Here is a 57,671-nt window from a genome sequence, read left to right on the forward strand (position 1 = left end):
CCCGCTGAGCCTGCGTAATGTCTTTGCGTCCCATGGTTCACCTCGTTCTGGCTGTGAAGCCCTCTCGGGATGTCCAGAAAGATTAGACCACCTCACCCACCCTCGCTGCTCAGACAGTCCTCCGCGTTCGGTCCGGAAGGCCGCTGCGCGGCCCATGTATCTATTTGGCCTGCGGCCGCTCACTTGTGCGGAACTCGCCTCGAGGGTGGGCACCGAAGGCTCTCCCGGGCCCTGAGGCTCGCGCGGGTCGAGCCAAAGCGCGCAGCAGCATCGTCGGCAGCACGCCGCACAGGCGCGAGGAAGGTGTTCGGCAACCGGGTACCCGCAGCTTCCGCATCCGCCCGGGGTTCCGGCAGCGGCCGGGACCGGCGACGAACCACGCAACGGCTCTCCTTCCACTCAGCCGTATCGTCGTGAGAGACCTTGGTGTCCACCCTCGAGGCGAGTTCCGCACAAGTGGAGCGGCCGTAGGCCAGATAGATACGCGGGCCGCGCAGCGGCCTTTCCCCTACGAAACGCGGAGGACTGTCTGAGCTGCGAGGGTGGGCACCAAGGTCTCCCCCGCGAAGCGCCCAAGTGTAGAGAGCGAGGGCGCAGCCGAGCCCGCGAAGCCGAAGGCGAGCCATGGGCGAGGTGCAAGGTGCGAAAGAATGCCGGCCTGAAAGCCGAGCGCCCGGCCCCGGTAATCCACGATGAGCCAAAAAAAAGCCGGCGCCCTTGGGGTGCCGGCTTCGATCTGGGGCGGTCCTTTGCCCCGAGCGCTATCGCCGCTGAAGCGGCTCCCACATCGCCGATGAATCGGCTCCTACAGGGGTTAGAACGTGTACTTGACGGTCAGCTGGACCGACCAGCGCTGGGCGAGGTCGTCGTTGTTGTTGACGTAGGTCGGGATGGCCAGCGGCTGGTAGTTATTACCCGAGGAGTAATTCTTGCCCGTGATGTCGTAGATGTACTTGTTCGTCGCGGTGTCGATACCGGCGTAGTCGGCCAGACCGCGGCCGCCCGGGAAGTTCACGCGCTTCTCGATACCCCAATGCTTGTTCAGCATGTTGGTGAAGTTGTAGATATCGAACTTGATCAGGCCCTTGTTGCCCTTGAAGATGCCCGGGATTTCCTGGCTGAAGCTCAGGTCGATCTGGTTGATCCAGCCCGCACGGTCGCCGTTACGCGCGGCCGTCTTGCCCTGCTCGTGCTTGAGGTAATCGTTGTTCTGGATGTAGTCATAGAACGACTGCTGCAGCGCCGCGCTGGTACCGGCCTTGAACTCCACCTGACCTTCCTTCGGAACGAAGGCCACGTCGTTGGTGAGGCCGTCGCCGTTGGCGTCGTTGCCGAAGGCCCATGTGTACGGGGCAGCCGAATGGCCGTCGTAGAACATGCTGGCGGTGGTGGCGTAGTCGCCGAAGAACGCGTGCTGCCAGGTCAGGGCGGCGATCACGCGACGCGGGGTCGAGTAGTTCGACGTGCTGGCCTTGTCTTCGTTCGAGTTGAGAACGAAGTTGTTGTTGTAGTTCGAGCTGGCGACGCTGGACGTGCCCGGGTTGACTTCCGTCGAACGGGTCCAGGTGAAGCCGACCATGCCGGACCAGTCGTTGGAGAAGTTCTTCTTCATCGACAGTGCCAGGCTGTCTGCCTCGCCCTTGCTCGTGTTGCCCAGCTCGATCGTGCTGCCGGAGAACTTCGAGTTGGCATTGGCGCGCGAACGCTGGCCGGTCGAATTGGTCGCACCGTTGGTCAGGAAGTAGTTATCGCGACCGTCCGGTGCCGAGCGCACCGGCGCACCCAGGTTGATGTTCTTGAAGTAGATGGCATCGCGCTGGTCGATATGCTCATAGTCGACCGTCGCGATCAGGCCCCACCACGGCAGCTCCTTGTCGAAGCCGAGGCTCAGCTTCCAGGCGGTCGGGATGTTCCAGTCCTTGGTGACGGTGTTAACCGTCATCTGGCCACCGGCACGGCCGTCGTTCTGAGCGTTGGCGTTGGGGCTGAATGCCGGCAGGTTGGCGCCCGTGCAAGGTGCTACGCCACCGCTGTTCGGTCCGCAGACGAACTGCGTCTGGGTCACGCCGGAGTTCGAGAAGATGTTGCCCAGCCACACCGCCGGCTGGTTGGTCACGAACAGGCCGGCGCCACCACGCAGCTGCGTCATGTGCTCAGTGTTGAACTGGTAGTTGAACGACATGCGCGGCTGGAAGATGCGATGGCCGTCGATGTTGTACTGGTTGGTCTGGCCGTACGCGTTGGCGTAGGTCGCGTTGTACAGCGGCTTGTCGTTCATCAGCGGGATGTCAACGCGGAAGCCGTACTGGACCGACAGGTTCTGCGTTGCCTGCCAGGTATCCTGCAGGAACACGCCCCACTGCTGCAGGCTGTACTTGGCGGCGACATCGGACAGGCCCAGGCCGTTGGCCGGGCGGTTGTACGAGTACTTCCAGTAGTTGCCGTTGGCGAAGTTGGCCAGACCGTTGTTGGCACCCTGGCCGGCCGGCAGTTCTTCGAAGGTATAGCTACCGAAGGCACCCTGCAGGAACAGGTTGTAGTAGTCGTCCTTCTCGTAGTCGAAGCCGCCCTTCACGGTGTGGTCGCCGAGGTACAGCGAGCCGGCCCATGCGGCATTCCAGGACTTCACGCTCAGCACGTTCGCCTGGCTGGAGAACTCCGAACCGAACTCAACCGCGCCGCCGTTGGCGAACGTGGTCGGGTACACCGTCACGTCCGGCATGTCCGGGCCGTTCGGCACGCGGTTCTGGTCGAACTTGGCGTACGAAACCGTCGTGTCGCTGGAGAAGATGTCCGACCAGTCGTCGTAGAAGTGCAGCGCGTAGGACTTGTTGTCCGCCGTGGTGTTGTACCAGCCGCTGGAGAGCACGAGCTTGGTGTCGGAGCCCGTGATGATGGGCTTCTGTTCCTTGGTCTCGTTATAGGTGAAGCTGGCGCGGTGGTTGTCGGTGATGTTCCAGTCCAGCTTGCCGAGATAGCGCTTGTCCTGGAGATTCTGGTTACCGCCGCCGACCGTACCGATATCGCCGAGGCCGAGGTTCTGGGCGATGCTGCGGATCGAATTCAGCTGTGCCGTCGTCAGGTTCTTGACCGGAATCGCGGCGCCCGAATCCGACGGACCGTACGGGCTGCCCGAACCAATCTGCTTGCTCTTCTCATACAGGCCGAAGAAGAACAGCTTGTCCTTGATGATCGGGCCACCGACGGTGCCGCCTGCGGTGAACTGGCGATCGAAACCGGCGTACGGCTTGTTGAGCTCGTTGTCGCCGATCATGTTCTGGTTCTGGAATACGTAGTAGACCGAACCGTGGAAGTCGTTCGTACCGCTCTTGGTGACGGCGTTGATGTTGGCGCCGACGCCGCGACGCGTTGCCACGTCATAGTTCGCGGTGGAGATGTTGTATTCCTGGATCGCGTCCTGCGAGATCGGCGTGCCGAGCGTCGGCAGGCCGTTCGCGTTCAGGCCGAACGGATCGTTGGCTGACACGGAGTCGACCGTGATGTTGTTGTAGCGGCTGTTCTGGCCGACAGCCGAAATTTCGCCGCGTGCGCGATCCGAAACCACGATGCGCGGGTCGAGACGGACGACGTTCTGGATGGAACGGCCCGGGGTCGGGATCGACTCCAGTTCCTTGTTCGAGATGTTGGTCGACAGACCCTTGTTGTCCGCCGAGAACGTCTGCGACAGCGAGTTCGCCGAAACGGTCACGCCTTCGAGTGCCTGGGCGCTCGCACCGGCAGCCTGCTCGGCAGTGAGGTTCACCGCGTTGGTCTGCGCCAGCTGCAGGAACACGTTGGTCTGCTCGGCAACCGTCTGGCCGCCCTTGGTGGCGGTGACGTCGAATGGACCGCCGACGCGCAGGCCCTGGGCGGAGTAACGGCCCTCGGCATCGGTCTGGACGATCTTGGTGGTGCCGGACGGCTCGTGGACGAGCTTGACGTCGGCGTTGGCCACCGGCTTGCCGGCGGCGTCCAGGACGCGGCCGCTGATGGCGGAAGAGGTGTCCTGCGCAAAGGCAGGTGCCGCGAGCAGCGAGGCGATCGCGAGCGGCAGAAGTTTGGCGCGGATACGGCTATTCATCTAATGGTCTGCCCTGTGACTTGCAACGAAAATTCGGCCGAACGAAAGGCCACCTGGCCGTTGGGCCGGGCTGACTCAGTCGTTGAGCGTTCCCCAATTTTTTATGGTGCCGCCTGTGTGACCCGGATCACGTAATGGCTCCGGGCGGCGACACTTGTTAAGCGAACTTTAACGGGATTCTATGACAGATTCGTAACATTTTCACGTGACATTGATAAATACCACTTTTTCCTAGAGGCGCGCCCTTCCCGCGCACCTCTATGAAATTCAAGCAGTTTTACCCAGGTAACGCGCTCGCTTCGCAGGTTTCAGGGAAGCCAGATCCAACATGACGAGGCCGTCCACGCATCCGGAGAACTCCGGATCCTCGCCAAAGGCAAGAAACTGGACGCCTGTCGGCTCGACCAGATCGACGTACTGGCGGTAGAGCACTGGCAGGCTGACACCGAGGGCGTCGAGGCGGTGCTTGAGCTTGCCCAGGCCGGCGGCCGGATCGAGCCCTTCCAGCTCGGCACGGATCGCGACGCTGGTGGCATCGGGGACGACAAAGGGCAGGCGAGCGGCGGCAAGTCCTTCAACACCAAAGAAATGCTGGTGCGCCACCGTGATCCACTCGCGCGCTTCGCGCGGCATGCTGACCGACATGCTCACCGGTCCGAACACGTAGTGAAGTTCCGGGTTGCGCTGCAGGTAGAGGCCGATGCCCTGCCACAGGTGGTCGAGCGCGCGCGAACGCCAGTACGCCGGTGCGACGAAACTGCGACCGGCCTCAAGTCCCTGCGCCAGGCGCGATTCCAGCGCCGGGGAGTAATCGAAAAGACTTGAGGTATAGAGCGCCGATATACCGCGCTCCGCGATCAGACGGCCGCCGTGCCCGAAGCGGTAGGAGCCGACGATGCGCAAAGCCTTCGGATCCCAAAGCACCAGGTGCTCGTAGTACGGATCGTAGGCGTCGAGATCGCGACGCTTGCCGGTGCCCTCGCCGACGCGACGGAAGGTGAGTTCGCGCAGGCGGCCAATCTCGCGCAGCGCGGCGCTATCTTGCGAACCCTGCATCAGCAGGATGCGCTTGCCATCGGGCAGGTCGGCAAGAAATTCAGCCTTGTCGAGTTCGGCCACCACTCGCTCGATCGGTTCCGGATGCGCCAGCGGGGTCTGTCCACCGAAGACGAGGTCGCGTCCGCGACCCACGCGGTAAACGTGGCGACGCATGAGCTTGGCGGCCTGCTCGGGCGAGCCGCCGCTGAGCTGCTTGATCTCGATGGCGTCGACCAGCTTGCCGATTCGGAAACCCACGCGCTGTTTCCCCGAGGTCGCTTCGCGCGGAAGCATCGCGGTGCTGAGCGGTTTGGCCAGCATGGAAAGACCATAAAACATGGCTGAATTGCGCGCGGCGATGTGTACGGGCAATACAGGCACGCCGGTGCGCATGGCGATGCGCGCGAAACCGTCGGACCACTTGCCGTCACGCACGCCACCAGCGCCCATGCGGGACACTTCACCCGCCGGGAAGATCACCAGCACTTCGCCGGCCTCGATGCTACGGAAGATGCCGCGCATCTTCGATGCGCCACCCTTGCCGAACACGTCCACGGGCAACAGCAACGGACCGAGCTGCGGCACGGCCGCAAGCACGTCGTTACCGAGGATGCGCACGTCGCGACGCACGCTGCCGATCATCTGCAGCAGGGCGATCGCGTCGACCATGCCCAGCGGATGATTGGCGACGACGAGCAGCGGCCCCTCGACGGGAATGTTCTCGCGCTCGCGCTCGGTGATACGGCAGCTGACGCCGAGGTAGTCCAGCGTGCGTTCGCAGAAATCGAAGCCCAGCGCCGCGCCTGCGTGGTCGAGCGTCTTGTTGAAGCGAGTTTCGTGGGCGAGCTTTTCCAGCATGCCGACGAGGGGCTTGCGAAGAAGGGGGTGCTGGTCCAGCCAGGGGATGCGCTCGGCCAGGGTCTGATCGATGCTCAGCATGACTTGGGCTCCCTGTGACGTCGGACGGAGAAAACCGTGCGGGGCCGGGGCGGAGTCGTGTTTTTCATACCTTCGAACGTCCTCAGTGCCCCTTGTGGGGGCTTCGACCCATGCCCGGAGGTAGACGGCGCCTACCCCCGGACATGCTCGCGGGGAATTATGACAGCAACCCTACTGCCTCGTATGTTCATACGGCAATGTGCAGGTAGGCCGACAGACCCGTCAGGAACATCTGCACCGACAACGCGATCAGGAGCATGCCCATCAGGCGCTCCAGCGCGGTGAGAACGCTCTCGCCCAGCCATTTGAACAGGAAGGTGGAGCTGAGCAGGATGACTGCCGTCGCCAGCCAGGCCAGGAACAGGGCGATACCCCACTCCGCCGTACGGCCCGGCTGGGAATTGGTCAGCAGCAGCAGGGCGGCCATCGCCGAGGGACCGGCCACGCCGGGAATCGCCATGGGCACGATGAACGGTTCGCCCTCGCCCTGCTTGCCGAACACGCCGCCCTCGACAGGCGGAAATACCATGCGGATGCCGATCAGGAACAGCACGATGCCACCGCCGATGCTGACCGATTCCTGGCGAAGCTGCAGCACCTTGAGGATGTACTGGCCACCGAGCAGAAAGCCGATGAGTACGCCGAGGGCGATCAACAGCTCGCGCACCATCACCTTGCGGCGGCGCTGCGGCGGCACGTCCTTGAGCAGGGCCAGGAACAACGGGATATTGCCCAGCGGGTCCATGATCAGGAACAGCAGGATGCCCGCGGACAACGTCGTCATCTGCGCTTCCATTTGAAACTCCTTTGCGGCTGCCCCTTTGCGACGGGCAGCGCGGTACGTCAGTGGGTGTTGCGAATATCGAGCACGGCGCCGCGCGCATCCGCGCCGGCACCCGAGAGCAGGTAAACGATGGCTTCAGCGGAGGCCGTCGGCAGCGGTCGTTCGAGGGTGTTTTCACCGTAATAGGCGGCGCGGCGCAGGGCCGTGCGCATCGGCGCGGGAAGCAGCGCATGCACGCGCATGCTGCCCTTGCCGTTTTCCGCGTGCAGCACAGCGGCCATGCGCTCGACGGCCGCCTTGGACACGCCGTAACCACCCCAGTGTGCACGGGAGACCAGGTCGGCGTCGTCGAATACGAAGACGACGGCGCTGTCTCCAGCCTTCGTCAGCAGGGGCATGCAGGCCTGGGTGAGCGCGAACGGCGCCGAAACATTTACTTGCATCGCGCGCAGCCAGTCGTCCGGCTTGTGCATGGCGATGGGCGTGAGTTCGTTGAAATGCGCGGCGGCGTGGACCACGCCGTCGAGCCGGCCGAACTCTTTCTCCAGGCCCTCGGCAAGCGCGGCGTAGTCGTTCGGCGTGGCGCTTTCCAGGTCCAGCGGATGGATGACCGGTTCGGCGCCGCCGATGGCGACCAGCTCGTCGTAGAGCTTCTCCAGTGCACGCACCTTGCGACCGGTGATGACGACGGTCGCACCGGCGCGCACGACGGCTTTCGCGGTTTCACCGCCGAGACCGCCGGTAGCCCCGGTGACCACGACGACGCGGCCGACCAGCGAGCCGGCGGCCGGCGCCCAACCTTCAGGCAGGCCTACGGACGCCCATGCACTCACGATTCGGCCCCGGCGACTTCCGCCGCCATCCGCTTGAGTTCACCGGCGGCATGCAGATCCTCGACGATGTCGCAACCGCCGATGAATTCACCTAGCAGGAACAACTGAGGGAACGTCGGCCAGTTCGAGTAATGCGGCAGGCCAGCGCGCACGCGCGGATCCGCCAGGACATTGACCGAGAAGAACGTCGCACCGGCGGCTTCGAGCGCTTTTACCGCGCGATCGGAGAAGCCGCAGGTAGGGAATTCCGGCGTGCCTTTCATGAAAAGCACGATGGGGTGCGCCGCTACGATGGCCTTGATCTCGTCTACGACGTCCATAGGTCGGGTTTCATCATTAGAATGCTGATAGTTGCGTAGTGTAGCAGTGCCGCGCCAAGCGCCCTGCTTCGTTTTCTTTCCCCCAGCCACCGCTAAGGAGTCCTGCACATGGCGATCGAACTTCCCCCGCTGCCCTACGAGAAGAACGCCCTGGAGCCGCACATCTCCGCTGAAACCCTCGAGTTTCATTACGGCAAGCACCACCAGACCTACGTCACGAACCTCAATAACCTGATCAAAGGCACGGAGTTCGAGGGCAAGGACCTGGTCGATATCGTGAAGTCCTCCTCGGGCGGCATCTTCAACAACGCCGCGCAGGTCTGGAACCACACCTTCTACTGGCACTCGATGCGCGCCCCGGGCGGTGCCGAGCCGCCGGCCAAGCTTGCCGACGCCCTGACCAAGGCCTTTGGCGGCGTGGACAAGTTCAAGGAAGAGTTCACCAAGAGCGCCGTCGGCAACTTCGGCTCGGGCTGGACCTGGCTGGTGCAGCGCCCGGATGGCTCCCTGGCCATCGTCAACACCTCCAACGCCGCCACGCCGATCACCGGCAGCGACAAGCCGCTGTTCACCGCGGACGTGTGGGAGCATGCCTACTACATCGACTACCGCAACGCCCGTCCGAAGTACCTGGAAGCGTTCTGGAGCCTGGTCAACTGGGACTTCGCGGCGAAGAACCTCGCCTGAGTCTCCAGATGTAGGTAAGCAAAAAGGCCGGGGCGCAAGACCCGGCCTTTTTCGTTGTGGGTAGGCTTTCTGTGGGAGCCGCTTCAGCGGCGATGGGTGCTTGCCGTGACCTGGCCCGCTACCGCGGGATCGCCGCTGAAGCGGCTCCCACACGCCGCTGAAGCGGCTCCCACACTTACCCGAGAAGGTCGACGGCCGGGGCGACCTGCTCGTTGCGGCCAAGGGCGGCACCCACGTCGGCCAGCTTGGTCCGCAGGCTGCCTGCGTCCGGAGCGCAGAGGGTGGCGTGGCCCACCTTGCGGCCGGGTCGCGCTTCCTTGCCGTAGTCGTGCCAGTGGCCGTCGGCCGTCGAAAGGACTGGCGTCGGGTCGGGCATCTCGCCGATCCAATTGAGCATGGCGCTGGCCCCGCGTACACCGGTGTCGCCCAGCGGTAGCCCGAGCACGGCGCGTATGTGGTTCTCGAACTGACTGGTGTGGGCGCCTTCGATGGTCCAGTGCCCGGAGTTATGCACGCGGGGAGCCATCTCGTTGCCGAGCAGTTCGCCGCCGCAGACGAACAGCTCCAGGGCGAAAACGCCCACGTAGTCGAGGGTCTCGGCGATGGTGCGGGCGTGGCCGATGGCCGCCTGTTCCAGCGCGTCCGAAGTACCGGGGGCCGGTGCCAGGCTAAGCGAGAGCACGCCATCGACGTGCCAGTTGCGGGTCAGCGGCCAGGTGCGAAACGCCCCGTCGCGACCGCGAACGGCGACGACGGACAGCTCGCGCTCGAACGGTACGAACGCTTCGAGGATCAGCCCGACCGACGCGGCCGCCTCACCCAGCGCCGCCCACGCGGCGTCGATGTCGTCGGCGGTCTTCAGGCGAAACTGGCCCTTGCCGTCGTAACCCAGGCGGCGGGTCTTGAGGATGGCCGGCGCGCCGATCCGGGCTACGGCCCGGACCAGGTCGTCGCGGCTGTCCACGGGTTCGAAATCCGGCGTGTTCAGGCCAGAGGCGCGGAACAGGGTCTTCTCGGCCAGGCGATCCTGGGCGACGGACAAGGCGCCCGGATTCGGGAACACGTTGACGAGCCCGGCCAGGCGCTCGGCCGTGCTGGCGGGCACGTTCTCGAAATCGAAAGTGACCACGTCCACACGCGCCGCAAAGGCTTCCAGCGCCTCGTCGTCGTTCCAGTCGGCGACGACCAGCTCGCTGACCTGACCGGCACAGGCGTCGGCCGAGCCGTCGACTACCAGGGTGCGTACGCCCAGCGGCGCGGCGGCCAGTGCGAGCATGCGGGCGAGCTGGCCGCCACCGAGGATTCCGACCGTGGGCAGCTTTCGGGTCACGTACGCGGGTCCGGATTGTCGAGGACGGAACGGGTCTGTTCGGCGCGGAAGGCATCCAGCGCCGCGGCAACGGAGGCGTCATGCAGGGCCAGTACCGAGGCGGCAAGCAGGGCCGCATTGGTCGCGCCGGCGCGACCAATGGCAAGGGTTCCCACGGGAATGCCGGCCGGCATCTGCGCGATCGAGAGCAGGGAATCCATGCCGTTGAGGGCCTTGGACTGCACCGGGACGCCGAAAACAGGCAGCGCCGTCTTCGCGGCGAGCATGCCAGGCAGGTGGGCGGCGCCACCGGCACCCGCGATGATCACCTGGATGCCACGGCCACGGGCGGTATCGGCGTAGTCGAACAGGAGGTCGGGTGTACGGTGGGCCGAGACCACGCGGACCTCGTGGACGATGCCCATGCGGGTGAGCGTGGCGGAGGCGTGCTCCATCGTTTCCCAGTCCGAACGCGAGCCCATCACCACGCCAACGCGCGGTGCGTTCGCCTCGTTCACCTCGTTGGAAGTCATGGCCGGAGCACCCAAAAGTCGCTATTGTAAGTGCATTCCCGATCTACATACAGGTTGGCCCTTCGCGGCCGCTCCCATGGACAAGCGTCTTATCGACATCCTCTGCTGCCCCGTCAGCAAGCGACCGCTGCGCCCGCTCACCGCGACCGAGCGCGACAACCTCAATGGCGCCATCCGCGCCGGTAGCCTCGACACGGTCGCCGGCGAGAAGGTTACCGAGGCGATCACCGAAGGGCTCATCACCACGGACGGCAAGCTGGTTTATCGGGTGGAGGACGGCATTCCCGTCATGCTGCCCGAGGCGGGCATCGGCACGACCCAGCTGCAGGGCTTTACGACGGAATCCGGCCTCGCGCAAAATCCGTGATGCCAGTCACACTTTAAAGCATCCGTTCCCGCACAATGGCCCCTCGGGCGGGGGCCAGTAAGAATCCAGAGAAGCGTGATGACCAACGCGAGCGAGCCGTCCAATGTCGTCGACCTGAGCCAGCGCCTCGACCCGCGCAGCGAGCGCGTGGGCGAGCTCCTGGTCACGGTGCGGGGGCTCGCCACCAAGCGCCTCCACGCGCTTGCGACCAATATGTTCGAGAACATCGACGACGCCTTGTTCGACCTCGCCGAGAAGGCGGAGAACAACGCGGCACAGACCCAGTTCTTCGACGGCATGCGCGAAGTCCGAAAGAAGCGCGCCATCGTCGAGCGAACCTTCCTCGGCCAGGTCGCCCGCGACCTGGCCGATTTTTCAGCCGGCCGCACGCGCGCACCGAACGCCGACGGCGCCGCCCGCCCGCTCGCCAACATCGAGCTGAGCCTGGTCGGCGAGAACGAGCTGGAAGAGTCGCTTGCCATCACCAGCATGATCGGCAAGAACGAACAGCGCCTTGCGCGCGCCCTCTTCGCCGTCAACCAGCGCCTGTCCGTGATCTGCGGCGGCACCAAGATGGACGACGCCTCCAATCCGGTCGGCCCCGCCGCCCTTGCCTCGGCGTTCCGGCAGGCCATGCGCGAACTGATGGTCGAAGTCCGCGTCAAGCTGATCATCTACAAGTTGTTCGACCGTTACGTGCTCGCCGGCATCGACGAGCTCTACGACGACATCAACAACGAACTGGCCGCCGCTGGCGTGCTTCCGCAGTTGCGGCATGAAATCTCGACCCGCCGCAGCGATGCGCCGGCGCCCATCGGCCCGGCCACCACGGCCGTCGCGCCGCAGCAGGCCGTCGCCAGCGCACCGGTGACGGATGCCGCGGCCGCCGAGTTCATGCAGTCGCTGCACGCCCTGTTTTCCGCACGGCGCGACAGCGCGTCCATGGTCATGGGCGCGGCCACGGCCGCCCCGATCCAGACGGGTCCGCTGCCCAGCGCCGGCGAGTTGCTTGGCGCGCTGACCCTGCTGCAGAGCCAGATCGCCAGCCTTCCATCGCATGCGACACCCCTGGCCACGCAGGCCGACGTCACGCGTGATGTCGCTCACCTCAAGGAGCAGCTGCTCGCGCAGATCGGCCAGCTCCGCGGTCAGCACACCTCGCATGTGTCCGGCGTGGACGAAGACACGATCGACCTGGTGGGCATGCTTTTCGAGTTCATTCTCGAAGATCACAACCTTCCGGCCGAAATGCAGGTATTGCTCGCCCGGTTGCAGATTCCTTACCTCAAGGTGGCCCTGCTCGACCGTCGGATGTTCGCGCACAAGTCGCACCCGGCGCGTCAGCTGCTGGACGCCCTCGCCGATGCCGCCAAGGGCTGGTCGACGGAAGGCGATCGCGACGGGCGCCTGTTCGACAAGGTCAAGTCGATCGTCGAGCGCCTGCTGCATGACTTCGACGACGACGTCGTCATCTTCACGCGCCTTGCCAGCGAGCTGCAGGAATTCCTCGACATCAGCCGCAAGCGCGCCGAGCTGGCCGAACAGCGCGTCGCCGAGTCCACCCGGGGCCGCGAGAAGCTGGAGCAGGCGCGTCGCCGCGCGGCATCGGAAATCGTCAGCCGCGTCGGCGGCGCGGCACTCCCGCCGCTCATCTACGGCGTGCTCACGCGTGCCTGGGCGAACTACATCGTGCTCACCCTGCTTCGCCAGGGTGACGAGGCGCCCGAGTTCCGCGAGTCGCTGCGCTTCATCGACGACTTCATCGCCAGCGCGCGCCCGGTGTACGACCTCAACGGTCGTCGCGACGTGCGCTCGCTGCTGCCCGGCATCGAGCGCTCGCTGCGCCGTGGCCTGGCCTCGGTGGCCTTCCAGGAAAGCGACACCGAACAACTGCTCGGCCAGTTGCATGCCTTCTACCGCCAGCAACTCGGCGAATCGACCCCGGAAACGGAGTCCGGCACCCTCGTCTCCAGCGTCATGCCGCTGCCCGAAGCAATCCAGGCGATCGAAGAGCCGACGCTCGGGCCGGAACTCGATGACGAAAACGAGGGCCTGCTGGACGAAGCCTTCGACGAGCGCAACCTCGCCCAGGCGCGCGAGCTCAAGGTCGGCCAGTGGCTCGAGTTCACGGCCGAAGACGGCGCGACAGATCGCGCGAAGCTGTCGTGGGTCAGCCCCATCAGTGGCCGCTTCCTGTTCGTCAATCGTCGCGGCCTCAAGGTGGCCGACCACAGCCTCGCCGGCCTCGCCCAGGCTTTTGCCAACGGCACGGCGCGTCTGCTCGACTCGTCGCTGCTGTTCGACCGCGCCATGGATGCCATCGTCGAGCGTTTGCGCCAGCCAGACCCGAACGCTGCGGCCTGAGGCCGCGACCGTTCCCCGTCGCCGGGGAACGGACCCATGCTCGGTCTTTTGCGAAAAAGATCACATGTAGGCGATCGCCTACAGAATTGCTCCTGAGCCGTTGCTAGCATCCCTTGCGCCGCAGTCCGTGCGGTCTTTAGGGAAGACGAGCATGTCCAGATTGATACGGCGACTCATGACGTCGGTCGCTTCGTGCGCCATCGGTGCGTCAACGCTTCTCTTCGCGCCGCAACCGGCACACGCCCAGGTGGCGAATTTCCAGCCGGTCTCGGTTCCGGGATGCAATGCGACCAGCCTTGCTCAGGTGCCTGGCACAACCGACCTGTTCCTCGGGCGCCAGCTCATTAATACATCAAGCGACGGTTGCTCGGGCTCGCGGTGGAGCGTCGTACTCCTTCGCTTCGACTGGGCTAGCCAGACCTTCAGTTTCGTGAAGTATCTCGTCGCCCCCGCGGGCAACGGCATCCCGCTAGGCGTCCAATCCGACTCAACGATCACAACGGCGTACGACGCGACCGCCGCCGACGTCAACGGCGAACTATGGATGGTCTTCGAATGTGGGGGCTCCGGTTCCGCTCTCGGGCCATATGCCTCATCGTGCGCGGCGCCTATCTCACGCGGTGACTACAGCGTAGACCTCAGCCGCATGAACGTCATCGTTTCGGGCGTCGCCGCAAGCGAACCAACGACAGGAAAATCCGCGAGCGTTCCGAAGATCTTCACCTATCAAGGCGTTCCTTACGTCTACTGGAGTGCGATGGAATTCCGCGAAACAGCGGGCGGCCAGGTCGTCACTCGTCTGGCAACGCGCGGCGTGCAACTGGTACGCGACGACGCGGGCATGATGTGGGCCGCAGGCACCCAGCGGGCGTGGCCGGCCGACCAGGGCGATGAAGTGCTGGGCTCGTCCGCTGATGGAAAAGTTGGCGACCTGGAGGACGGTTTCGATGTACAGGTCATTGATGGCCGTCTGCTGATGACGTCGGGCGCCGGCACGACGGGCTGCACGACGCCGCTGTCACCCATGTTCGGTTGTTACCACCTACAGATCCGCACGTCGGCCACCCCGCTCGGCAACCACGTGTACAACGCGTGGGTGGTCAACAACGTGGCCCTGCCCTTCAATCCACATGAATACGGCAGGTTCGCCAGAGACCCATCCGGCAACTGGCACATCTTTGGCCAGTTCCTTCCGCCCATCAACACCGGTTCGGCAGCTCCAGGCAATACGGTATCTCCGAGCCAGGGGCATTTTCCAGTGACGCCCAGCGCTTTCCAGTTCGGATCCGTGGATGCCTCAGCGCAACCTGATCCAACGTCGGGACCCAATTACCTCGATGTTCCGTTCACATTACTCCGCGCGCAGAATCTCGATTGCCAGGCCGCATCCGCGCGACTGGACCCCGTCGGAAACTCTTGCGCCTCCTCGGTGGCACGGTACTGCCGGTCCCAGGGGTACGCTTCTGGCGGCATCATGGAAGAGCTGAACACCGTACAGGCCGGGGTCCTCTGCTTCCGGTCGGAACATGTAGCCTCTCCTATTGTGTCCATCAGTCAACTGACCGCGCGTGACGCCCACTGCGTGGCAGGTAACCTGTTTTCCGATTCGTGCGCAAGCGCTATTGCCGGTTACTGCAAGGCGACCGGCTTTGCAGGTGGCGGCTTCGGTCCGATGGAATACAGCAACGACGCTGCGCAGGTCGCTTGTCTCGACGGCGTCGCAGGCAACATTGTCCCGACGTCGTACACCGAGATTTCCGGCTACAACACCTGCTCGGCATCCGGGTGGCCGGGGACGACCACATGCTTCTCCGCGGTCAATCGAGCCTGCCTCGCGAAAGGCTATGCCGGGGGATACGGGATCCTTGATCACTTTGGTGACGGCGCCACCATCGGTTGCGCCCGCCGCGGCGTCCCTCGATAGCTGAAGGCGTTGGTGGCCAGGGTACGGAATTCGTCTCACGCCCTGGCTGCCTCATCACCGCCTGTTCGCCGGAAGATGACCGCGTTATCGTAGCCGTCTTCTCCACGGACGCAGCCCGCTGATGACCACTTCCGTTCCGCAGTATCTCGCCGATGCCCTGCCCGCAGCCGCCGATATCCTGGCCGACGTGCAGCGCGCCTTCGCCGAAGACATCGGCCCCGGCGATGCGACGGCCGACCTGCTCGATGCCGGCGCCACGGCCACCGCCGTACTCACCTGCCGCGAAGACGCCGTGCTCAGCGGCGCGGCCTGGTTCGACGCCTGCTTCCGTCAACTCGATCCGGATGTGCGCATTGAATGGCTCGTGCATGATGGCGATCGCGTTGCCGCCGGCTCGACCATCTGCCGCCTTGCCGGCAAGGCGCGCGCCCTGGTCACCGCCGAGCGCTCGGCGCTCAATTTCCTCCAGCTGCTCTCGGCCACGGCGACGGTTACCTCGCGCTATGCCGATGCCATCGCAGGTACGCGTACGCGCGTGCTCGATACGCGAAAGACACTGCCGGGCCTGCGCCGCGCGCAAAAGTACGCGGTACTCTGCGGCGGCGGTACCAACCACCGCATTGGCCTGTTCGACGCGATGATGCTGAAGGAAAACCACATCATCGCCGCGGGCGGCATTCCGGCCGCGGTCGAGGCGGCTCGCAGGATTCACCCGAAGCTTCCGCTCATCGTCGAAGTGGAAACCCTCGACGAACTGGCCCAGGCCCTCGACGCCGGCGCCGATCGCGCCCTGCTCGACAACTTCACCCCGGCGATGCTGGCCGAAGCCGTGGCGTTCACGGCGGGGCGGATGCCGCTGGAGGTCTCCGGCAATGTCGAGATCGATACGATCCGGGCGATTGCGGAGACGGGGGTGGACTTTATTTCTAGCGGGGCGTTGACGAAGAACGTGCGGGCGATTGATCTGTCGCTGCGGCTGGATGTGAAGCACGGGGGCTGAGTGGCCTCGCTTCGCAGGAAATCGCCGCTGAAGCGGCTCCCACATCCCTGTTCCTTGTGGGAGCCGCTTCAGCGGCGATGCCTTTGTGGGGGCTTGTGGTCGCGCCGACGCGGCCACACACTGACCCCATGGATTCCTTCACCGATCTGTTCTGGCTCATGGCCCTGGCCGCAGGTATCGCCAGCTGGTATCGGCTGACCCGCGCACGCGAAGTGGCGGTGCGAGCCGCGGCGGCCTTATGCAAACGGAACGGGTTGCAACTGCTCGACCAGAGCGTTGGGCTGCGCTCCATCCGGCTGCAGGGCGTGGACGGCGTACGGCGCCTTGAGCGCTGCTACGTATTCGAAGTGAGCGAAGACGGCCAGTCGCGGGAACTCGCGCGGTTGTGGATGGCCGGGAATGACGTGGTGAGTTTTTCGCTGCCGATGAGCGGCTCGCCTGCGCTGGAAACCGTCGTCGCGACGGATTCGATCGTGCATGGGGCGAATGTGATTTCGCTGGCCGATCGGCGTCGGTTGCACTGAGCCTGCTGCGCCCTGCGAGGGCTTCTTACCCTGTGAGTGCTTCTTACCCTGTGGGAGCCGCTTACCCTGTGGGAACCGCTTACCCTGTGGGAGCCGCTTCAGCGGCGATGGGGTTGCGACACAGTTAGGAATCGCCGATGAATCGGCTCCCACAACAGCAACAACAGCCACAACAGCAACAACAGCAACAACAGCAACAACAGCCACAACAGCAGGTTTTCTTATTTGACGACGCGCAGGTGCGGGGCGCCGCGCTTGGGGCGGTCGTCATCGCCGCCGGCGGAGGGCGTGGATGCCTCAGCCTCGGCTTCATCCGCGGCTTCGATGCCGTCGGTGGGCAGGGTTTCGTTCTCGTCGGCGGGGAACATCATGCCCTGGCCGTTCTCCTGCGCGTACAACGCGAGCACGGCATGCATGGGAATGACGATGGACTGGCTCACGCCCGAGAAACGCGCCTGGAAGGCGATGCGGTCGTTGCCGAGGTCGAGATGCGCGACGGCGCGCATGGCGAGGTTGAGAACCACCTGGCCGTTCTTCACGACGTGGGCAGGCACCTTCACGCCCGGCTGCGCGGCGTCCACCAGAACGTACGGGGTCAGGCCGTTATCGCTGATCCAGTCGTAGATGGCGCGGAGCAGATAGGGGCGATTGGAGGTCATGCCCGTGCTTTCGTTCGTATCCATGTGCACAGTTTACGGGATACGACGTAGCGAGGCTAACCGGGGGCGAAATTGAAGTCCGGGCGCATGTTGCGCTCTTCGGGCGTGAGACTGCGGGCAAATCCCTGGCTGTGGAACAGACGCTCGCCGTAGTCGACGACCGGCTTGCCGTCTTTGCCCAGATCCACCCCCAGGTGCGGCAGACGCCAGACCACCGGGGCGACCAGGCAGTCGATCAGGCTCATTTCCGGATTCAGGAAAAACCGGGAGGCCCGGAACAGGGGCACGGACAGGAGCAGGTGTTCGCGCAGCCGGCGGCGGGCGCCGTCGGCAGTCTTGCCGCCCTCCCCGATCGCTTCGATCTCGGGCAGCCAGTCGTTCTCGATGCGCCAGGTCGCCAGGCGCAGGCGTGCCCGGGACAGCGGGTCGATCGGCATGAGGGGCGGATGCGGATAGCGCTCGTCGAGGTACTCGACGACGATCATGGGGTCGTAAACGGTCAGGTCGCGATCGACCAGGGTCGGCAGGGTGCCGTAGGGGTTCAACTCGAGCAGGTCGGGAGTCGGTTCGTCGGCTCTCAGGATGATCCGGTCGTACGCCACGCCCTTGGCAGCCAGCACCAACCGGGTGCGGTGGCAGTGGATATCGTCGGCGCTGGTATACAGCGTCAAAGCCGTTCGCGAACGAGCATTCTGGACCATGCGTGCGAGCCCTCTCCCTGCCGCTGTAAAACGGGGCGACCGGTCAGGTCGCCCCGCGGGACATCATTCAGTGATTCTCGTGAACGTCCTTCCAGTACTCATGCTTCACCAGATACAGCAGGAAGGTGAGCAAGGCCAGGAACAGCACTACCCAGACACCGACCGACTGCCGTTCGAGCACGGCCGGCTCGGCCGTGTACTCGAGGAAGGTGGCAAGATCGCGCGTTGCGCCCTTGAACTCTTCCGGCGTCATGCGGCCAGGCTGGGAGAGTTCGAGCTTCTCCACCACCGAATCGTGGCCCGGCGTGGCTTCGGAATGGACGGCCACCTGCAAGCCCTGCAGTTCCCACAAGGGGTTCGGCATGGAAGCATTCGGGAAAACCGTGTTGTTCCAGCCGACCGGACGACTCGGGTCGAGGTAGAACGAGTTCAGGTAATTGAAGATGAAATCCACGCCCTTGGCGCGCGCTTCGAGCGAGAGATCCGGCGGCTCCTTGCCGAACCAGGTCTTCGCCGAATCGGCCGGCATGTGCGAGATCACCGGCTCACCGAACTTCGCGCCGGTGAAGTTGAGGTTGGACATCACCTCGTCTTCGCTCAGGCCGAGGTCGCTGGCCACGCGCGAGTAACGCACGTATTTCAGCGAGTGGCAGCCGACGCAGTAGTTGAAGAACAGCTTGGCGCCACGCTGCAGCGACGCCCGGTCGTTCACGTTCGTACCGGCCGAGGGCAGACCCTCACCGCCTTCCTGTGCGAAGGCGGGAACGGTGACGACGAAGAGGCCCAGCGCCAGGGCCATGGCGGATAGATAGCGCTTAATCATGCATCGTCACCCGTTCCGGAACCGGCTTGGTCTTCTCGAGGCCAAAGTGCGTGTACACCCAGATGAAGATGAAGAACCCGAAGTAGGCCAGCGTCATGATGCGGCCGAAGGCGTTCTCCAACGTGGTCGCGTCCGCGCCCGGGAACCACTCGGGAATCAGCTCGGCAGTGACGCCGGCGCCGACCGCACCCAGGGACAGGAACGAGATCACCAGCACCGCCAGCGCGATGCGATACCCCATGCCACGGAAGCGTACCGAGCGGACTTCGCCACGATCCAGCCATGGCAGCAAGGCCAGCATCAGGATCGAGCCGAACATGCCGATGACGCCCCAGATGGCCGTGCCGAAGAACGACGGGATCATGCGCAGGATCGCGTAGAACGGCGTGAAGTACCACGACGGCTTGATGTGCGTCGGCGTCACCAGGTTGTTGGCCGGGGTGAAGTTGTCGTGCTCGAGGAACCAGCCGCCAAAGGTGGGCGCGAAGAAGATGATGAACGCCGCGATGAGCAGGAAGAAGCCCACGCCGACCAGGTCCTTCACCGTGTAGTACGGATGGAACGGAATCGCGTCGAGCGGCTTGCTGGCATCCCAGCGATTGCCCTTCGGACCATGCTTCACGTCCACGCCGTCCGGGTTGTTCGAACCCACTTCGTGCAGCGCGGCCAGGTGCAGCACCACCAGGAGCAGGAGCACCAGCGGCAGCGCGATCACGTGCAGCGCGAAGAAGCGGTTGAGCGTGGCGTCGGCGGGCAGGAAGTCGCCCATGATCCACTCCACCAGGCCGGGGCCGATGTAGGGAATGGTGCCGAACAGCGAAATGATGACCTTCGCGCCCCAGAAGGACATGTTGCCCCACGGCAGCACGTAGCCCATGAAGGCTTCGGCCATGAGCACCAGGAAGATCAGCATGCCGAGGATCCACACCAGCTCGCGTGGTCGCTTGAACGAGCCGTACATGATCCCGCGGAACATATGCAGGAACACCACCACGAAGAACAGCGAGGCTCCGGTGGAGTGCATGTAGCGGATCAGCCAGCCCCATTCGACGTCACGCATGATGTACTCGACCGAGTTGAACGCTTCCAGCGCACTCGTCTTGTAGTTCATGGTGAGGAAGATGCCGGTCACGATCTGGTTGACCAGCACCAGGATCGCCAGCGAGCCGAAGTAGTACCAAAGATTGAAGTTCTTCGGTGCGTAGTACTCGGTCATGTGCTTGCGGAACGTGGGCGCCAGGTTCGGCGCGCGTTCGTTGACCCAGTCAAATAGGTTAGCCATCAGCCGGCCTCCTTCGGATCGACACCGATCTGGATGTGCGTGTCGTCCACGAAGTGGTACGGCGGCACGGGGAGGTTCTTCGGTGCGGGCACGCCGCTGAACACGCGGCCGGAGAGGTCGTAGCGCGACTTATGGCAGGGGCAGTAGAAGCCACCCTTCCAGTTCGCGTCGAACGGCTCGGGCTTGATGTCCGGAACGAAGTCGGGAACGCAACCCAGGTGGGTGCACAGGCCGATGACGACCAGCCACTCAGGCTTGATGGAACGGGTTTCGTTGGTCGCGTACTTCGGCTGCTGTTCCGTGTTGGACGACTGTGGATCCAGCAAGCGGGGCTCGAGGCCCTTCAGCTGGGCCAGCTGGTCCTTGGTGCGGTTGACCACGAAAACAGGAAGGCTGCGCCATGCGAAAGTGACCTTCTGGCCCGCATCGATGGCACTTATATCAACCGTGACGGGCGCACCTGCCGCCTTTGCCCTTGCGCTTGGTTCCCACGACTTAATGAAGGGCACGACCGCCGCGACCACTCCCACACCACCTACGACTGCTGTCGTAACGGTAAGGAAGCGACGGCGCCCGTGATCGACGACTTCGTTCGCCATCAGGCTCTCCGGAACTTATGCCATTGAGGTTGCGGACCCCTATCGCCGGTTCATTCGGAAATCGGCTTCCGCAAATCGCGTCAGTGTAACGTCAGCACCGGCCACGTACAATAAACTGAACGCCACCCTCTCCCATCAGGGGCAAGGGCTGCCATGGGCAAGGCACTGCGACGACGACAGGATCCCTCAGTTCTTAGATGAAACACGCCGCCCGCACGCTCGCCTTCATTGCCCGCTTCGTCGTGCTCGGTCTCGCCGTGGCCTTCATCATTGGCATGTTCTGGCCCGGTAGCGGCGCCTTCCTGCGCCAGCGATTCACCGCGCCAGCAGGGATAACGGCAACCGCCACGGGCGAAGCGCCCGCCTCCGGCCCGGCCTCGTATGCCGACGCCGTGGCCAAGGCGGCACCCTCCGTGGTCAACATCTACGCCAACAAGATGGTCACCGAGCAGCCGCGCCAGCTGTATTCGGATCCCGTACTGCAGCGCATCTTCAGTGTGCCCACGGGGCCGGCGCGTACACGGCGCCAGCAGAACCTGGGCTCGGGCGTGATCGTCAGCGACGATGGTTACGTATTGACCAACAACCACGTGATCGCCAACGCCGACGATATCCAGCTGTTGCTCTACGACGGCCGCGTGGCCAAGGCCCGCGTGGTCGGCTCCGACGACGAGACCGACCTCGCCGTCCTCAAGGTGGACGCCGGCAACCTGCCGGCCATCCACATGACCGACCCGGATCACCGCCCGCGCGTGGGCGACGTGGTGCTCGCCATCGGCAATCCCTTCGGCATTGGTCAAACCGTGACCATGGGTATCGTCAGCGCCATCGGACGCCAGATCAACCTGTCCAGCCTGGAGAATTTCATCCAGACGGATGCCGCCATCAACTTCGGTAACTCGGGCGGCGCGCTGGTCAACGCCCATGGCGACCTCGTCGGCATCAACACCTCGCTGATCGGCCAGGCCGTGGGCGCCGAAGGCATCGGCTTCGCCATCCCGGTCGCGAGCGCGCGCAACGTGCTCGACCAGATCGTGCAGACCGGCCACGTGGTGCGCGGCTGGATCGGCGCGGATTACGGTGCCGTGCCGATTTCGGCCGATAGCGGCCTGCCCTCCGCGGCACGCGGCGTCGTGGTCAACGACGTGTCACCCGGCGGCCCCGCGGCCATGGCGGGCATCCAGCAGCGCGACGTGCTGCTGAAGATCGGCGGTGAAGACATCCTCGATCCCTCCGACCTGCGTCGGCGCGAGGCCTCGTTCAAACCCGGCGCCACGATCGAGATTTCCGGCTTGCGCAACGGCGCGGCATTCACCAGCACGATCACCCCAAGCCAACGGCCGCCTACGGCGCCGATGCAGGCATTGCAAGGCGCCACCCGGTAAAAACCGATTCCCTGTTGGGAGCCGCATCCTCGTGGGAGCCGCTTCCTTGTGGGAGCCGCTTCAGCGGCGATGCCCTTGCCCTGTAGGAGCCGATTTATCGGCAATGGAAGTTACGGCGTCACCGCTCCGTTGGCCTTTCGCCGCTGAAGCGGATCCCACATGTACCCGATCGCCGCTGAAGCGGCTCCTACAGACGGGCTGAGGCCAGGGGTACGCTGGTGCTGGGGTGCTGCTTCAACGTCTCGCCATAGCGCTTGCGAAGCACGCCCACGCGTTCGACGTAAACCTGTGTCTCGTCGTAAGGCGGCACGCCGTTGTACTTCTGTACGGCGCCGGGCCCCGCGTTATACGCCGCCGCCGCGAGGCGTTCGTTGCCGTTGAAGTTCCGCAGCAACATCGCAAGATACCGCGCACCGCCGCGAATATTCTGGTTCGCGTCGAAGGCATCGAGCACGCCCATGTCGCGCGCCGTGCCGGGAATCAGCTGCATCAGCCCTTGCGCGCCAGCGACGGAAAGCGCGCGCGGATTGAACGCGCTCTCCGCATGGATGATCGCGCGCAGCAAGGCCTCGTCCACCCCGAACTCCGTGCTGGCCGACGAGATGGCGTCGCCATACGAGGTGATGTTGAGCGCGACGCTGTTCCAGTCGATCTTCGAATGCACATCGCACGCGGCGCAGGTGGCGATGTAGGTGAAGAGCATCTTGATGCTCTGGCCCTTCTCCGCGTTGCCGGCCTGGGGAATGTTGGTGTACTCGACGCCGCCGTCCGCGCGGGTGATCCGGTAGACGGCACCGCGCAACACGCGCGAACCCTTGGGTTGCTCTGGGGCCGGCGCTGAAGCCAGGTCCGTCGAAGTGGACTCGTGATAGTCCCACGTGCCCTTCGGCGCCTTGATGGCAGGCGACGCTGAGACCGCGGGCGTGGCAGGAATGACCGGCGCCACGCGGGCCGGCCCGAGGGCCGTCGCGGTCGTCAGGACAGACGCCTCCACGGTCATGCCCGCCGCTGCGGGGGACACCGCAGCCAGCCCAGCCGCCGCCCGATCATCGTTCCGACCCGGGGCCAGGACGACGCTCCCGATGACACCCTTCAAGGAGGGCGCCGCTTCGACCGTTTGAAAGACGGGGGCCGCCGGGGCCAAAGAGGCCACGGGCCTTGCCGGACGGGCCGGCGCCATATTGGCCAGGCGCTTGCACTCCTTGTACCCAGCGGTGCTGCCGGAGAACACGGTTTCGCCCGTGCTGCCGACACATCTATATAGGGCGCCCGCCGAAGCGGGACCGGCGACCAGCCCCAGAAGCAGCACGACAACGCCCGCAGCCCTTCGCAGGGCCGTCCGGGAGAGCAGAAAACGGCGGGCGGGATGGCCGGCGCTTTCCCCTGGCGTCGCGTCGTGAACCATGGGCGCGAGTGTGCCCGAGCACCCCTGGCCTGCCAAGAGCTAAGAACGTGATGTTCCTCACGCAAGTCATTGATCCACCGAACCCTGTGGCAAGGCGGGTGGTGGCGGCGTAAACTGTGCGGTTCGGTAAACTCCCTCGAATCACGGTACCCCGGCCCATGAGCGGCAAGCTTTTCATCAAGACCCACGGCTGCCAGATGAACGAGTACGACTCGGCCAAGATGGCCGACGTCCTGCACGCATCGCACGGTCTCGAGCTGACCCAGGACGAATCGGAAGCCGATGTCATCCTGGTCAACACCTGTTCGATCCGCGAAAAGGCCCAGGAAAAAGTCTTCAGCCAGCTCGGCCGCTGGAAGGCTCACAAGGCCGGCGGCAAGCCCGTGCTCATCGGCGTCGGCGGTTGCGTGGCCTCGCAGGAAGGCGACGCCATCCTCAAGCGCGCCCCCTATGTCGACCTGGTGTTCGGCCCGCAGACCCTTCACCGCTTGCCGGAAATGATCGAAGCCCAGCGCGCCAGCGGCAAGTCGCAGGTGGACATCAGCTTCCCGGAGATCGAGAAGTTCGACAACCTGCCCGAGCCGCGCGCCGAAGGCCCCACCGCCTTCGTCTCGATCATGGAAGGTTGCTCGAAGTACTGTTCCTACTGCGTGGTGCCCTATACGCGCGGTGAGGAAATCAGCCGTCCCTTCGACGACGTCATCGTCGAGGTGGCCCAGCTCGCCGAGCAAGGCGTGCGCGAGGTCAACCTGCTCGGCCAGAACGTCAACGCCTACCGTGGCCCCATGCACGAAGGCGGCACGGCTGACCTCTCCGTGCTGATCCATGCCATCGCGCAGATCGAAGGCATCGGCCGCATCCGCTTCACCACCTCGCATCCGCTGGAGTTCTCCGACTCGCTGATCGAGGCCTACGCCAACGTACCGCAGCTGGCCAACTACCTGCACCTGCCCGTGCAGGCGGGGTCGGACCGGATCCTCTCGGCGATGAAGCGGGGCTACACGGCGATCGAATTCAAGCAGAAGATCCGCAAGCTGCGCGCCGTGCGCCCGGATATCTGCGTGTCGTCGGACTTCATCGTCGGCTTCCCTGGCGAGACGGACGAAGACTTCGAGAAGACCATGAAGCTGATCGACGACATCGGCTTCGACCAGAGCTTCTCCTTCATTTTCTCGTCGCGCCCCGGCACGCCGGCGGCGAACCTCGCCGACGAAACGCCGGCCGAAGTGAAGCACGCGCGCCTGTCGCGCCTGCAGGCCGCGATCAACGAGAACGCCCGCAAGATCAACCAGGCCATGGTCGGCAGCGTGCAGCGCGTGCTGGTCGAGAAGCCCAGCCGCCGCGACGCCAACGAGCTGTCGGGACGCACCGAGAACATGCGCTACGTGAACTTCCCGGGCCATGCCCGGATGATCGGCCAGTTCGTCGACGTGGTGATCACCGAGGCGATGTCCAACTCCCTTCGCGGCCGCGTCCGCCTCGACGAAGAGGTCGCGCTCGCCTCGTGAATGCCATGAGCCAGCTTGTCCAGCGCGACTTCTCCCTCGAACCCGAAGACAACGTGCGGCTTGCCAACCTGTGCGGACCACTCGACGAGCACATCCGCCAGATCGAGCTGCGCCTGGGCGTGGAAATCGACCATCGCGGCGCCACCTTCCGCGTCATCGGTGACGAACTCACCGCCCGCGCGGGCGAGAAGGTGCTGCGCGCGCTGTACTCGGCGACCGAGCATGAAGCCCTCAACGGCCAGGTCATCAACCTGCACCTGGCCGAATCCGGCATCGACGCGCTCGCCGACCAGGCGGCCGAGTCGACGCAGGAAGTGGTGATCAAGGTGAAACGCGGCGTGATCAAGGGTCGCGGCCCGAACCAGGCCCGTTACCTGCACGCCATCACCAGCCACGACATCAACTTCGGCGTGGGTCCGGCCGGTACCGGCAAGACGTACCTCGCCGTAGCCAGTGCCATCGAAGCCCTCGAGAACAATCGCGTGCAGCGCGTGCTGCTCGTGCGTCCGGCCGTGGAAGCGGGCGAGAAGCTTGGCTTCCTGCCTGGCGACCTCAGCCAGAAGATCGACCCTTACCTGCGCCCGCTGTATGACGCGCTGTACGAGATGGTCGGCTTCGAGAAGGTGGCCAAGCTGATCGAGCGCAACGTGATCGAGATCGCCCCGCTCGCCTATATGCGCGGTCGCACGCTCAACGACTCCTACGTGATTCTTGACGAAGCGCAGAACACCACCGTCGAACAGATGAAAATGTTCCTGACCCGCATCGGCTTCGGCTCGGTGGCGGTGATCACCGGCGACGTTTCACAGGTGGACCTGCCGCGCAATATCCGCTCCGGCCTGCGCCACGCGGTCGAAGTACTGCGCGGCGTCGACGGCATCAGCTTCACCTTCTTCACCTCGCGCGACGTGGTCCGCCACCCGCTCGTGGCCAAGATCGTGCGCGCCTACGAGGCCTTCGAGCAGAAGGACGAAGCCCGTTGAGCAAGCTCGACGTTGCCGTGGGTTATGCCGCGCCGCGCAAGGGCGTGCCGGCATCCGCCAGCTTCCGTCGCTGGATCGAGGCCGCGCTCAAGGGCGCCAAGCGCCGCAAGGCCAGCGAGGTATCGATCCGCATCGTCGACGCCGAGGAAGGCCAGGCCCTGAACCTGCAGTACCGCGGCCGCGACTACGCCACCAACGTGCTCTCGTTCCCCGTCGAACTCCCGCCCGGCTTAGACCTGCCCCTCATCGGCGACCTGGTCATCTGCGCCCCCGTGGTCGCCCGCGAGGCCGCCGAGCAGGGCAAAAAGCCGGCCGACCACTGGGCCCACCTGACCATCCACGGCACCCTGCACCTGCTGGGTTACGACCACATCGACGAGGCCGAAGCCGAGGCAATGGAGGCCTTGGAGACCAAGGTGCTGGCTGGGCTGGGCATCTCGGATCCTTATCTGGCGTGACCTGTAGGAGCCGATTCATCGGCGATCCCGCGGCAGCGGGCCAGGTTCCGGCCAGCACCCATCGCCGATGAATCGGCTCCCACAAAAAGCTGTGGCCTGAACCGTCACAAGATTTCCGTTAGACTCCCCATTCCGCCCATTCGGGCCGAATATCAAAGAGTAATGAACGAGGACCCTGGCAGTACCAACGGCCCTACTCACCGATCCTGGTGGGACCGTCTGGGCCACATGTTTTCCGGCGAGCCCCGCAACCGCGACGAACTGATCGCAGAACTGCGTACCGCCCAGGCCAACGGCCTGCTTTCCAACGACACCCTGACCATGGTCGAGGGTGCGATCAAAGTCACCGAGCTCAGCGTCGACGACGTCATGGTCCCCCGGGCCCAGATCGTCAGCTTGCCTGTCGATGCGCCGCTGCCGGACATCCTGGCCGCCGTGGTCGAATCCGGTCACTCACGCTTTCCCGTGCATGGCGAGGACAAGGACGAAGTCCTTGGCATCCTGCTGGCCAAAGACCTGCTGAAGTACTTCGGCCAGAGCGAGTGTGGCGATGTACGCGCCCTGCTCCGCCCCGCGGTACTTATTCCCGAATCCATGCGGCTCAACGTGCTGCTGGCGGAATTCCGCCTGACGCGCAACCACATGGCCCTGGTGGTGGACGAGTACGGCGGTGTCGCCGGCCTCATCACCATCGAGGACGTGCTCGAGCAGATCGTCGGCGAGATCGACGACGAGCACGACGACGAGGAAGATCCGGTACTCGCCACCCAGCTCGACGATGGCGTGTTCGCGGTTAGCGCGCTCACTCCCATCGCCGACTTCAACGAGGTGGCGGGTGCACACTTTTCCGACGAAGAGTTCGACACCATCGGCGGCATGATCACCTCCGAGTTCGGCCATTTGCCGAGCGTGGGCGAGGAAATCACCATGGGCGACTTCAGCTTCCGCGTCACCGAAGCCGACGATCGCCGCGTGCTGCACTTCCACGTCACCCGTGTCAGCGGCAACGGCAACGGTAACAACGGCGCCTAACCGCCTTCCTTCAAGCCATGCCTGCGGGCAAGGACCACGCCCCACGATGCGCTACGCCCTGCTTTTGTTGATCGCCCTGTGTTTCGTTCCCGTTGCCCAAGCCGGCATCGTCGATGCCCCGGCCGCCAACCTCGAAATCTCGCTGATGACATACGGCCCGGGCGATATCTACTGGGAGCGCTTCGGTCACGATGCGCTTGAAGTGCGCGACACCGTGAGCGGCGAAGCCATCGCCTTCAATTACGGCGTGTTCGACTTCGACCAGAAGGGCTTCATCGTCAATTTCGCCCGCGGCATCATGGCCTACCGCATGGACGCGGAGACCACGCAGTCCGATGTCGAGTTCTATTCGGGCGAGGGCCGCTACGTGCGCCGCCAGCGCCTCGCGCTGGACGATACGCAGAAAGACAGCCTGCGCCGCTTCGTGATCTGGAACGTGCAGCCGGCCAACGCCGGCTACAACTACGATTACTACGCCGACAACTGCACCACGCGCGTTCGCGATGTCTTGGACAACGCCCTGGGTGGTGCACTCCACCGCCAGTGGCGCGAGCAGCCGGGTGGCATGACCTTCCGCGAGCAGACCGCGCGACTTATGAGCAACCAGGCCTGGCTGATGCTGGGCATGGATCTCGGCCTCGGCCCCTATGCGGACCAGCCAATGACGGCGTGGAAGGAGGCCTTCCTGCCGATGGTGCTCGAAGATGAGCTGCGCCACGTGCATGTCGGCGAAGGTGCCGAGGCGCGACCGCTGGTGGCGCAGGAAGAGACGCTCGCACAGAACAAGCTCGATCCGCCGCCGGAGCAGGCGCCCGATCTGCGCTGGCCGCTGCTTATCGTCGGCCTGTTGTGGGCTATTCCGCTCGCACTCCCCGCCTTTACCCGGCATCGCGTGGCCCGCGGCATCTTCGTCGCCGCGGGCACGCTTTTCACGGTGTTTGCCGGCGTGGCAGGCCTGTTCATGCTCGGCCTGTGGACGCTGACCCTGCATCGTTCCGCCTGGGGCAACTTCAACCTGCTGGCTTTCCAGCCGTTTGCCTTGCTGCTGATTCCGGGCATCTGGCGCCTGCGTGTTGCCGGCCGGCAGATCGGTCACCTCGCACCGCGGGTGACTGCGCTGTCGTTCGCGGCCTGCGTCATCGGCCTGCTGTTGCACCTGTGGCCGGAGTTCCCGCAGCGGAACATGCCGTGGTTGCTGCTCGCACTGCCGTGCTGGACCGCGTTGTTCGCCACGTTCTGCCGCCGGCACGACTGAGCTCGCCAGGCCTCGTTATTTGCGAGGGACCAGTTTCTTCAACGCGGTCCACAGCCGGGTGCGCAGCTTTTCGTTGGCCGGCACCGCTGCCGACTTGACCAGTTCGGCGATGACCGCGTCTCCACTTTCGAAGACGTAGCCCACGTCGCGCAGGTAGCCTGCGCCCCAGGTTTTCAGCTGGTCGATATAGGCTACGCCGGCGTCGAACTTCGCTTGCGTGATCAGCTCGCCTTCGAGACTGAACATGCGAAGCAGGTGAGCCTTGTCGCCGCAGAGACCGCTGTTGAGCGTCAGCACCGGAATCACCGGCACCCGCATGGCGACATTCCGGTACCAGAGGTTGAACTCGTATGGCCGCCGATGCAGGGCGTCGGGACGGTTGCGGTCCGCCCAGTGCGCCTTCGCTTCATGGAAGAACTGACGCATGTAATAGAAGTCATGTGCCCGCCGGACGAAGGACGCCAGTGCGTCGATGGCCGAGAACACGATCCGGCCGATGGCGCTCGAGGCACCCGCCGTCACGCCCTCCACCACCAGTTGGGCTCCGCCCTTCAGTGCCGCGTAGACATTCCCGGCCAGCGTGAAGTCCATGGCGCGCTTGATGCCGTCGATGGTGGTGGTTGGCGTACCGGGAAGGACATTCACCTGCTTGCCACGCGCATGGACCAGATAACGCTGGCAGCCCGTCTCCAGCGCATCTATCACACCGGCCGCAGTGGTCAGGCCGCTGAGTAAAAAGGGCTGGGCCTGCGCAGCCGCGGCTTCGGCGATGGTCCGGGTCACCTGTTTCATCAGGCCCGGTCGCGAAGCCCAGATACCCGCGGCGGCGGCCGCGAGCGGCACTGCGGCACCCGTGCCACCGGCGAGCTGCGCCTGCGTGACGCCGGCGATGAGGGTGGCCATGCGTGCCAGCTCGGTAGCGAGCTCGTCGCGCAGCGCGCCCTCTTCGGCCGTCACGGCGGTGGCATCAGGGCGCGATGACAAACGCGTGGCATCGACGTCGCGTGCGGCTTCGTTGGCACGGATGGCACGGTCGAGCGTCTCAGCCAGCCGGGTCGGGTCATTCTTCCCGGGCGGCACGACGGGTTTCACGGGCTTGCTGCCAAGCAGGTCGAGGACCCCGTCGGTGCTGAAGGTGAAGCGGTCTTCGTCGCAGGCGACGTTGGCGAAGAGATAGACGATACCCAGGCGGGCATGGACCATTTCCTCGGTCATGAAGGCCGGGACGCCATTGGCCTCGTCGGTGTCCTGCGATGGTTTCTGAGGGGTCAAAGTCACGATACGCTCCTTGTGATCATGGAATTTCCTGGTGCGAAGCCGCCAGGGAGAATCGCAAGATCCAGCGATCCAGCCGCGTCGCCTCCGCCCCACCACCCTAGGGAACTGGCTCGGCAAGCGAAATCCGGCCGCGACTGAACACCCATCCGGCGCCGCCCGATCTGCCTTTGAGACTTTTCTGAATCCGCGATTGCCCCGTCACACAGGGGGCGGCATCATGCCCGCCATGGCATCTGTCTCGATTCTTCCCGAACCCGTCGCTCCGCCCGCTTCCAACGGCGGCATGGTCGTCAACTGCGTCGCTTACCGCACCGATGGTCGCCGCATCGGCGACATCACCATCGACGCGATCAGCGACGTGCTCAAGGAACCGGACACCTTCGTCTGGGTCGGTTTGCACGAGCCGGACGAACCGCTGCTGCTGAAGTTGCAGGAAGAGTTCAACCTGCACGATCTCGCCATCGAGGACGCGCAGCTCGCGCACCAGCGCACCAAGATCGAAACCTACGGCGACTCCCTCTTCATCGTGGCGCAGACCGCCCAGCTCGTTGGCGGCAACATCGCCTTCGGTGAAACGCAGATCTTCGTCGGCCAGCGCTACTTCGTCACCGTGCGCCACGGCGCGTCGCTGTCGTACGCGCCGGCGCGCCGCACCTGCGAGCAAACGCCCGAGCTGCTCGCCATGGGGCCGAGTTACGCCCTCTACTCCGTGCTCGACTTCATCGTCGACAACTTCCTGCCGATCGTCCGCGACTTCCGGCAGGAGCTGCACGAACTCGAGAACGACATCTTTGCCGAGACGTACAACCGGATGACCATCAAGCGCCTCTATGACATGCAGCGCGAGCTGATGACGTTGCGCCTGGCCGTCGTACCGCTGCAGGACATCGTGGCGCAGCTGACGCGGCTGCATCCGCACCTGATTCACGATGAGCTGCGGGCGTATTTCCGCGATATTTACGATCACGTCTTCCGCGTGAACGAGTCGATTTCCGCGATGCGGGAAATGCTTGGGGCGGCGATCAGTGTGAACCTGGCGCTCGTGACCTTCGGACAGAACGAAGTGATGAAGAAGCTTGCCGGTTGGGCGGCTATGTTGGCTGCGCCTACCTTGATCACGAGCTGGTACGGCATGAACTTCGCGCACATGCCCGAGCTGCAACAACCCTGGGCCTACCCCGCCATCACCTGCCTGGTCGCCTGCGTAGTAGGCATCATCTTCATAGCCCTAAAACGCAACAAGTGGTTCTAGCCAAAGCGCGCTTTTGTAGGAGCCGATTCATCGGCGAAAGGGTGCTAGCCACAAGGAACCTACCGCATGAACTCACTAACCGCCGAACACTACCTACTAGAAGTAAAACTCCGCCGCGACCGCACCCCCTCCTTCGACACCTACCCCTTCTCCCTCCCCGCCGTAAAAGAACTCGGCACGCTAAAGCTCCACCCCAAAGTCACCTTCATCGTCGGCGAGAACGGCAGCGGGAAGTCGACGTTGCTGGAGGCGATTGCTACGAGCTGGGGCTTCAATCCTGAGGGTGGAACGAAGAACTTCAACTTTGGAACGCGGCGATCGCACTCGGAGTTGCATGCGTTTCTTACGCTGGGGAAGAGCGTGAAGCGGGCGAAGGATGGGTTTTTCCTTCGGGCTGAGAGCTTCTTTAACGTGGCGACCGAGATAGAAAACCTCGGCGTCGGCGACTCCTACGGCGGGCGATCGCTTCACGAGCAGTCCCACGGGGAAGCTTTTTTTGCCGTCATCACAAAGCGGTTCGGTGGAAACGGCCTTTATATTCTCGACGAGCCGGAGGCGGCACTCTCGCCCTCGCGACAGCTGGCCATGCTAGTGCGCATGCATGAGCTCGTGGACATGAACTCTCAGTTCATCATCGCCACGCACTCGCCGATCTTGATGGCTTATCCGGATGCGGATATTTATCAGATTGATGAGACGGGGTTCTCCAGGACGGCTTATGAGCAGACGGAGCATTTCTTGGTGACGAAGGCTTTCTTGGGAAATCCGAATAGGGAATTGGCGTTGTTGCTCGAGTGAGTCGGCATCCACATCGTCATTGCCCCTCGTAGAACTGCTGAACTTACCGTCAAAGAGCAGATAAAGCCTCGATTTCAGCCCGTTCAAGTTCTCAATGCTCGCCAGACTAGGCGCGAATCTGCCGCACCGTCCCGTCTTCGTTGTAATCGATGAAGCCTGGCTGGCGCTTCCCCTGCACCATGCTTCCGTCGCACTCCGGCGTACCATCGTCCCACCAGCGCCGATATCGCCCTGCGTAAACACCCTCGACCATGGTCGCATCCAGCGTCATGTAACCGTCCCGGTTCCACTCGCGAACGGCGCCGTTTGCTATGCCAAGTTTGAACGTCGCTTCCCCGAATAACTGGCCGTTATCAAACCACATCCTGTGCAGACCACCCATCTCCGCGCCAACGGTGCTCCACTCGGCGCGGAGCACCCCGTTCGGGTGATAGATTTTATGCAACTGCCGTTCTTCTGATGTCATGTTCACCTCATGTCGCCCATGCTCCAAGGTTCCGGCGCTCTCAGCGAGGCCGCGTGAACGTGTTCTGCCGTGTCCTTGGTGATCATGGGCGCTGCGCCTTTCTGCCAGTAGCCACAGCTATCCATCCTTCAAAGGTGTGCGGGTTAGCCAACATCGTCGCCAGCTGCTCATCGATCGCCAACGGCAGCCTGCGCCCCCGGCCCCGATTCGTCGAGCTCCGAGAGCGTCAGGACCGCGAAGGATGCCTCAAGGCTTCCTGACGGAGAGAACGCGATCTTAAGCACCTTCTTCTCTGCTACAGCCGACACACTGGCTTCATATACTCTAAGCCTGTCGTCGGCGTTAGAGATGTCGAGAGTGAAGTCGTTGATGCCTGAAATCTCGATCACACAAGGGACGAGGCCAACGTATTCCGGTAGCCCGAGGGAGTTGGCATTTATGTCTTCAATTCTTATTTCGACACGCCTCTGCATCGGCTGCCAAACCAGCGATTCAATCACGCAATCGTGAAGGCCCCCTTTCCGGTCAAAGTACGCGACCAGATCGTCATCTTCCGTCAACTCCACACCCAGCTGTGCCCATTCGCGGACTTCGCTATCGGGGTCTGAAAGGAGCTTGTCGAGCGTCTCGACGACTTCCGGCAGAGGACCCAGGCGACCCAGCGAAACGGCAGCCATGGCTCGAACGTCAGCCTCAGGATCGTTAGCTGACTCAAGAAGAACCTGCATGCTCTCCTCAGCGTGCAGATGCCCCAGGCTCGCGACGGCCGTCGCACGAACTTCGAATGAGGGGTCGTGGACGGCCAGTTCCGCAAGTTTTGGTATGGATTCCGAACGAAACGGATACGTGGGCGTTCCGAATTGGCCGAGCGTAAACGCCGCAATTTCACGAACGAAATCGCGCAGATCGTCGCACCGTAGAAGAGCGTGATCGAACGCCTTCTTCTCCCCTCGCACCTGCAACTCGCGAGCCACAGCCATTCTCACGATGGTGTCCTCATCGTCGAGCATGAGCAGCAAAGCGTCAGACGGGTATGACCGGATAGCTTCAAACACCAGCAGCCTAACCGTTGAGTTGGGTACTTCATCATCAATCATCTGGCCCTCTCTCATCGTACCAAGGCAACTCTCGATTCATCATGGCGGCACGGGAACCGAGCGGCCAGACACGTGGCACCTCGGCGAGGTGCCGCCTACACGAGTGAAGTCGTTCAAGCACAGCTGTCCATCCCGTCGAACCCCCGGGGATTCGCCAACCAGCCCTCGACACCCTGCGCATTCTTGACCTGCACCCACCAAACAAACGTCGGTCGCGACTCGACCTTCAAGAAGCCCGTAAACGACACGTTCCCGAAAGCGTCCTCCGGCATGTCGATCTCATCGTCGTAAAATTTGCCGTGGTACCAGAAGCGGTCATAGGCCTCGCCCATGGGGTACAGGGTGAGCAAGGCGTCGCCTGGCTTTAGCGACAGCTCGGGTGCCGTACCGCCATCGCGATAACCCAGTGTTACGGCCTTGATGACCCTGGTCACGCCGGGCTTGCTCGTAATGACGATGCCGCGCCGCGCGCGGACCGTGTCACCCGGCTTCACCGCGAAGACGATCTTCGCGCCGGGAATGGTGGACGCCACCGCAGCCGCGGCGCTGGTGGCCCGCCATGGTCCATATTGACAGCACTCAAAGGTGCACGCGTTCTGAGCGACGTAAGGCATCGGGGGCGAGTCATGCGCACTTGCGTGAGGCTCCCGAGAAGGGCCCGCGGACGGCGACGACATGGCCAACAGCGTATGAAGCAGGACAATCATTTCCCTTGATCCCCCGAAGGCGGCAATCCGCCGCGAGACATCGTCGCCGCAAGCTCAGCCCCCGTCAACCGAGGGCCCCCTCCTCGGTGCGGGCCTCCTTCCAGCAAAGGCGCGCGTGTGCCTCGGTCGTGCACTTCACCGCCACATGAGTCAGCGCGCCGATGGCTTCGAGGCCCAGCGCCATTCGGCGGCAATCCACCGAATCAGCTTCGTGAATCAGGTCTGCCAGTAGTCTGGTGAGACCACGGGCATACTGCAACCACTCGGTGGCATCGTTCAAAAGCTCGTGCGCCGAGGTTTCAGGATCGATGGGATAGCTGGCGTGGCGATCCACCGGTCGATCGGTCGATACGGACATCGCATTCTCCTTATGTGAGCAGCGCCACTCGTCCAGTTGCGGCATGCCATGCAAGCACGGCATGCCGCGGATCATCCGGACTCGCGGGTTCATCGGCGGCCCGTGACCGGGCCCCAGGTGGTCTGCTTTGATGAAGTGTATTGCGGCGTCAGCTCCCTTCTCTCAGGTCACACGGCGACGCGCCGCGTTGCTCGGCCGAGAAAAAACTCAGGATTGCGGCTGACGCCGCGGTTCCTCAACCGTGTCTGCGGTGTAGGCAGACGGCCCGGTAACCGATGGGGGTGTCGCCGAGGGGATCCGGCGGGCGAACGGGTGCCGTATGATCGGGGGTAGCCAAGATCAGCTCCTACGTAGTTGGTTTGGTCAGCGGACCAGGGGTGTCTTCAGCACTCCTGGTCCGCGCTTTTCACCGCATTGAGCGATGGTTGCCTGCGAGGCGTTTGGAGCGACGACGCAGGCAACAAGGTGACCGTAGCAAATCAACTTGCGGTTGTCTGTAGGGGATCTTTCGTGCATGGCATGGCGGGTTGGTTTGTCACCTAGGGCAGTGAACGTGAAGCGTTGCTCCCTTCACCGTTCGGCCAGTTCTCGGGGATAACCCAGAGCTTCGTCGTCGAAGGATTCGGCCACCGGAATCCCCTATCCGAATGCTGATAGTTCGATTTTTACCGAGACTTCCTCGCCTCTGGCAAGCGCCGCAAGTGCTTTCGAAAAAGCTTCCACTTGCACGTAGTCGATCAGGAAGTTACTTCTGCCCCGTGCCGCGTTCCATGCTTATGACCCCTGTGCGCTCCTGCCCCGACACGCAGTTCGACTGGACTTCTGTCGCCTGCGGAAAATCTGAGCGACATGAGCTTTTCGCGCAGAACCTCCGGATGACTTGGATCGAGATAGCCGACATCTACCTCTCTCGACACCAGCCTCTCGCGGAGATTCGTTGCAACTTGACGTCGGATTTTTCCCCAGACACCTTAAAACGAGAGCAGGGCCGCCATTGCCGTCACGATCATTGGAGATCTAGGGGACTCCGGTCGACCATGCCGGCCCTCGACACTTAATTTGGCAGATCGGGAAGAAATAAGGGACATGCCGATTGAAACATGTCTCATATCCTTCCGCCCACGCCTAGAGGTCATCACGTGAGGCAATCCCGTCGGGAATCTCGCGTAGTCCCTCCGGACCAGCCGACCAAGGGAAAGTACCAAACCCAAGGACTCCATTCTCTACCGTGGATCTTTGGCACAGCCCTTGGAAGGGAGCGGAAGCCGATCAATCGTGACGAGTCGGTTGCCCCGCCATCCTTTAATGGGTATCCCACGCTTCGTAACTTCGTCATCCAGAAGCGCAATCAACTCGTCCGCGCCATCGATGCTTGGCATGATCATGATGAAGGAAAATGGCCATAGGCGCTTGTACGCCTGAAAGGAGCAAGCGGGGACCTTGCCGGTAGGTGAATCAATGACACCGCACCGAACAGCGACAATCTTCTCCCAACGCAAAGTCCGCCCTCGTATTCCGAAGAACGATCTGGCGATTCCGATGTCGTTCACCACGACGTCGCGGAACACAAGGATCGCAAAGAGGATCATGAAGGCGGCTACGGCGACCACGCTACCGATGTATATGCCATCGCCCGGGCGGTACCGCACGATCGCCAGGCGAAGGACATATCCGACAGCCGTGGCGAAGATGGTCGAGAGGATAAGGCCCAGACCCTGCTTGTTACCGTACCGAAATGTCCGTTTCATAAGATGTTTGTCACCAAGCCATACTGGGCCATGGGAAATGCTGGTCCTCTGGAGGCTGCGACTTTGCGCAATCGCCAAGTGGGTCAAAGGCACCGCCGAGTGCGTTCATGCCACCAGACATCATGCCACCGTACGCATCGCCCATGAGGCCAAGCCCTATATCGCCAGCGCCTGCCACCAATGCCTCGCCTGAGATAAGGGGGACTATCGCACCCAGACCCGCACCATATCCCGCTCGCTTCCATGTCGGCTTGTTCGACGCATAGTTTCCTGCGGCAGTTCCCAGCGCGCCGGAAGCGCCGCCCCATAGCGACGTCATGCCAGCCCTGCCCAGCGCGCCACCGATAGCGCCCCCGACATCACCTCCGATTGCCCCTCCGAGCTCGCCCATAACAGCACCTGCGGCAGGACCAAGTAAACCACCGAGCGCGCCTGTGGCGCCGCCGACAAGGGCGCCTGTCAAGGTGCTGCGTATGTCGCCGCCTGACGAGACATAGCCTGCGACACCTCCGATTACCGCGCCAACGACCCCACCCACAAAGCAAGTGAGACAGTGGCCACTAGCGTCCGTGAAATTGGTGGGCGCGCCACCCACGTACTGATATATGTTCGGCTGCCCCGCGAAGATAGCCATCGAGTCTTCGCTCAGAAAACGCCCCTCGGCAGGCAAGTAGTAACGCGACCGGTAGAAATAGAGGTCCTCATCATCCATTTCTCGGCCGGCATACAGATATTTGTTCGCCGCCGCGCCTGCGCCACCCGAGGTAACACCGTAGGCGTCATAGCCGATGCGGCCAACGATCGCCCCCGACCCATCTGTCGTTGCAGTCGTCGACCCAAGTGCATCGCGAAGAAAGTACTGCTCGCCAGCGTCGGATCCGCGCGAAAGCTTCTCGTCGACCGAGGTGCCCGTGATCATGCGATAGGAGGCATCGGCCACGCCTTCCTCAACCTTACTCAGGCCGTCGTATACGTACAATTTTTCTACGTCGGACTTCTTCGACGTCCCGAATCCCTTCCCCGCTCTGTCAGTTCACTTTCCCGCGTCGCCGGACAGGAGCGCCGCGATTCGCCGCGCGTCATCCGCGGATCCCAGGGCCGAGGCCCGCCCAGTCTTGAGGCTCCCCAGCGGTAGCTCCGGCCATTGGTCATTGCGCCCCGCGGGATGACCAAAGCTCAGGTCCGCCCCAAGTCGGATAGATCACGTCAAGTCGTTCTGATACTTTCGCAAAAGCGCCATGGGCCGATGCAAGGTGCATCTAGCAGCGAACAGCAGGGGGAATAAGCATGGAAAATCCGTTCTTGACGCGTTATCTCGTTAGCTCTGAATTACGCGAACTGGGCTTTAAGAGCGTAGGAGAAAAGGTACTCGTCGCCGCAAACTGCACCATCGTCGGCGCCGAGAACATCGAGATCGGTGACAACGTGAGGATTGATCCTTACACGACCATTACCGCTGGCGGCTCGGGCTGGTTGAAGGTCGGATCGCACGTTCACATCGCGGGATACGCGTTGCTGTCGGCGGGTGACGGCATCGAGATGGAGGACTTCAGCGGCATATCACAAGGGGTACGGGTCTATAGCCGCACCGACGACTACACCGGTAAAGCGCTGACGAACCCCACCGTTCCTGCCGAATTCACCCAAGTACGAGGCGGCACAGTACGACTTGGCCGGCACGTCATCATCGGATCGGGGACAGTGATCCTGCCTCGCCTCACGATCGGTGAGGGAACTTCCGTAGGCGCCCTGTCACTGGTGACAAAATCACTTGAGCCCTGGGGCGTCTATACAGGAATGCCAGCCACACGCCTCAAGGCTCGCTCTCAGGCACTACTGGAGAAGGAGCAAGCGTTCCTTGCCACACTGCGTCGAGCCCCATGAAAGAATGCCCCCGAGGCACATGTGCAACCTCGAGGGCCGTTCAGTAACTCGCCGTTTCAGCGCTTACTTGGCCTTGGCCTGCGGAGCCGTCCACTCCTTCAACCAGGCATTCACCTCTTCATGCCACTGCACACTGTTCTGCGGCTTGAGCACCCAGTGATTCTCATCCGGGAAGTGCATCAGCTTGCTCGGAATGCCACGACGCTGCAGCGCCGTGAATGCGCCCAGGCCCTGCGTTTCCGGAATGCGGAAGTCCTTGCCACTGTGGATGACCAGCATCGGAACGCGCCAGTCTTTCACGTGGTTGATCGGATTGAAGCGCTCGTAGTTTTCCGGGTGCTCGTACTGCGTGCCACCGTTCTCTTTCTCTTCGAACCAGAGCTCTTCGGTGTCGTAGTACATGGCGCGTGCGTCGAAGACACCGTCGTGGTCGACGAGGCACTTCCAGGGCTGGTTCCACACGCCGGCGATCCAATAGACCATGTAGCCGCCGTAGCTCGCACCGAGGGCACACGCACGGTCGCCATCGAGGAACTTGTACTTGGAGAGCGCAGCGCTCCAGCCGGCCTTGAGGTCATCCAGCGGCTTGCCACCCCAGTCACCCGATATGGCGTCGGTGAACTTCTGGCCGTAGCCGGTGGAACCGTGGAAGTTCACCGTGACCACCGCAAAGCCCTGCCCTGCGTAGGTCTGGGCATTCCAGCGGTAGCTCCAGCTATTGGTCATCGCGCCCTGCGGACCACCGTGGATGATGAAGGCCACCGGGTAGGTCTTGCCGCGCTTGTAGCCGACTGGCTTGACCACATAGCCCTGTACGTTGTCGCCGTTCGCACCCTTGAAGGTGAAGAACTCGAAGTCGCCGGTCTGCGCGCTCTTGATGCGCTTGGCGTTGAAGTGCGAGACCTGCTTGAGGCTCTTGCCCTTGACGTCGGCGGTGTAAAGATCGGCCGGATGCTTCAGGTCATCACGAGTCAGAAGAACCTTGTTGCCACTGATCGAGTAGCCGCTGACGGAGCCATCGGTGACCAGCGTGGTCGCCTTGCCCGTCGCCACGTCGATCGCGAACAGCGGATGCTGGCCGTTGTCGTCGGTGGTGGTGTAGAGGGTCTTGCCGTCTGCCGATACCGTAAGGGTGCCTGCGGATCGATCCCATGAAGGGTCGATCTCATGCTTGGCGCCAGAAGCGATGTCCAAAGCCCAGATACCGAAACGATCGGCTTCCGAGCCGGGATCCTTCATGGCCGTATAAAAGAGCGTCTTGCCGTCCGGCGACACCACGGGGTTGGCATCCCAGGCCAGGTTATCGGCCGTGAGATTCGTCGGAGCCGCTGAGCCATCCGAAGGCACACTATAGATATCGAAGTTGGTCGACCAGGGCTCGGTCTTGCCGGCAATGCGTACGTCGAAGTACACGGTCTTGCCGTCCGGCGAGAAGGTGAACTCGTCTTCGCTGCCGAATGGTTTGCTCGGCACGTCGCCGTCGATGCCCTTGCTCAGGAGCACGGGCTGCGAGGCGTTGCTAGCGTCGGCAATGTAGAGCTGGTTACGACGGCCATCGGCCCAGGTGTCCCAGTGACGGACGAAGAGTTTGTCGTAGACCGTGCCGGTGGACTTGTCCTTCTCGCGGCCGTCGAGGCGTTCCTTGGTGCAAGCCAGGTCGGCGCAGTCGGTAAAGACCTCATAGCTCAGCAGCAGCTTCGAGCCGTCCGGCGAGAGCTTGAACGAGCCGACGTCCAGGGGAGCCGTGGTCACGGCATCGCCAGTCCGCACGGTCAGGGCCAGGCCCTTAGCATTATCTGCGTCGAACGCGCGGTGCCAGACCTGGGCCACCCCATCCTTCGCAGCCGTATAGAAGATGGACTTGCCATCCGGCGCCCAGCGCGGCGAGGAACCCTTCTCTACCACCTTGACCGGCTGCGGCGGTTTGTTGAGGTCCATCACATAAATCGAGGTCACGCCCTTGTTGGCGGCGTAGTCGGTGGCGCGCACGGTAAAGAGTGCGTAGCGCCCGTCCGGCGAGAGCTGCGGGTCCCCGACACGGTCCATCATGACCAGGTCGCGGATGGAAAAGGGGTGCACGGTGGCGTTGTCTGCGTCAGCAGCCAAAATTGGGCCGGACGCAAGCGCGAGGGCCATCGCGGCGAGTAGAAGTTTCATGGGGGGCTCCCTTGGTAATGCCGCTGGGGACGGTACGGCGTGTGGGGCGCCGGTGCAAGCGACTCGGGCTGCCAGCTTACGGCCGAGGCGTGTACGATCACGACCCTGACGGCAGTGGGCCGTCTGGAGGGGACAGCGTGGGCAAAGCAGCCAGGGACCCGACGTGGTGGGTGCTCGTCATCGCCACGGCCGCCGCATTCGTGCTCAGGTATTGGTTTGTATCCACCGCCTGGATCGAGCATCCGGTGCGCGGGGACGCGCTGGACTACGTGTCCTATGCGGCAAACCTCATTCAGCACCACGTGTTTTCCGTGGCATCCGGCGGGGCGCCGGTCGTCCCGGACAGTTACAGGGACCCTGGGTATCCGACGTTCCTCGCGCCGTTCCTCGCCCTTATCCAGAACGCCGGCCTCAGGTATCGAACCCTGCAGACCGCCCAGGCATTACTGGGCGCGCTCACAGTCACAGCATATCTATGCCTCGCACGTCGCTGGCTCAGTATTCCCTGGCTCATCGTCACAGCCGTGCTACTCGCCATCTGGCCCCACTCGATCACTGCGCCGGCCTATTTGCTCAGCGAAACACTGCTTGGGTTTCTTGTCTCGGTCGCGCTGGCGACGGTCGCCAAGGGCGTTGCCGACGATCGCGCTGGACGGCTTGCCGCTGGCGGCCTGCTGTTCGGATGCGCCGCGCTGACCAACGCGGTCATGGCACCTTTTCTCCCTGTCGTGGCTGCCGCCGGATACCTGGCGCAACCGGCCCGGCGTCGGCAATGGATCATTCTTCTCGTCGCGTCGCTGGCGCTTCCGGGGCTGTGGGCGTTGCGAAATGCGGTCTCCGCCGAAGGCCCCGCGGCAAGCCAACGTGCCATCACGAACCTCGTGCAAGGTTCCTGGCCCGAGTACCACAGTGCGTGGCTCGACAGCCTCTCGGGTGACCCGGCTGGCGTCGCCATGACTCGCCGCATCGATCACGAAGTCTCACTGGCCGTTCGTGACCGCGCCGCAGGCATGACTTCGCTCACCAATCGCCTGGGTGCGGAGCCGGGTAGATACGCCGCTTGGTACGCCTCGAAACCTGCGCTGCTCTGGAGCTGGAGCATGCGCATCGCAAGCGGACATATCTACGTCTTTCCGACCGTCGACTCACCGCTGGAGTCGAACGATATAGCCTGGTACACCATGCAGGCTCTCGTGATGGCTAATCCGATCGTCGCGATCCTTGCGTTGCTCGGCTGCGTCGTTGTGATCATCGGTCGCGCCGATCGCCAGGCAAGCATGACGGCTGTCTTGCTGCTTTACGTTACAGCCGTCTACTCGGTGCTTCAGTCGGAACCACGGTATGCCGTGCCATTTCGAGGAGCCGAGATCGTCATGGCTGCCCTGGGAGCAGCATGGCTGAGCGCAGGCTTTCTTACCCTCTGGCGCAGGCGACTTGGGCACCTCGCCACTTCCGGAACCTCATCCGCCGGGGCTGCCCCGAGGCGATCGGCATGAGTAGACAAAAAAAGCGGACGGCGTGGATCATCCTCGCCTGCACCCTTCTGGCCCTCGCCCTGCGCCTCTACTTTACAAATGTCGCCATAGTCGACAAACCGATCAGCGGCGATGCGCGCGACTACACCGCCTATGCGTGGAATCTCATCAATCACAGCGTTTTTTCCAGCGCCGCTCCCTCGCCGGCCAAACCTGTGCCGGATAGCTACCGCGATCCAGGTTATCCCGTTTTTCTTGCCGCAGTCGTCTCGGCCTTCCCCACAGGTTGGTACGGTGCCGTTCGCTGGATTCAATGCCTGCTAGGCGCCCTGACCGTGCTGGCGTTGCTCGCCGCCGCGAGGGACTGGCTGAGAGACGGCTGGCTGATCGCGGCCGGCGTGTTGATGGCGGTATGGCCTCACTGCATCACTATTCCTACCTACATTCTCAGCGAAACGCTGTTCGGGTTTCTTGTCGCCATGGCGCTTGCCGCCACGAACGAAGCTATCCGACGCACCGATACGCGATGGGCATGCGCGGGGGGCCTCATGTTCGGCGCCGCGGCCCTGACCAATGCCGTGCTGATGCCGTTCGCACCGATGGTCGCTGCGATTTTCGCGTGGCGCTCGCCTACCGAGCGGCGTCAATGGCTCGCTCTTCTTCTGTGCGCTGTCATGTTGCCAGGGGCATGGTTGGCAAGGGGCGCAACCATCGATGCCGGCCAATCCGCCGGGCTCCGCGCATCCACGAACTTTGTCCAGGGGTCATGGTCGTCCTACCATGCTGCGGCGCACGGCGTAGCCGCTGGCGACGAGACCAGCAAGAGGATCATGGGCACGATCGATGGCGAAGTTGCCGAGATGGCCCGGGACCCATCCGCCGGCCTGCACGCCATTCTGGATCGGCTGCAGGCGACACCGCGAGACTCGATGTCGTGGTACCTGTCCAAGCCAGCACTCTTGTGGAGCTGGAATCTCCAGATCGCCTCCGGACATATCTATCCGTTTGCGACGTCCCACTCGCCCTTCCAGGTGCGCAACGCGCTCTATGCAATGACCCAGTTGCTGATTGCCATGAACGACTGGATGGCCGCCGCCGCACTCGCTGGCTGCCTGGTCGTGGCGTTCCGCGGGGTCGGGGGGACGGCTTCTCTTTCGAGCATGCTGCTGCTCTATGTCACGGCTGTCTACGGCATTCTCCAGTCCGAACCGCGCTACGTCATCGCCTTCCGCGGAGAGGAAATCTTGCTGGCAGTCCTCGCAGTAGCGACGGCTACAAGGGCGATCTTCGAACCCAATGGACCTGTCCTAAGGCATTTTCGGAGAACGACGTCACGTTTCGGCAACGAAAAGGCAGGCGGGTTGGCCGATGGTATGGATCGTGCTGAGTGACAGGAACACTCCGCCAAGAACCCGCCCATGCTTCCGACCAAGCACGCCAACGGCTTCACTTTGATCGAACTCATGATCGTCGTCACGATCATCGCCATCCTGGCGGCCATCGCCATCCCTGCTTATCAGGATTATGCGATTCGTGCCCAGGTGTCCGAGGGGATCAATCTCTCCACAGGTGCAAAAACAGCGGTGTGGGACTTCTTTGCGGATAAAGGTCGCCTTCCGGCGGCGAATGAATCCGCCGGCCTCGCAGCAGAAGGGTCGATCTCCGGAAAATACGTGTCGGGCGTTCGGGTAACCGATGGCGCGGTCACCGTCTTCTACGACACAACCAACGCCAACGCGCATGTGCAGTCCAGCGCTATCACACTCTCCCCCATCACTGGCCCCGGTGCCATTGCCTGGGTGTGCAAGGGATCACCCATGGAAAGCCGCTACCTTCCCACGGCTTGCCGATAACACAGTAGGAAGTGACGCTAAATGTCACCTTGTGACGCGCAGTGTCATGACGCAGCACATTGAATATAGGCGGATTTCTCCTATTGCATGCGAGACGTGACACCCGGCACAATTCCGGCACGCGCAATATGAGGGAATATGCGCCGTCGGGTATGGCATGCAAGATGCATTCGACAAACACGAGCTTCCTGGTCGTTCCTGACCACGTGAGTGAGAAAGGGGATCGGGGCCCTTCCTAGGGGGATCCGGTACCGGGGCTCAGGGGGCACCACAATCGGTTAGCTAACCACCTTTACATAGATAGGAATCGCCATGAAGAACGTGCAGAAGGGCTTTACCCTGATCGAACTGATGATCGTTGTCGCGATCATCGCCATCCTGGCCGCCATCGCTATCCCGGCTTACCAGGACTACACCATCCGCTCGCAGGTCTCGGAAGGTCCGGTCCTCGCTGACGGCGCCAAGACGGCCGTTGCCGAGTTCTTCCAGAACACCGGTCGCTTCCCGCCGAACAATGAATCGGCTGGCCTTGCCTCGGCCGGCAGCATCAGCGGCCAGTACGTCAAGACCATCACGGTTGGTGCCAACACCGGCCTGATCACGGCTGCGTACGGTGGCCCGAAGGCCAGCACCAAGATCCCGGAGGCTTCGACGCTGGAGCTTTCGCCGATCACGAATGCCGGTTCGATCGCGTGGACCTGCAAGAGCACCACGATCAAGAGCAACTACCTGCCGTCGAACTGCCGCTCGTAATTCGAGCTGCATGCAGGACAAAAAAGGAGCCGCTCACGCGGCTCCTTTTTTTTTGGTCGCGCCTGGCTTCGGAAAGGCGCTACCCCTTGGGTATGACAGGGAAGTAGACTAGGCCCGCGCGCCCGGCAAGGTCGCCATCGTCCGCCTTGTTCACCCCGTCGACCGCTACGATGCCTCGGCGCGCCACCTCGTCAGGCCAATGACCCCACGAAGCTACCTACGCCTCGCGCTCCTCGCCGCCCTTCTACTTGTTGCGTGGCTAGCCTACCGGCCGGGCCTGAGCGGTGGCTTTGTCTTCGACGACTTCGCGAATCTACCCGCCCTCGGCGAAACCGGGCCGATCGATAACGCGGCTGCTTTTGCCCGCTACATCACATCCGGCACCGCCGACCCCATCGGCCGACCGCTGGCCATGGCCAGTTTTCTGATCGACGCCCACGACTGGCCGGCACAGCCGGAGCCATTCAAGCGGTCGAACGTCATCCTTCACCTCCTCAATTGTGCGCTGCTCTACGCATTGCTCCGTGCCTTCGGGCGCGCGTGGGCGCGTGGGGAATCCGAGGCCACCACGGCGACCCGCATGGACTATGCGGCACTGATCGCCTCAGGCCTTTGGGCGCTTCATCCCCTCTTCGTTTCAACCACGCTGTACATCGTGCAGCGCGAGGCGATGTTACCGGCCACGTTCTGCCTGACTGGCCTCCTGGCATGGGTAAAGGCACGCCAACTGCTTGCCGAGGGACAAACCCGCGCCGGCGGCTTCATGGCCGTCGTCGCGATCGTGGGGTGCACATTGCTGGCGGCCCTGTCGAAAGCGAACGGACTGCTGCTGCCGTCCCTCATTCTGGTAGTCGAGGGCTTCTCGTTGCCGCCGGGGCCTCGGCCAGTTGGCCGGTCGGCAACCGTCTTCCGTGCGGCGTTAGCCGCGTGCTGGATCGCGACGGGAGCCATGGTCCTTGCACTTGTCTACCTGGCCTGGGCGGGCATCGTTCATGGGATCCCGCATCGTCCATGGACTGAAGCCCAACGGCTGCTCACCGAGCCTCGCATCGTCTGGCAATACCTCGGCCAGCTGTGGCTCCCCCATCCCTATACCGCAGGCGTCTTCAACGATACGACGGCGGTCTCGACGCATCTGTGGCGCCCGTGGACCACGTTCCTAGCGATCGCTGGCCTTGTCGTGCTGTGTCTGTTTGCATGGTTCGGCAGGCGTCTGTCGCCCGCGATTGCCGGGGCCATTCTGTTCTTTCTGACGGGTCATCTGCTCGAATCAAGCAGCGTGCCGCTTGAACTGTACTTCGAGCACCGGAACTATCTGCCGGCCCTGCTGATGTTCTGGCCGGCGGGCCTGTGGTTGGTCGGCGTCCCTATGAACCTTCGAGCCAGATCCGCGAAGCCCGTCTTTCCCTTGCTGCGAGTGCGCTATGCACTTACCGCCGTCCTGATCATGTCGATGGCAGGAATGACTTACGCCAATGCTTCCGTTTGGGGCGACAATGCACATCAGGGGACCTTGTGGGCTCGCCTTAACCCGACCTCCGCTCGCGCCCAGGTCACCGCCGCACAGGAAGAGATTCAGCATGGGACGCCATCCCGAGCCATCGCGCGCCTGACGCCCCTACTCGCGGCCAAACCCGAGGAAGTGCAGATTGCGTTCAACCTGATCGCCGCGCATTGCCAGGCGAGTGATCTTTCCGAGACGGACATGGCGACCGCTCGCCGGGCATTGCACCTCACTCGCGATCCCGGCGCGCTCATCGCTGGCTGGTACGCACGCACCATCCCAGTCGCTCAAGAAGGTGAATGCCCAGGCCTGTCGCTCGCTGGCCTCAAGGACCTCACTCAGGCGGGACTCGACAATCCGAACCTTCCGCCTGGGCGCAAACAGGATCTCGAACACGCGCTAGGCGAAATAGCGTTGGCGACGAATGATCCGAAGGCCGCCCTCCTTCATTTCAATCGCGGCCTCGAGCTGGATCCTCACGAAACCGTTGCCCTGCGCCAGGCAGCGGAACTCGGCTCGGCCGGCCACGCTGAACTCGGTCTCCAGCATCTCTCGGTATATGACAGCCTTCCCATTGCTGCCGATGCCACTGGCCCCGGCATGGCGACGGTTCACGCCTGGGTGCTACAACGCCAGGCTTACTGGCCCCGCGAACGGGCACGCCTCGTCGCCACACTGAAAGCAGATGCCGGAGTCAGCCCATGATGTGGCGCAACGTCGGACACCATATGTCGCGCCCATGGGTCATCTTCTGCCTGGGATTGGTCGTCACTGTTGTTGTCTATTGGCCCGGCCTCTCAGGAACGTGGCTGTTCGACGACTATCCGAACATCGTCGACAACGTTGGGGTTCATCCCAAAAGCTGGAGTATTCCAGACCTTGTCAGCGCAGCGCTTTCTTCACCGGCGAGCGATTTCAAACGCCCCCTGGCCTCGCTGAGCTTTGCCATCAACTACCTCATCACGGGCGCCAATGCGCCTGCGATGAAGTTCACGAACCTGTGCATCCATTTACTCAACGGCTTCGCGGCCTTCCTCTTCCTCAGGTCGCTCCTGCGCGCAGCAGGCGAAGATCGGCCGGACTCGACGGTCAGCGATCGCAAAGCGGCACTCATAGCGGCCGCATGGCTGGTGCTGCCAATCAACGTATCCTCTGTGCTGTACGTGGTGCAGCGCATGGAGAGCATGGCTAATCTCGCTGTGCTGCTCGGTCTTTGGGGCTACGTGGCCGGACGTCGACGTATGCTCGGCGAAAAGCGTTACGGATGCCTTCTTGCCGCAGGTAGCGTGCTGGGTGCAACCGCCATCGGGGCGTTGGCGAAAGAAACAGCTGTCATGCTTCCGCTGTACGCCTTCCTGATCGAATGGTTCGTGTTCCGAGGCCACAGCTCGAGTGCGCGTGGCCACGCCATTGACCGGCGCGTTGCAGGCTTCTTCGTCGTTTTTCTTCTGATCCCCATGACGGCCGGCGCTATATGGCTACTGCCGGGCCTGCTGAATCCGTCCACCTGGGTCACGCGTGATTTCACGTTGTCGACCCGACTGTTGAGCGAGGGACGCATCGTCCTTGACTACATTGCGTGGACGCTCATTCCCACTCCCGGCGCGCTCTCGTTTTACCACGACGACTTTGTCGTTTCGCAGGGCTTGCTCTCACCCGTCACGACCGCCCTGTCACTTGCTGGCATCGTCGCCCTGCTCTGCGTATCGCTCTGGCTACGGAAACGGCTCCCGCTGGCAGGGCTTGGCATTGCCCTGTTCTTCGGCTGCCATCTGCTGACTGGAACGGTGCTGCCGCTCGAACTGGTGTATGAGCATCGCAACTATTTTCCGAGCCTGGGTCTTCTGCTCACCCTTCTGGTCACGCTCACGGCCGTTCCCCCGTCGCGCGCACTTGCCCAGACTCTCGCGCGGCTCTGCCTTGGCCTGTTTGCGCTGCTTTGGCTCTTCATCACGTGGTCGACCGCGGAAGCCTGGGGCAACCCACTATCGCTCGCACGTGAACTCGCTTTCAGGGCGCCGGACTCGCCGCGCGCGCAATACGAGTTGGGTCGCACCTACATCATCTACTCAAACTATGATCCGACCTCGCCATTCATTCCGCTCGTGTATGAGCCACTGGAACGGGCGGCACGAGTTCCTGGGTCGTCGATCCTGCCGGAGCAGGCGCTTATTTTCATGACGTCGAGAATGCACCTTCCCGTCAAGGACGCTTGGTGGGACAGCATTGATGACAAGTTGAGAAAGCATCCTGCGACGATCCAGGATGAAAGTTCACTTGACGCCCTGGCCCAGTGCCTCCGTCAGACGGCGTGCACCTTCCCACCCGAGCGCCTCTACGGCGCATTCGGTGCAGCACTTTCGCATGAGCGGCGCAGCCCACGCCTTTTGGCCATGTATGCCATGTTCGCCTGGGACACCATCAAGGACAAGCAACTCGCGTATCGCGTACAACGCGAAGCGGTTGCGGGTGCGCCCCGCGAGAGCGCCTATCGCATCGGTCTTGCCCGTTTCGCCATACAGCTGGGCGATCAGCAGGAGCTTGCTAGACAGATCAGCGAGCTCCAGACCATGAATGTTGGCGGCCGCCTCGGTGCCGATCTCGCGCCACTGCAGAATGCCTACACACGAATGGCACCGGCCAAGTGCGCGTCCACGAGTTCATCATGCGAGTATTGAAAGGCGCCCTTGCCCGAAGCAGCATGGCGACCACCGGTATCCTCGGGTTACGTGTCGCAACCCAGGCACTCACGCTGGTCCTGGTGACCCGTCTCCTCGGGCCCACGACGTACGGCACCTATATGGCTGCGGCTTCACTCGCTGTCATTCTGGGCCTCCTTCCCAATCTTGGCGCCGGTTACGTGCTGATGGCCCGAGCCGCCCGCGACGGTGCGGATGCCATCGAGAACTGGCGCTACGGATGGCCACTCAGCCTTTCCGTCGGTAGCCTGCTCACTCTCGGCTTTCCCTTTGTTGCGAGCGCGGTCACCGGAGCCTCCCTCCCAATCGTCGAACTCGCACTGATCGGCGCGGCCGAGTTGCTCGTCACGCCTCTTACGCTGCTCCTGAGCTTTGTCCTGCAGGCGCGGAACCGCGTCGCAGCGGGACAGATGCTGCTCTGGATACCCATGGCCCTTCGCGCTGTAGCGGCCGCCACCTGCATCGTCTTCTTTGCCCGCACCCCGGTGCATGTATTCGTGGTCCTGCAAGCCACAGCAGCGCTGCTGGGCCTGGGACTCGCGCTTGTCGCGACCCATCGGATCGCGCCCCTACAGTGGCGACCGCGGCGACCCTCGCGCGACGAATGGCGCTCGGGCGCCGCCTACGCCGCCATGCATATCGTCGCCGCGAACCCGACGGAACTCGACAAGATCATTTCCCCCGCACTCCTCGGAGCGCATACCGCCGGCATTTACAGCGCAACGTCGCGCGTCATGAACGCCGTCGTTATGCCGGTGGTCGGAATGCTCGTCGCCGCGCAGCCACGGCTGTTCCGACACGGTACCGCCCCGACTGAGGAAGGGCAGCGTCTGGTCGGCTTGCTCGGACGCATTTCGTTCGGGTGGGGACTGCTGAGCGCAGCCGCGCTGGCCCTGGGAGCCCCCTTGTTGCCCTACCTTCTCGGCGATGCATTCGCCGAAACGGCAGCTACCCTACCCTGGGTCGCGATGGCATCGCCGTTCATGGCGCTGCGGATGGCCGCGGGCACGGTGCTCGTGGCCTCCGGCCATCCACTTCGACGCCTGCGGTTCGAGCTGACCGGGATAGTGCTGCTGGCATTGCTACTGGGCGCGGGAGCGCGACTCTTCGACGTTCGCGGTATGGCGGTGGGCCTGACACTTGGTGAGGCATTCATGGCGAGCTACGGTTGGCATCTGGTGCGCCGCGCGCAGCAGGATTTCACGACGCCGGTGGCGTAAGGCTGCGACGCCTTCCACGCAGGAGGTCGCTCAGTGCCATGGCCAGTCCCTTCCACGGCCGCAGCGAGCGATGACGAACGCTTCGTACAAGCGCACGAAGGGTGAGGAAAAAGAAGCGCCCCGCACCCAATCCAAATCGAGCGGCCATACCGTAGCCAAGGCGACCCACCAGCAACAGATGGGCACGACTCATGTGATATTCGTAGAATATCGAGCCGTTGCCGCTGCTACCGGACCCCTCGTGAATGACCACGCCTTCAGGCACGTCCACCAAGGCGACACCACGCTGCGCCATTCGATAGCCCATCTCGATATCGTCGCCGTAGAAAAAGAACGTTTCGTCGAAAATGGGTTCGTGGACTAGCGTGTGATGCAGCATGAGGCACGCGCCGCCAAGTAAGGCGTGACCGCGCAGGCCCGGTCCCGCCGGAGAAATCGTCGCCGAAAGATGACGGTAGTAAGTTCGCGCCGGCACCAGTCCGGTTGGCCCGTCAATCGACGGCGCCGCGATGACCGGCGACTTGCCGGCTACAGCCGTACGCAAATGGCCGACCGTTCCCGGCGCCAACGAGGCGTCGCTATTGATGAGCAGCAGGTCGTACTCACCACCCCAACCGGCAATCAGTTCGACAGCGCGATTCACTCCAGCCGCAAAACCGAGGTTGACGCCGGGTTCCAGGTACACGACTTCGGTGGGGATGTGGGCCGCACCGCTACGAAGCGGGACAATCGACGCGCCATCGTCTTCGGAATTGTCGACGACCACGACGATATCGACGCCCTCGCTGGCGAGCGACTGCAGACAACGCAGAGTCATGGCTGCGGAGCGGAAGTGAAGGAGGACGGCGACGCACTTACGCACGGTCGTTTGTCCCGTCAGATGCGAAGGCCACCGTAACGAGCTCCTCGCCCGCGCGCGCAAAGAACGTAGCCGCAAGATCCGCGTGCCAGCCCACGATTGGTGCAACGAGTGCTCTTGCGCGGTTCGCGAGGCCCGGGCGCTGAGAAGCAATTCGCGCACTTTCCCGTGCAATGCTTCGCGCATGATGGCCCCGCCTAAGCGAGCGGACGTTCACAAACCCCACTTCCTCCAGCATGGTTTCCATGGCCTCGGCGCTCGGGACGCACAAGTGCCTGGGGGCCTCCAGGCCGCGCCATGCCGACCGAAAGACGCGTGCGCCAAGGCCGCGCGGATTCGGCCATGCCAGCCAGATCATTCCACCGGGCTCGAGACGACGCAGACAATGCTCGAGATCGCTTCGCATGTCAGGAACGTGTTCGATGCTGTGCCGAAGGCTGATGACGTCGAACAGCCCTTCGGGCAAACCTCCTTTCGCACCTATAAAGCCCTGAAACGCAACGAGGCCTTGCGCGACGCACGCCGAAACAGCATCGGGATCGGGATCGAGTCCCGTCGCCGACCAGCCAAGTTCACTGGCGCGGCGGAGGAACTCGCCATTGCCCGACCCGACATCGAGGACTCGGCGATGCTTGGCCTGGCGAGCGAGGAAAAGATGGCGTCCGTGATAATCGAGCTTCAGACGAAGAGGTTCGAAGGCGCAAAAAAGCAGCACGCCCAGGCGGTTAGACGGCGTCGCGTGGGCATCGAATCGCCAGTTCATGTAGCCCGTGACCAGCGCCATGAGCTGCGCCCTCGCGCCACGAAGCGATCCAGGGCCCGTCTCCGCAGTGTGCGTGTAATAGCTTCGGTAAGCTTCACCGATGGAATCGCTGGACGGCCGTGGGTCCGGATAGAGACTCGAGCATGCATCGCAGCGCCAGAAAGCCCATAGGTCGCGACCGGCCGGATCGAGGTGATCGAATACATCCCGAGCCTGTTGGCGACGCTCCGAAGCGCCGCAGGCCGGGCAAAGAGGCACCCGCTCGGTGCGCCCACCTTGCCAGGTCGCAATGACGGGGACCGCGAGCGGGTTCATGGGGCTGGTGCCTTTGTAGCTACAACTACGAGTTCGTCCGCGTGGCGAACACTGACCGTCGCGAGAAGGTCGGACGCCAACGAAAACAACGCAGCCGTGATGGACGCATAGCGAAGACCACGCTGACCGCGCTCACGCGCGATCTGCGCGCTTCTACGATAAAGGCGTCCGGTATGCACGCCCCTGCGCAGAGGTTCCACATGCGAAAACCCGGCGTCGCGGCACGCGGCGAGAAGCACGTCGAGTGCGGGCAGGCTCAGGTGCCGCGGCGCGTCATAACTCTCCCAGTGCAGGCCATAAAAACGGGCCCCCAGCGACGAAGGGTTGGGCAGGCCCATCCAAACGGTACCGCCGGGAGCCAGCATCGCGTGGACATCCCGAAGCATCGACCGGGGGTCGGGCACGTGCTCGAGACAATGACTCATCGTCACGGCATCCCAATAATCTCTCTGGCGGGTCGCACCCAGATCGGACACAAAACCTTGAGTGACTGGGATGCCGCGGTCAAGGCAAGCCGCTACGGCAGCGGTGTCTGGGTCCAGACCCTCTGCATTCCAGTTCATGGAACGCGCAAGCGCTACGAAGTCGCCGTTCCCGCAACCGATGTCCAGGAGGCGCCCGCCGCGTCCCGGCGGCAGATGCCGGCCATAGTAGTCAAGCTTGAGCCGAAGCGGCGCCAGGACGGAAAAGAACGCGAATCCCAAAGAAGATGACGGCGAGCGATGCATCCCGAATCGGCGATTGAGGTATCCGTCGATGAGTGAGGTCAACCAGCCAGCTCGCCGCGGCGCAGCGGGCGGGCGATGCGTGACGTAGTCAAAATCATAGGCGGCCGGCAGCGAGGCATCATCTGGGCGAGGATCGAGCCACGCGGTAGCGCACGATTCGCAATGCCACAACATCCATGGGTCGGTTCCGTTGACCATGGCATCCCGAGCCACACCGATGGGATCGCGACGGGCCTGTCCACACATGGGACACCGGGGCACCGCTGTCACGTCGCCGCGGGACCACCGATCACCGTTCGTCGCGCTCACTTTGCCTCCCTCGACATACCCGTCTTCACACCTTTCCAGATCATGGAAAATTGTTCGCTGCGCCTCGAATCACTTGCCATCACGACGAGTGCTGTCAGCATCATCTTCACGATTGCCCACGCCTTCCAAACGACCGGAACGTAACCGCGCCGCAAAAGCCAGACCGTGTTCCGATAAAGGTAAAAGTGTCGCAACGGGCTGCGCTCCGGCCAGACCCGCCAGCCGAACAGCCATATCCGCCGCCCGCGCTCCCCCATCCGATGGTCGAACGACAGCCACGGAATGCCGAACAACCCGTAGGCGCGTGACGTCACGCGGAACGACCACTCGGTATCAACATGGTCGATGAACATCGCGCCGTCCAGGTCTCCAATGCGATCGACCAGTTCCAACATCATCGTCGTTCCGCTGCCATTGAGATTGGCGAGCGGAAACGGCGCAGCGTCAGGACCGGGATAAGCGCGCGACCATCGCCAGCCGTGCTCGATGTAGTGGAATCCGTGCGCCAGCCCCGTTCCGGGATCGAGAAGTACGGGTCCCACGCAGCAGAGGGTGCCGGTCATGGCCTGCACCTGATTCAGGGCGGCCACCAACCCGGCAGGCGTTTCAACCGGGAACGCGGAGTCCTGATCGAGCAGCAGCACCGCGCGACATGGCGTCTCCATCGACCTGGCGCGTGCGATGCCAACATTGAGGGCTGCCGCAAGGCCGATATTGTCGGCGTTCTCGATCAGCTCGACGCGCTCCACCCGTCCCACGAGCTCACGCACGGCATCACGGGCTGCGGGCGTCGAGGCATTGTCGACGACGATGATTCGCCCGACCTCACGTAGTGAAAGTAGCTGCCGTTCGAGCAGAGCGAGATCGGGATTGAATGTGACGGTGACCGATGCGAGCTCATTGACATCAACCGGGCGCCTATCAGTCGCCATCGGAAAGCTCCATGGCACGCCGAATGCCGGCGCCGAACCGGGCCCATGCGAATCGTTTCGCAAAAGCCTTGCATCCGTCTGCGAATGTGGAACGCCCTGACGCGAGGACATTCTTCACCGCGCCGGAAAATGCCTCCGTATCTCCCGCCGGAACGAGAAAGCCCGAAACGCCCTCGGCGATCGCATCCGGCACACCACCGACGGCATAGGCAACAGTCGGAAGGCCGTGTGCGGCTGCTTCGATCGCAACCATGCCAAAGCCTTCAATGTCTCCCTGGGTGGCCTTGACCGGAAACACAGCGACATCAGCGGCCGCATAAGCGCAATCGAGTGCTTCATCGGGCAACTCGCCATACATCGCTATGTTGTCCTGGAACCCCATCGCGACAGCATGCTGGTTCACAGCTTCCCTGATGCCTTGACGCCCCTGGTTCAGAGCATCCGGCGCGTCGTTGCCCACCACGGCCAGGAGAAGTGACGGATCATCCGCCAGCAAGCGAGGCAACACATCGGTGACGAAATCGAGCAAGCCTTTGCGCTCCGTCAGGCGACCTACGCAGAGGAGTACCCGGCGACCTGTCCAGCCGCGACTCGCGCGAAACGCTTCGACGGCATCGGTGTCAGGCGGAGCCGTGGGGATCATCACGCCGGGGTGGACGATGTGAATTCTGTCGGCCAGCACGCCGGCTTCGCGCGCGAGGCCAGCCGTGTTCGCGCTATTGGCAATACAGACGTCGCAGCGGCGAATGAAAGGTAGCCAGAGCAAGCGATAAATAGGGCTTTTCGTGACGATGTCGAGGCCGTGCACGTAGACCACTGCCCGCGCTCCGACCATGCGGGAGGTCAACCACACGATAGGTGCGCACAATCCACTTCCGGCCAGTACATGCGACGGTCGCACCGATCGTGCGAGTCGCAATGAGCCGATGAGCGATTCTGCGAAGAACCGCCAGAGCGGTTTCAAGGTACATGTGACGACGCGCGAAGCGGCTGACAGAACGACGTCGCTCCCGCGTGGTCCGACGACATCGACCGGTATACCGAGCGCAAGCTCCTGGACCAGATGCAGATTCAACCTTTCCATTCCGCCGCGAAGGGGCGGCAGGTTACGTGTAACTAGCAGGACGCGTTCCACGCGGGCTTACTCCCCTGCCCGCCCGCAATAGTGATAAACCTGATATTGCCAGTCCATTGGCCAGATCGCGAGCGATAGTGCCTGCAGGGCACGCACGGGCCAGGTCCACCACTTGCCGTGGACGATCCAGCGCCAGCTGAGGGGGTGAAGGTCACGGCGATGGCGGTGCACGGACAGACCCGCCGATTCGAAGAGAGATCCCCACACGTCTAGGGACATCACGTCTTCCTTGACCTTGACCTGATGCGTACCGCCATAGAGACCGAGGCGTCGGCTCAGGAAGCCGGCGTTGGGTACCAGCAGCAGGAACTGTGCGCCTGTTCGCGACACACGGATCATTTCCCGAAGCGCCGCCGGCTTGTCGACGAAGTGCTCCAGCGATCCCATGCAGGTGATGACGTCAAAGCTGGCATCCGGAAAAGGCAGCCTCTCGGCGGGTCCAGCGTGGAAAGCGCCCTGCGGATATGCTGCACGGCACGCGTCGATCGCACGACCGGATAGATCGACCCCGCTGATGCTGCGCGCTCCCATCTTGGCGAAATGGCCCAACCAGACACCCGTCCCACATGCGACGTCGAGGACGTCACCTCCGGAAACCCTGGTCAGTTCGCGTGCCGCCAGGCGGCAATGCCAGGGCAGCGGATGCTGGCTGGGTCGCGCGCCGTAGTATTCGTCATCGTAGAACTCACGAATATGGTCAAGCTGCTGGCTTTCGTCTGCATCGATGGGGGTCATCGCTGTGCGCTCCCGTCCGTGGGTCGGTACGTCAGCGAGGTGATTTGCTCGGACACCAGCCCGATCAGGAAAACGATCACGGCCGCGCTCCACATCAACGCGCTGCCATTGGTGAGGCGTCCCTCAGTCAGGAACGTGCGCGCGTAGTTCGCGCATCCCAGGAAGAAAAACAGTGCGCTTGCCGGGAAGAATAGCTTCAACGGCGAATACAACGTCGCAATCTTGAAGATGATCAGGAGAAAGCGCACGCCATCCTTCAGTGGCTTGATGTGGCTCTTGCCGACTCGCTGTCCTGCCTTGATTGGTTCATAGGCCACGCCGTATGCGCTCCGGAAAAACGCCATAGTGCTGGTAGTCGGATAAGAAAAGCCGTTCGGCAAAAGATGAATGAATTCGCGGAAGCGGCTTGCGCGGGCCACGCGAAAGCCAGAGGTCAGGTCGGCCACAGCCTGACCCGTCATCTTGCTGGCAAGCCAGTTGTAAACCGTATTGGCCACCCCGCGACCGACGCCCGCTTGGCTCTCCCAGTCGCGGGCGCCGACCACCATGTCATAGCCCTGGTCCAGCCGCGCCAGCAGGCGGTCGATGTCGACCGGATCATGCTGGCCGTCCCCATCCATGAATACCAGGACCTCCGCTGTCGCCGCGCGGGCCCCACGCTTGATCGCTGCCCCATTGCCCATCGAATAGGGCGAAGAAAGGCAGATAACATCCGACGCCGCGCACACGGCACGCGTGTCGTCGGTGGACCCGTCGTCCACCACGATGATCTCGGCGCCCGGCTGGGCGGCGGTCAGGCGGGGCAAAAGGTCTCGCAGTGCGGCCGCCTCGTTCTTGGCGGGCAGGATAATGCTGATACGGCTCAAGATAACTCCCCGATGGTCGTTGAATCATAAGGGATATCCCCCGCCGGAAACGAGACGCGGACGGCGGAGTCCACAGATTCATGACAGCGAGGGCTTCACGCGTCCGCACGTGACCAAATCCACAATCTAGAGTAGATTCAGGCGCGTATCTCGGGGAAACGGGACCCAACATGGCTTCACAAATGCAGGCGCCGATGCTGGCAGGTCTGACGGGTATGGCACGCCGGTTAGTCACCGAGGGCGTCTTGCCCGAGGCGGACGTGCGCAAGGCGGTCCAGGACTCGGCGGAAAAGCGGGTCTCGCTGTCCTCCTGGCTGGTGGATCACAACCTTGTGGACAGTCCGAGACTGTCCCAGGTGGCATCGTCCGAGTTCGGCATGCCGCTGATGGACATCGGGAACATGGTCCCGGCCAACATGCCGTTGGACCTGGTTACCGAGGCACTCATCTCCAAGCACCAGGCCCTGCCCCTGTTCAAGCGCGGCAAGCGCCTGTTCGTCGGCATTGCCGATCCGATGCAGTCGCATGCGCTGGACGAGATCAAGTTCCACTCGAACCATATGGTCGAGCCGGTGCTGGTCGAGCGCAGCCAGCTGCGTCGGATCATCGATAGCGCCCTCGCCTCGATGAATTCGCAGGTCTCTGGTTACGAGGACGGCACGCTCGACGAGCTGTCCCTCGAAGGCGGCGACGATGAAGGCGAAACGACTGGCATCGACGCCACAGCCGGCGACGACGCCCCGATCGTCAAGTTCGTCAACAAGATCCTGGTCGACGCGATCAAACGCGGTGCCTCGGATATCCATTTCGAACCTTTCGAAACGGTCTACCGCGTGCGCCTGCGCATGGACGGCATCCTGCGCGTGGTCGCCACGGCGCCGATCAAGCTGGGCAACCGCTTCGCCTCGCGCCTGAAGGTGATGAGCGGCCTGGATATCGCCGAGCGGCGCATTCCGCAGGACGGCCGCATCAAGCTCAACCTGACCA

General features: G+C 63.2%; 51 protein-coding genes (1 of these 51 running past the window's edge). 23 read left to right on the plus strand and 28 right to left on the minus strand.

Features of this window, described 5'->3' with window-relative positions:
- Positions 1 to 814: 814 nt before the first annotated feature.
- From C8J98_RS18370 to grxD, 5 genes are all read right to left on the minus strand, one after another.
- Complete coding sequence (locus C8J98_RS18370; protein WP_107914745.1) at positions 815 to 4,081, minus strand: carboxypeptidase regulatory-like domain-containing protein; 3,267 nt, start codon at positions 4,079 to 4,081, stop codon at positions 815 to 817.
- A 267-nt stretch (positions 4,082 to 4,348) separates the two neighbouring features.
- On the minus strand, positions 4,349 to 6,058 hold the full coding sequence (locus C8J98_RS18375; RefSeq protein WP_107914747.1) for a lysophospholipid acyltransferase family protein: 1,710 nt from the start codon (positions 6,056 to 6,058) through the stop codon (positions 4,349 to 4,351).
- 187 nt (positions 6,059 to 6,245) lie between these two features.
- Complete coding sequence (locus C8J98_RS18380) at positions 6,246 to 6,842, minus strand: YhgN family NAAT transporter (protein WP_107915004.1); 597 nt, start codon at positions 6,840 to 6,842, stop codon at positions 6,246 to 6,248.
- A 59-nt stretch (positions 6,843 to 6,901) separates the two neighbouring features.
- Positions 6,902 to 7,675: an SDR family NAD(P)-dependent oxidoreductase gene (locus C8J98_RS18385; protein ID WP_233260287.1), complete on the minus strand. Its 774-nt coding sequence runs from the start codon at positions 7,673 to 7,675 to the stop codon at positions 6,902 to 6,904.
- Positions 7,672 to 7,995 (minus strand): Grx4 family monothiol glutaredoxin, encoded by a 324-nt coding sequence (gene grxD, locus C8J98_RS18390; protein WP_107914749.1) that lies wholly within the window; start codon positions 7,993 to 7,995, stop codon positions 7,672 to 7,674. The genes C8J98_RS18385 and grxD overlap by 4 nt, the downstream gene beginning before the upstream one ends.
- Before the next feature lie 108 nt (positions 7,996 to 8,103).
- Between grxD and C8J98_RS18395 the strand changes: the two genes are divergently transcribed.
- Positions 8,104 to 8,682, plus strand: coding sequence for a Fe-Mn family superoxide dismutase (locus C8J98_RS18395; RefSeq protein WP_107914751.1), 579 nt, complete (start codon positions 8,104 to 8,106; stop codon positions 8,680 to 8,682).
- A gap of 175 nt (positions 8,683 to 8,857) precedes the next feature.
- Here C8J98_RS18395 and C8J98_RS18400 read toward each other — a convergent pair whose 3' ends face one another.
- Together C8J98_RS18400 and purE are read right to left on the minus strand one after the other, a co-directional pair.
- Complete coding sequence (locus C8J98_RS18400) at positions 8,858 to 10,012, minus strand: 5-(carboxyamino)imidazole ribonucleotide synthase (RefSeq protein ID WP_255417752.1); 1,155 nt, start codon at positions 10,010 to 10,012, stop codon at positions 8,858 to 8,860.
- A complete protein-coding gene (purE, locus tag C8J98_RS18405) occupies positions 10,009 to 10,524 on the minus strand; it encodes a 5-(carboxyamino)imidazole ribonucleotide mutase (RefSeq protein WP_107914753.1) in 516 nt (171 codons plus the stop codon). Before purE ends, C8J98_RS18400 begins: the two co-directional genes overlap by 4 nt.
- 76 nt (positions 10,525 to 10,600) lie before the next feature.
- On the opposite strand from purE, the gene C8J98_RS18410 reads away from it, so the two are divergent.
- The 5 genes from C8J98_RS18410 (at position 10,601) to C8J98_RS18430 (ending at position 16,703) form a co-directional block, all read left to right on the plus strand.
- The gene (locus C8J98_RS18410; protein ID WP_107914755.1) at positions 10,601 to 10,891 is read left to right on the plus strand and encodes a Trm112 family protein; all 291 of its coding nucleotides are present in this window, start codon (positions 10,601 to 10,603) and stop codon (positions 10,889 to 10,891) included.
- 78 nt (positions 10,892 to 10,969) lie between these two features.
- Complete coding sequence (locus C8J98_RS18415; protein ID WP_107914757.1) at positions 10,970 to 13,255, plus strand: DUF1631 domain-containing protein; 2,286 nt, start codon at positions 10,970 to 10,972, stop codon at positions 13,253 to 13,255.
- Positions 13,256 to 13,901: 646 nt separating this feature from the next.
- The gene (locus tag C8J98_RS18420) at positions 13,902 to 15,179 is read left to right on the plus strand and encodes a hypothetical protein (protein WP_146171667.1); all 1,278 of its coding nucleotides are present in this window, start codon (positions 13,902 to 13,904) and stop codon (positions 15,177 to 15,179) included.
- 121 nt (positions 15,180 to 15,300) lie between these two features.
- The gene (gene nadC, locus C8J98_RS18425) at positions 15,301 to 16,179 is read left to right on the plus strand and encodes a carboxylating nicotinate-nucleotide diphosphorylase (protein WP_107914761.1); all 879 of its coding nucleotides are present in this window, start codon (positions 15,301 to 15,303) and stop codon (positions 16,177 to 16,179) included.
- Positions 16,180 to 16,307: 128 nt separating this feature from the next.
- Entirely contained in the window at positions 16,308 to 16,703 is a 396-nt protein-coding gene (locus C8J98_RS18430; RefSeq protein ID WP_107914763.1) for a DUF3301 domain-containing protein, read from the plus strand.
- Between the two features lie 221 nt (positions 16,704 to 16,924).
- Here C8J98_RS18430 and C8J98_RS18435 read toward each other — a convergent pair whose 3' ends face one another.
- From C8J98_RS18435 to petA, 5 genes are all read right to left on the minus strand, one after another.
- Positions 16,925 to 17,362 carry a ClpXP protease specificity-enhancing factor gene (locus C8J98_RS18435; RefSeq protein ID WP_107915010.1) on the minus strand — a complete coding sequence of 146 codons (438 nt, stop codon included), beginning with the start codon at positions 17,360 to 17,362 and terminating at the stop codon, positions 16,925 to 16,927.
- Positions 17,363 to 17,418: 56 nt separating this feature from the next.
- Positions 17,419 to 18,063 (minus strand): glutathione S-transferase N-terminal domain-containing protein, encoded by a 645-nt coding sequence (locus C8J98_RS18440; protein ID WP_107914765.1) that lies wholly within the window; start codon positions 18,061 to 18,063, stop codon positions 17,419 to 17,421.
- 67 nt (positions 18,064 to 18,130) lie between these two features.
- Entirely contained in the window at positions 18,131 to 18,886 is a 756-nt protein-coding gene (locus C8J98_RS18445) for a cytochrome c1 (RefSeq protein WP_199229957.1), read from the minus strand.
- Positions 18,879 to 20,168 carry a cytochrome bc complex cytochrome b subunit gene (locus tag C8J98_RS18450; RefSeq protein ID WP_107914767.1) on the minus strand — a complete coding sequence of 430 codons (1,290 nt, stop codon included), beginning with the start codon at positions 20,166 to 20,168 and terminating at the stop codon, positions 18,879 to 18,881. The genes C8J98_RS18445 and C8J98_RS18450 overlap by 8 nt, the downstream gene beginning before the upstream one ends.
- Positions 20,168 to 20,767: a ubiquinol-cytochrome c reductase iron-sulfur subunit gene (gene petA, locus C8J98_RS18455; protein ID WP_063573455.1), complete on the minus strand. Its 600-nt coding sequence runs from the start codon at positions 20,765 to 20,767 to the stop codon at positions 20,168 to 20,170. Before petA ends, C8J98_RS18450 begins: the two co-directional genes overlap by 1 nt.
- A gap of 197 nt (positions 20,768 to 20,964) precedes the next feature.
- On the opposite strand from petA, the gene C8J98_RS18460 reads away from it, so the two are divergent.
- Positions 20,965 to 22,152: a trypsin-like peptidase domain-containing protein gene (locus C8J98_RS18460; protein WP_107914768.1), complete on the plus strand. Its 1,188-nt coding sequence runs from the start codon at positions 20,965 to 20,967 to the stop codon at positions 22,150 to 22,152.
- Positions 22,153 to 22,339: 187 nt separating this feature from the next.
- Here C8J98_RS18460 and C8J98_RS18465 read toward each other — a convergent pair whose 3' ends face one another.
- The gene (locus C8J98_RS18465; protein ID WP_233260288.1) at positions 22,340 to 23,248 is read right to left on the minus strand and encodes a lytic transglycosylase domain-containing protein; all 909 of its coding nucleotides are present in this window, start codon (positions 23,246 to 23,248) and stop codon (positions 22,340 to 22,342) included.
- A 467-nt stretch (positions 23,249 to 23,715) separates the two neighbouring features.
- On the opposite strand from C8J98_RS18465, the gene miaB reads away from it, so the two are divergent.
- From miaB to C8J98_RS18490, 5 genes are all read left to right on the plus strand, one after another.
- On the plus strand, positions 23,716 to 25,065 hold the full coding sequence (gene miaB, locus C8J98_RS18470) for a tRNA (N6-isopentenyl adenosine(37)-C2)-methylthiotransferase MiaB (RefSeq protein WP_107914772.1): 1,350 nt from the start codon (positions 23,716 to 23,718) through the stop codon (positions 25,063 to 25,065).
- A gap of 5 nt (positions 25,066 to 25,070) precedes the next feature.
- Positions 25,071 to 26,048, plus strand: coding sequence for a PhoH family protein (locus C8J98_RS18475; protein ID WP_107914774.1), 978 nt, complete (start codon positions 25,071 to 25,073; stop codon positions 26,046 to 26,048).
- Entirely contained in the window at positions 26,045 to 26,506 is a 462-nt protein-coding gene (gene ybeY, locus C8J98_RS18480; RefSeq protein WP_233260289.1) for an rRNA maturation RNase YbeY, read from the plus strand. Before C8J98_RS18475 ends, ybeY begins: the two co-directional genes overlap by 4 nt.
- Before the next feature lie 162 nt (positions 26,507 to 26,668).
- A complete protein-coding gene (locus tag C8J98_RS18485; protein WP_107914776.1) occupies positions 26,669 to 27,538 on the plus strand; it encodes a transporter associated domain-containing protein in 870 nt (289 codons plus the stop codon).
- 46 nt (positions 27,539 to 27,584) lie between these two features.
- On the plus strand, positions 27,585 to 28,793 hold the full coding sequence (locus tag C8J98_RS18490) for a DUF4105 domain-containing protein (protein WP_107914778.1): 1,209 nt from the start codon (positions 27,585 to 27,587) through the stop codon (positions 28,791 to 28,793).
- Between the two features lie 15 nt (positions 28,794 to 28,808).
- Here C8J98_RS18490 and C8J98_RS18495 read toward each other — a convergent pair whose 3' ends face one another.
- The gene (locus C8J98_RS18495) at positions 28,809 to 30,071 is read right to left on the minus strand and encodes a hypothetical protein (RefSeq protein WP_146171668.1); all 1,263 of its coding nucleotides are present in this window, start codon (positions 30,069 to 30,071) and stop codon (positions 28,809 to 28,811) included.
- 226 nt (positions 30,072 to 30,297) lie between these two features.
- Between C8J98_RS18495 and C8J98_RS18500 the strand changes: the two genes are divergently transcribed.
- Positions 30,298 to 31,323: a magnesium and cobalt transport protein CorA gene (locus C8J98_RS18500; RefSeq protein ID WP_233260300.1), complete on the plus strand. Its 1,026-nt coding sequence runs from the start codon at positions 30,298 to 30,300 to the stop codon at positions 31,321 to 31,323.
- Positions 31,324 to 31,389: 66 nt separating this feature from the next.
- Complete coding sequence (locus C8J98_RS18505; RefSeq protein WP_107914781.1) at positions 31,390 to 32,121, plus strand: AAA family ATPase; 732 nt, start codon at positions 31,390 to 31,392, stop codon at positions 32,119 to 32,121.
- A 106-nt stretch (positions 32,122 to 32,227) separates the two neighbouring features.
- Here C8J98_RS18505 and C8J98_RS18510 read toward each other — a convergent pair whose 3' ends face one another.
- From C8J98_RS18510 to C8J98_RS18535, 6 genes are all read right to left on the minus strand, one after another.
- Positions 32,228 to 32,587 (minus strand): hypothetical protein, encoded by a 360-nt coding sequence (locus C8J98_RS18510; RefSeq protein ID WP_107914783.1) that lies wholly within the window; start codon positions 32,585 to 32,587, stop codon positions 32,228 to 32,230.
- A gap of 167 nt (positions 32,588 to 32,754) precedes the next feature.
- Positions 32,755 to 33,684 (minus strand): HEAT repeat domain-containing protein, encoded by a 930-nt coding sequence (locus C8J98_RS18515; protein WP_158272754.1) that lies wholly within the window; start codon positions 33,682 to 33,684, stop codon positions 32,755 to 32,757.
- Positions 33,685 to 33,797: 113 nt separating this feature from the next.
- A complete protein-coding gene (locus C8J98_RS18520) occupies positions 33,798 to 34,298 on the minus strand; it encodes a hypothetical protein (protein WP_146171669.1) in 501 nt (166 codons plus the stop codon).
- Positions 34,299 to 34,455: 157 nt separating this feature from the next.
- Complete coding sequence (locus C8J98_RS18525) at positions 34,456 to 34,749, minus strand: hypothetical protein (protein WP_146171670.1); 294 nt, start codon at positions 34,747 to 34,749, stop codon at positions 34,456 to 34,458.
- 1,223 nt (positions 34,750 to 35,972) lie between these two features.
- Complete coding sequence (locus C8J98_RS18530) at positions 35,973 to 36,497, minus strand: hypothetical protein (RefSeq protein WP_107914791.1); 525 nt, start codon at positions 36,495 to 36,497, stop codon at positions 35,973 to 35,975.
- Positions 36,498 to 36,507: 10 nt separating this feature from the next.
- Complete coding sequence (locus C8J98_RS18535; RefSeq protein ID WP_146171671.1) at positions 36,508 to 37,437, minus strand: RHS repeat-associated core domain-containing protein; 930 nt, start codon at positions 37,435 to 37,437, stop codon at positions 36,508 to 36,510.
- A gap of 347 nt (positions 37,438 to 37,784) precedes the next feature.
- Between C8J98_RS18535 and C8J98_RS18540 the strand changes: the two genes are divergently transcribed.
- Positions 37,785 to 38,381 carry an acyltransferase gene (locus C8J98_RS18540; protein ID WP_107914794.1) on the plus strand — a complete coding sequence of 199 codons (597 nt, stop codon included), beginning with the start codon at positions 37,785 to 37,787 and terminating at the stop codon, positions 38,379 to 38,381.
- 63 nt (positions 38,382 to 38,444) lie between these two features.
- On the opposite strand, the gene C8J98_RS18545 is transcribed toward C8J98_RS18540, so the two are convergent.
- Complete coding sequence (locus C8J98_RS18545; RefSeq protein ID WP_107914796.1) at positions 38,445 to 40,538, minus strand: S9 family peptidase; 2,094 nt, start codon at positions 40,536 to 40,538, stop codon at positions 38,445 to 38,447.
- 137 nt (positions 40,539 to 40,675) lie between these two features.
- Here C8J98_RS18545 and C8J98_RS18550 point away from each other — a divergent pair, with 137 nt between their 5' ends.
- From C8J98_RS18550 to C8J98_RS18580, 7 genes are all read left to right on the plus strand, one after another.
- Positions 40,676 to 42,034 carry a hypothetical protein gene (locus C8J98_RS18550; protein ID WP_107914798.1) on the plus strand — a complete coding sequence of 453 codons (1,359 nt, stop codon included), beginning with the start codon at positions 40,676 to 40,678 and terminating at the stop codon, positions 42,032 to 42,034.
- Positions 41,932 to 43,404 carry a glycosyltransferase family 39 protein gene (locus C8J98_RS18555; protein WP_107914800.1) on the plus strand — a complete coding sequence of 491 codons (1,473 nt, stop codon included), beginning with the start codon at positions 41,932 to 41,934 and terminating at the stop codon, positions 43,402 to 43,404. The genes C8J98_RS18550 and C8J98_RS18555 overlap by 103 nt, the downstream gene beginning before the upstream one ends.
- Positions 43,405 to 43,431: 27 nt before the next feature.
- Positions 43,432 to 43,866 (plus strand): pilin, encoded by a 435-nt coding sequence (locus C8J98_RS18560; RefSeq protein WP_107914802.1) that lies wholly within the window; start codon positions 43,432 to 43,434, stop codon positions 43,864 to 43,866.
- A 312-nt stretch (positions 43,867 to 44,178) separates the two neighbouring features.
- Positions 44,179 to 44,619, plus strand: coding sequence for a pilin (locus C8J98_RS18565; RefSeq protein ID WP_107914804.1), 441 nt, complete (start codon positions 44,179 to 44,181; stop codon positions 44,617 to 44,619).
- Positions 44,620 to 45,199: 580 nt separating this feature from the next.
- Positions 45,200 to 46,828 (plus strand): tetratricopeptide repeat protein, encoded by a 1,629-nt coding sequence (locus tag C8J98_RS18570; RefSeq protein WP_146171672.1) that lies wholly within the window; start codon positions 45,200 to 45,202, stop codon positions 46,826 to 46,828.
- On the plus strand, positions 46,825 to 48,801 hold the full coding sequence (locus C8J98_RS18575; RefSeq protein WP_233260290.1) for a hypothetical protein: 1,977 nt from the start codon (positions 46,825 to 46,827) through the stop codon (positions 48,799 to 48,801). Before C8J98_RS18570 ends, C8J98_RS18575 begins: the two co-directional genes overlap by 4 nt.
- Positions 48,789 to 50,042: an oligosaccharide flippase family protein gene (locus C8J98_RS18580; RefSeq protein ID WP_107914808.1), complete on the plus strand. Its 1,254-nt coding sequence runs from the start codon at positions 48,789 to 48,791 to the stop codon at positions 50,040 to 50,042. The genes C8J98_RS18575 and C8J98_RS18580 overlap by 13 nt, the downstream gene beginning before the upstream one ends.
- On the opposite strand, the gene C8J98_RS18585 is transcribed toward C8J98_RS18580, so the two are convergent.
- The 7 genes from C8J98_RS18585 to C8J98_RS18615 all read right to left on the minus strand — a co-directional run bounded on the left by C8J98_RS18585 (position 50,023) and on the right by C8J98_RS18615 (position 56,684).
- Positions 50,023 to 50,904 (minus strand): glycosyltransferase family 2 protein, encoded by an 882-nt coding sequence (locus C8J98_RS18585; RefSeq protein WP_107914810.1) that lies wholly within the window; start codon positions 50,902 to 50,904, stop codon positions 50,023 to 50,025. The two genes, C8J98_RS18580 and C8J98_RS18585, sit on opposite strands and share 20 nt — an antisense overlap.
- Positions 50,897 to 51,685, minus strand: coding sequence for a class I SAM-dependent methyltransferase (locus C8J98_RS18590; protein WP_158272755.1), 789 nt, complete (start codon positions 51,683 to 51,685; stop codon positions 50,897 to 50,899). The genes C8J98_RS18585 and C8J98_RS18590 overlap by 8 nt, the downstream gene beginning before the upstream one ends.
- 290 nt (positions 51,686 to 51,975) lie before the next feature.
- A complete protein-coding gene (locus C8J98_RS18595; RefSeq protein ID WP_158272756.1) occupies positions 51,976 to 52,905 on the minus strand; it encodes a class I SAM-dependent methyltransferase in 930 nt (309 codons plus the stop codon).
- 107 nt (positions 52,906 to 53,012) lie between these two features.
- Positions 53,013 to 53,948: a glycosyltransferase gene (locus tag C8J98_RS18600; protein WP_158272757.1), complete on the minus strand. Its 936-nt coding sequence runs from the start codon at positions 53,946 to 53,948 to the stop codon at positions 53,013 to 53,015.
- Positions 53,938 to 55,032, minus strand: coding sequence for a glycosyltransferase family 4 protein (locus tag C8J98_RS18605; protein ID WP_107914818.1), 1,095 nt, complete (start codon positions 55,030 to 55,032; stop codon positions 53,938 to 53,940). The genes C8J98_RS18600 and C8J98_RS18605 overlap by 11 nt, the downstream gene beginning before the upstream one ends.
- Before the next feature lie 57 nt (positions 55,033 to 55,089).
- Complete coding sequence (locus tag C8J98_RS18610; RefSeq protein WP_107914820.1) at positions 55,090 to 55,818, minus strand: class I SAM-dependent methyltransferase; 729 nt, start codon at positions 55,816 to 55,818, stop codon at positions 55,090 to 55,092.
- On the minus strand, positions 55,815 to 56,684 hold the full coding sequence (locus C8J98_RS18615; protein ID WP_107914822.1) for a glycosyltransferase family 2 protein: 870 nt from the start codon (positions 56,682 to 56,684) through the stop codon (positions 55,815 to 55,817). The genes C8J98_RS18610 and C8J98_RS18615 overlap by 4 nt, the downstream gene beginning before the upstream one ends.
- 170 nt (positions 56,685 to 56,854) lie before the next feature.
- Between C8J98_RS18615 and pilB the strand changes: the two genes are divergently transcribed.
- Positions 56,855 to 57,671, plus strand: partial view of a type IV-A pilus assembly ATPase PilB gene (gene pilB / locus C8J98_RS18620; protein ID WP_107914824.1) — the beginning only. The gene runs 908 nt beyond the window's last position; 817 of the gene's 1,725 nt are visible here — the first part of the coding sequence; it begins with the start codon at positions 56,855 to 56,857; its stop codon lies off the right edge, out of view.

Source organism: Luteibacter sp. OK325 (assembly GCF_003050935.1).
Classification (GTDB): domain Bacteria; phylum Pseudomonadota; class Gammaproteobacteria; order Xanthomonadales; family Rhodanobacteraceae; genus Luteibacter.

Excerpts from the sequence above, each read along its gene's own strand:
- C8J98_RS18370 (WP_107914745.1), bottom strand. The coding sequence starts at position 4,081 with ATGAATAGCCGTATCCGCGCCAAACTTCTGCCGCTCGCGATCGCCTCG.
- C8J98_RS18375 (WP_107914747.1), bottom strand. The coding sequence starts at position 6,058 with ATGCTGAGCATCGATCAGACCCTGGCCGAGCGCATCCCCTGGCTGGAC.
- C8J98_RS18380 (WP_107915004.1), bottom strand. The coding sequence starts at position 6,842 with ATGACGACGTTGTCCGCGGGCATCCTGCTGTTCCTGATCATGGACCCG.
- grxD (WP_107914749.1), bottom strand. The coding sequence starts at position 7,995 with ATGGACGTCGTAGACGAGATCAAGGCCATCGTAGCGGCGCACCCCATC.
- C8J98_RS18395 (WP_107914751.1), top strand. The coding sequence starts at position 8,104 with ATGGCGATCGAACTTCCCCCGCTGCCCTACGAGAAGAACGCCCTGGAG.
- purE (WP_107914753.1), bottom strand. The coding sequence starts at position 10,524 with ATGACTTCCAACGAGGTGAACGAGGCGAACGCACCGCGCGTTGGCGTG.
- C8J98_RS18410 (WP_107914755.1), top strand. The coding sequence starts at position 10,601 with ATGGACAAGCGTCTTATCGACATCCTCTGCTGCCCCGTCAGCAAGCGA.
- C8J98_RS18415 (WP_107914757.1), top strand. The coding sequence starts at position 10,970 with ATGACCAACGCGAGCGAGCCGTCCAATGTCGTCGACCTGAGCCAGCGC.
- C8J98_RS18420 (WP_146171667.1), top strand. The coding sequence starts at position 13,902 with ATGAACGTCATCGTTTCGGGCGTCGCCGCAAGCGAACCAACGACAGGA.
- nadC (WP_107914761.1), top strand. The coding sequence starts at position 15,301 with ATGACCACTTCCGTTCCGCAGTATCTCGCCGATGCCCTGCCCGCAGCC.
- C8J98_RS18430 (WP_107914763.1), top strand. The coding sequence starts at position 16,308 with ATGGATTCCTTCACCGATCTGTTCTGGCTCATGGCCCTGGCCGCAGGT.
- C8J98_RS18435 (WP_107915010.1), bottom strand. The coding sequence starts at position 17,362 with ATGACCTCCAATCGCCCCTATCTGCTCCGCGCCATCTACGACTGGATC.
- C8J98_RS18440 (WP_107914765.1), bottom strand. The coding sequence starts at position 18,063 with ATGGTCCAGAATGCTCGTTCGCGAACGGCTTTGACGCTGTATACCAGC.
- C8J98_RS18445 (WP_199229957.1), bottom strand. The coding sequence starts at position 18,886 with ATGATTAAGCGCTATCTATCCGCCATGGCCCTGGCGCTGGGCCTCTTC.
- C8J98_RS18450 (WP_107914767.1), bottom strand. The coding sequence starts at position 20,168 with ATGGCTAACCTATTTGACTGGGTCAACGAACGCGCGCCGAACCTGGCG.
- petA (WP_063573455.1), bottom strand. The coding sequence starts at position 20,767 with ATGGCGAACGAAGTCGTCGATCACGGGCGCCGTCGCTTCCTTACCGTT.
- C8J98_RS18460 (WP_107914768.1), top strand. The coding sequence starts at position 20,965 with ATGAAACACGCCGCCCGCACGCTCGCCTTCATTGCCCGCTTCGTCGTG.
- miaB (WP_107914772.1), top strand. The coding sequence starts at position 23,716 with ATGAGCGGCAAGCTTTTCATCAAGACCCACGGCTGCCAGATGAACGAG.
- C8J98_RS18475 (WP_107914774.1), top strand. The coding sequence starts at position 25,071 with ATGAGCCAGCTTGTCCAGCGCGACTTCTCCCTCGAACCCGAAGACAAC.
- C8J98_RS18485 (WP_107914776.1), top strand. The coding sequence starts at position 26,669 with ATGAACGAGGACCCTGGCAGTACCAACGGCCCTACTCACCGATCCTGG.
- C8J98_RS18490 (WP_107914778.1), top strand. The coding sequence starts at position 27,585 with ATGCGCTACGCCCTGCTTTTGTTGATCGCCCTGTGTTTCGTTCCCGTT.
- C8J98_RS18500 (WP_233260300.1), top strand. The coding sequence starts at position 30,298 with ATGGCATCTGTCTCGATTCTTCCCGAACCCGTCGCTCCGCCCGCTTCC.
- C8J98_RS18505 (WP_107914781.1), top strand. The coding sequence starts at position 31,390 with ATGAACTCACTAACCGCCGAACACTACCTACTAGAAGTAAAACTCCGC.
- C8J98_RS18510 (WP_107914783.1), bottom strand. The coding sequence starts at position 32,587 with ATGACATCAGAAGAACGGCAGTTGCATAAAATCTATCACCCGAACGGG.
- C8J98_RS18515 (WP_158272754.1), bottom strand. The coding sequence starts at position 33,684 with ATGATTGATGATGAAGTACCCAACTCAACGGTTAGGCTGCTGGTGTTT.
- C8J98_RS18520 (WP_146171669.1), bottom strand. The coding sequence starts at position 34,298 with ATGCCTTACGTCGCTCAGAACGCGTGCACCTTTGAGTGCTGTCAATAT.
- C8J98_RS18525 (WP_146171670.1), bottom strand. The coding sequence starts at position 34,749 with ATGTCCGTATCGACCGATCGACCGGTGGATCGCCACGCCAGCTATCCC.
- C8J98_RS18530 (WP_107914791.1), bottom strand. The coding sequence starts at position 36,497 with ATGAAACGGACATTTCGGTACGGTAACAAGCAGGGTCTGGGCCTTATC.
- C8J98_RS18540 (WP_107914794.1), top strand. The coding sequence starts at position 37,785 with ATGGAAAATCCGTTCTTGACGCGTTATCTCGTTAGCTCTGAATTACGC.
- C8J98_RS18545 (WP_107914796.1), bottom strand. The coding sequence starts at position 40,538 with ATGAAACTTCTACTCGCCGCGATGGCCCTCGCGCTTGCGTCCGGCCCA.
- C8J98_RS18555 (WP_107914800.1), top strand. The coding sequence starts at position 41,932 with ATGGCTGAGCGCAGGCTTTCTTACCCTCTGGCGCAGGCGACTTGGGCA.
- C8J98_RS18560 (WP_107914802.1), top strand. The coding sequence starts at position 43,432 with ATGCTTCCGACCAAGCACGCCAACGGCTTCACTTTGATCGAACTCATG.
- C8J98_RS18565 (WP_107914804.1), top strand. The coding sequence starts at position 44,179 with ATGAAGAACGTGCAGAAGGGCTTTACCCTGATCGAACTGATGATCGTT.
- C8J98_RS18570 (WP_146171672.1), top strand. The coding sequence starts at position 45,200 with ATGGACTATGCGGCACTGATCGCCTCAGGCCTTTGGGCGCTTCATCCC.
- C8J98_RS18575 (WP_233260290.1), top strand. The coding sequence starts at position 46,825 with ATGATGTGGCGCAACGTCGGACACCATATGTCGCGCCCATGGGTCATC.
- C8J98_RS18580 (WP_107914808.1), top strand. The coding sequence starts at position 48,789 with ATGCGAGTATTGAAAGGCGCCCTTGCCCGAAGCAGCATGGCGACCACC.
- C8J98_RS18590 (WP_158272755.1), bottom strand. The coding sequence starts at position 51,685 with ATGGCGCTGGTCACGGGCTACATGAACTGGCGATTCGATGCCCACGCG.
- C8J98_RS18595 (WP_158272756.1), bottom strand. The coding sequence starts at position 52,905 with ATGGTCAACGGAACCGACCCATGGATGTTGTGGCATTGCGAATCGTGC.
- C8J98_RS18600 (WP_158272757.1), bottom strand. The coding sequence starts at position 53,948 with ATGGCGACTGATAGGCGCCCGGTTGATGTCAATGAGCTCGCATCGGTC.
- C8J98_RS18605 (WP_107914818.1), bottom strand. The coding sequence starts at position 55,032 with ATGGAAAGGTTGAATCTGCATCTGGTCCAGGAGCTTGCGCTCGGTATA.
- C8J98_RS18610 (WP_107914820.1), bottom strand. The coding sequence starts at position 55,818 with ATGACCCCCATCGATGCAGACGAAAGCCAGCAGCTTGACCATATTCGT.